This is a genomic window from Panacagrimonas sp., from assembly GCF_965216805.1.
Taxonomy (GTDB): Bacteria; Pseudomonadota; Gammaproteobacteria; order Nevskiales; family Nevskiaceae; genus Panacagrimonas.
The window spans coordinates 1-57,671 of sequence record NZ_CBDCGN010000003.1 but is presented as its reverse complement, the minus strand read 5'-3'; the positions used below and the strand labels follow the sequence as shown (position 1 = coordinate 57,671).

Here is a 57,671-nt window from a genome sequence, read left to right as displayed (position 1 = left end):
AACGGCGACACGTGGAAGCACTTGTCTTTCTCTACGTGCTGCTGATACGTGAAGGGCTGGCCGCCGGATGCCAGCACGTAGCTGTGCTTTTCGCCAAAGGTGTTACGCACTTCGGCGATCACCGCGCGCAGGCTGCCGTCCGGGTGCTCGCAGTACCACAGGCTGATCGGATTGAAGGCGTAGCCCAGCACGCGCGGCATGCACAGCAGGCGGATGCGTCCGCCGGGTGGCTCCAGGCCTTGCGCACGCAGCATGGTGTGCGCCCAGCCGCGCAAGCCGCCCGGGCTGCCATCGCCAAAATCACGATCATGGAAGGCCAGCAGGTTGAAGCGATTGCGCGAGAACAATCGCAATGCGGAGGCCGCCTCGTCGATGCGGTCCACGTCCAGCAGCAGGTAGAACACGCGATAGACAAAGCGGTACAGCGGTGCGATCAGGCGGCGGTGGCTGACGCGTGCCGCGTACATCGCGGCGGGAATCGGGAATCGGGAATCGGGAATCGTAGAAGCAATGCTGTCTGCGCGCGGCGACGCTGCGTTGACGACTCCCGATTCTCCATTCCCGATCCCCGAAGGCATCACAACACCGCCCAGCCCGGCAGACAGTGCGGGTCGAGGTCGCGCACCACGCGCAGCCCGGACTTGAGGCCGTCCTCGTGGAAGCCGAACTGGGTCCAGGCGCCGGCAAACCAGACGCCGCGGCGATTCTGGATCTCGGGTAGGCGCTCATGGGTCATGACGCTGGCCGGGCCGTAATGGGGATGGTGATAGACGATGTCACACAGCACGCGCGCAGGGGGAATCTCGCGCACCGGATTGAGCGTGACGATGTAGTTCACCGACCCTGGAATGCCTTGCAGCTTGTTCATCCAGTAGCTGCCCGAGATCGGACGGTCATGCACCTCATCGGCGTCGTTGAGGTAGTTCCACGATGCCCAAGCCGCGCGACGCCTGGGCAGAAAGGATTCATCGGTGTGCAGCACGCAGCGGCTCTGGTTGTACGGAATGCCGGCCAGCACGCTGCGCTCGACCGCGTCGGCGTCGGCCAGCAGGCGCAGCGCCTGGTCGGAGTGGGTGGCACACACCACCTGGTCGAACGCCTCGTCGGCGTCGTCGAGCTTCAGGGTCACGCCCTCGTCGCCACGCACGAGTGCGCGCACCGGCGTGTTCAGGCGCAGCCGTCCCTTGAAGCCGGCCATCAGTGGCTTCAGATACTGGTGCGAACCGCCGATCACGGTGTGCCAGGTCGGCTGCTGGGTGGCGGTGAACAGAGAATGCGACTCGAAGAAGCGCATGAAATCCGCGGCCGGATATTCCATCGCCTTCTTCGGCGAGCAGCTCCAGATCAGCCCGGCCATAGGTAGCAGATAGCGGCTGGCCAGCTCCCGCGACAGACCCGAGCTGGCCAGAAATTCGCCGAGGCTGCCATCCGGCAACTTGCCGGATTTGAGCAGGCCGTTGCACTTGGCATTGAGGCGCAGGATGTCGATCAGCATGCGCAGGTGCGACCAGCGGAACAGGTTGGAGGGCTGCGCAAACACCGTCCACATCTGGTCGCTGCCCATGTACTCGTAAGCACCGTTTCCCAGCGACACGCCGAAGGACATGCTGGTGGGTCGTGTTTTCACCCCCAGTTCGCCGAACAGCGCGGTGAGATTGGGATAGTTGACCCCGTTGTAGACGATCCACCCGGTATCCACCGGCTGCACGCCGCCGCCGGGCAAAGGCACTTCGACGGTGTGGGTGTGGCCGCCGACCCTGCCGTCCTGCTCGAACAGGGTGACGCAGTGGCGCTGCGACAGCAGGTAGGCACTGATGAGCCCCGAAATTCCGGAGCCGACGACGGCGATATTCATGGGGACAGAGTCGGGGCGACGCGAAATGATTACGGCGCGCACTGGCGTGCAGATGCCGCGAACAACGATAACTTCAGCGGTTCAGCAGCGGCTCCAGCGCCGGCCACACCGTGTCCAGGATCTGCGCTTGCGCGGCCGCTGACGGATGGATGCCGTCGGACTGGAACGCCGCCGGGTCGGTAGCGAATGCGGCGAGCAGAAACGGCACCAGCGGCACGCCACGCGCCTCGGAAACCTGCGTAAATGTCCGGGTAAAGGCCTCGGTGTAAGTGGGGCCGTAGTTCTCCGGGATACGCATCTCGAACAGCACCGCGGTAGCGCCACCGTCGGCGCTGAGGTCGACGATGCGTTCAAGATTCTGCCGGATCTGCGGCACCGGCAGCGCGCGCAGCCCGTCGTTGCCGCCCAGCTCGACCAGAACCAATTGCGGCTGGTGGCGGTCCAGCAGAGACGGTAATCGCGCCAGGCCGCCGGCGGTGGTTTCGCCGCTGATCGAGGCGTTGATCACCGTGTGGGGAAAATCGCCCGTCCGCAGCTTCTGCTTCAATAGGTGGACCCAGCCTTGGTCCGCATCCAGGCCGTAGCCGGCGGACAGGCTGTCTCCCAGCACCAGGATGGTCGGGTTCTGCAACGTCATTGCAGACTCGGCGGCCCGGCCGGGTGCGCTCATCAGCAACAGACTGCTCAGCAGGATCGACAGGAATATTCGGAGAGACATGGCACGCGACGTAGGACAAGACGTGGAACAGGTGACGTGGGCGGTACGCGCCCAGGCAGTAACCCATCAGATTATCAGCGGCGACAAACGCCTGACGATACTCGACGGCGTTGGCTTGGACATCGCCCAGGGCGAGTCGGTTGCCATCGTCGGCCGGAGCGGCTCGGGCAAGACCACCCTGCTGTCCATGCTCGCCGGACTGGACCGCCCGACCAATGGCCGCATCGAACTGGCCGGCAGCGACCTGGGTGAACTCGACGAGGACGCCCGCGCCCGCCTGCGCGCCGGCCGGGTCGGCTTCGTGTTCCAGTCGTTCCAGTTGCTGGCCGGCTTTACCGCGCTGGAAAACGCCAAGCTTGGCGCCGATCTAGCCGGTCACGCCGATGCGTCGCGGCGCGCGGAACAAGCGCTGGAGCAGGTGGGACTGACCTCGCGTGCCGGCCATCACCCCTATCAGCTCTCCGGCGGCGAGCAGCAGCGTGTCGCCATCGCCCGTGCGTTTGCTGCCAGCCCTTCGATCCTGTTTGCCGACGAGCCCACCGGCAATCTGGACAGTGCCACCGGCGCCGACATCATCGACCTATTGTTTGAGCTCAACCGCAACCGCGGTGCGACCCTGGTGCTGGTTACCCACGACCCCGATCTGGCCAAGCGCTGCGGTCGCACGCTGACCCTGGTGCAGGGGCGGCTGGGTTGACGCAGACGTTGCGGAAGGCCAGCGCAGTCAGCAGACCCAGCACGGCGAAGCCCGCCACTACCGCGAATACCTGCTGGTGTCCCGGCGCCCCCGGCGCGCGGTCCAGCAGGTAACCGAACAGCGGCCCGGCGAAGACATCCGGCGTGTAGCCGATTACCGACACCAGGCCCACTGCAGCGCCGGTGACCGCCAGTGGGATGCGCGCCTCCTGCATGATCGCGTAGTAAACCGCCCGCACCGCATAGACCCCCAGGCTGGTGGTCACCACCGTCAGCACCAGCAGACTCGGCAGGCCCGCCGGCAGCATGCCAGCCGCCAAGGTCCCGGACCCGATAATGGCCAGCGCAAACCCGGCAATCAGGGCGCGCGAACTGTCGATGCGATCAGCAACCAGGCCGGTGACGATGGCCGCGATCGGACGCATCCAGAAGCTCAGGGTGCCCAGCCATGCCGCCTGGACTTCGTCGTAGCCCAGCACATCGACGGCGTACAGACCGAAGTTGTCGGTGGCCTTGTAGCCCACGTAGGCGCACACCACGATCATGGCCTGCAACCAGATCGCAGGCAGGCGGGCCACGTGCGACAGGCCGCTCCAGTTCAGCGACTCGGAGGCTGGTTCCACGGGTCGAGTTGCAGGCAATAGCGTCCAGGCCATGGCCCCGGCCACCAGGGTCAGGCCGGTGCAGACCAGGATCACCTGCTGCAAGGCGGCCATGCGATCCGCCGGGCTTGCGCTGGCGGCGTGCGCCGGCAGCAACTGGGCGAACAGACCAACCAGCAACGAGGCCAGCAGCGCCGCCAGCAGACCGCGGCCGCCGTCGAGCCAGCCGAACGCGCGGCCCTGCGCGTTCGCGCCGCCCCACTCGCGGGTCGCGCGTATCAGGGCGGCCCAAAACAGGAATATCGAGGTCAGGCCCCAGAAGGCATAGAGCGCCGTCAGCGTCGGCGCCGAGGGAATGGTTGCGAACAGGGCGCCGCCGGCTGCGGTGGCCAGCAGCGCGACGCTGATCAACCCTCGCGCGGCGTAACGATCCGCCAGCGGGCCGCCGAACAGATAGGACCCCATCGCCACCATCCCGAACGCCGAGAACGCCGTACCCAGTTGCAGGTTGCTGAGTTCAAACACCTGCAGCAGCGTCGGCCGGAACACCCGCGCAACCACAAATGGCAGCACGAACACCGTCTCGCCCGCCACGATCAGGGTGAACAACACCCACCAGCGACGTTCGCCGCGGGTGTCGGTCAGAACGGTTTCAGACATCAGGCATAAACCGGGGTGCCGGTACTCGCGCGCTGGCGCAGCGCTGCCAGCATCTTGCTTTCGGTCATGCCGATGGCCCAGGACGGGCGCAATTGGTAGTGCGGGAGATCTTTGAAACTGCGCCAGTTGCCGCCCCATTCCAGCCCCAGTTCCACGCCCAGTACGCCCACCGCGCGGTACTTGGGCGAGTCCCCCAGATAGCGCGAGCCTTCGAACACGCCGACGTCGAAGGCGATGCCGAAATTGTGGTTGGAATGCCCGGCGCGCGCGTTGGTCACCTTGTTGCCGGGTGCGGTCCGGCCCTGGGCGTAGAGCGCGGCCTGTTCTTCGTAGGAGCGCAGTCCGCTGATGAGCTTGATGGTGATGCCCACCGCGGCCGCCCGCTGAACCAGCGCGCGTGCGTAGGGCGCTACCTCCGGCAGCAGCTTGGCGATGACGCGTTCGCTTCGCGCATCCACCGCCTCGGCGAACGCGCTGTCAATATCGTTGCGCGGCTTCGGCTTGACGATGCGGTTGTGGATGGCGGTCCAGGTCTGCGGGCCGGCGCGACCATCCACTTCGATGCCCAGCGCGGCCTGCACTTCGCGGATCAGCGTTTGTGAGCTCATCGTCATCACCTCCAAGGCTGCGCGATGCTGGCAGGGCCGCCGCGTTGCGGCAAACTGGCGTGCGAAAGCATGTGGACCGCCGCGTAGAGGTCGCGCGCGGCGCTTGATCTCATCGTCCCGGTCGGTGTCCTGGCGCACCGACGCGCGTCGGATTGCCGACGCGGCGCCAGCCGCAGACATCGGAGTGCTGGCGCTGTTTGCTTCCCAGGCGCTGACTACGCCGTTCGCCGCTGCTGACGCGCTGCACGCTCGTGAACAGCAGGCGGACGCCGGTTTTCGGAGCGTCCGCGCCGACTCCCGCGGGCCCGCTCCTGCAGCGGATGTTCAATCCTCTAATCGCGCGGCTGCAGGCTAATCGAGAGGCTGGTCGCCGCGACGAGCGGGCTTCCGCTGTTCCGCCACCATTCACCGACGGACTGGAAACTGCCGCCTGGTCACGGTCGAGGTGCGCCGTCTCCGAGCGTTGATGCGAGCGCGCAGCCGGTCTTCTCGACGGCCGGACATCGCGACGTTACTGTCGCTCGGCCTGATCGGCACCCCATGCGGCGCTGGCGCTGCAAAGGTTGGGAGTCGGCGGTGGGAGAAAGCATGCATGTCGTACCTGCAATCCTGGTTGTATGAGGCGAGCATCACAAACCTGAGGCCAGCGCGCGGGCGCGCTCAGTGGCTGCGGGTTGCCCGGCTCTTCTTGCTTGCGGCGATGCTGCCGGGCTGCGCGATGCTTCCGGAAGTGGAAGAAGAGCAGGCGCTTGTTCACCCCCAGGATGTGGCGTTCGAGGGCCGTGACGGCCCGGTGTCCGAGGCCCGCGCCGACAGGGTGATCGCCAAGCTCGAAGGCCCGGCAGGCGCAACCGATATCCTCGACAAACACCTGGCCTACGCGCAGTCGCTCGATGCCGACAGCCCGCTGGTGCTGGGCAACCAGGTGCAGTTGCTGCAGAACGGACCGGATACCTACGAGGCCATGTTCGCGGCGATCCGTCAGGCCAGGGATCACATCAATCTGGAGACCTTCATCTTCGACGACGACGCTGTTGGACATCGGTTTGCCGACCTGCTGCTCGAACGCCAGGCCGAGGGGGTGCAGGTCAACGTCATTTACGACAGCGTCGGCGCCATCGCGACGCCGCCGGCGTTCTTTCATCGCATGCGCGAGGGCGGTATCCGCGCGGTCGAGTTCAACCCGGTCAGCCCGCTGAATGCGGAGACGCGGTTCTGGCGGCTCAATAACCGTGACCATCGCAAGCAGCTGGTGATTGACGGCCGAATCGTGTTCATCGGCGGCATCAACATCAGCGACAGCTACTCCAGTGCGCCGTCACGACTGGATCCGGAGCCCGATCTGGAAGGCGGCTGGCGTGATACCCACGTCCGTATCGAGGGCCCGGTAGTGGCCGAGTTCCAGAAGCTGTTCCTGGACACCTGGGAACGACAAACCGGCAAGCTGCTGAGCGATCGCGAGTATTTCCCGCCGCTCAAGGCAGAAGGTGGCGACATCGTGCGGGCGCTGGGCGACTCGCCGACCGACGATTCCAGTCCGATGTACCTGACCCTGATGTCGGTGATCGGCCATGCCGAGCGCAGCATCGATCTGACCATTGCCTACTTCGGCCCCGACGAACAGTTGCTGACCGCGCTGACCGACGCAGCGCAGCGCGGCGTGGCGGTCAGGCTGATCCTGCCGAGCCGCACCGACGCCTGGTCGGTGTTTCATCTCGGCCGCTCCCATTACGCACGACTGCTCAAGGGAGGCGTGGAGATCTACGAACGACGTGGTGCGGTCCAGCACGCCAAGACCGGTGTGGTCGACGGCGTGTGGTCGACCGTCGGTTCCACCAACATGGACTGGCGCAGCTTTCTGCACAACGATGAGATCAACGCGATGATCCTGGGGCGCAGATTTGCCGCCGAGATGGCGCAGGTGTTCGAGCAGGACCTGAAAGACTCCGACCGCATCGAGCTTGAAAAATGGCGGCAGCGCTCCTGGCTGCTGCGAATCAAGGAGCAGGCAGCGCGGCTGGGCGCTTACTGGCTTTGAGACCAGCGAAGAAGGCGTGATGCGGGGAAGGTGCGCTGACGCACAGGCGGTGCGGCAGTGGGCTTTCAAGCTGTGTGGGATTGCGTTTTCCGCAAGCTGCCGGCGCCGCGTTCGCGGAGATCAGAACATTTTTGACCGCGAGCACGCTCTCGGCGGTCGGTGGCGTGCAACACGTCGAGAGCGACCTGATTCACAAGCCCAACTGACGCGCCGCTCGCCGGCAAGCCGCAGCGTCGCAACCCCAACGTCCCAGGGAATCCGGGCTCGCGGGCCGGGGCCGGAACCTTCGTCGATGCGCCTGGGTCAGAGCGGATCTGGCGCCGTGGCGGTCCCGTCCGGCGGAAAACCTGCATCATCGTCTTTGCTCTCCTTGCGTTCGGCCCCGATGCCTCCGTTCCGCAGCCTGTTTCGCCGCGCCCTGCGCTCCACCGAAATCCTGATCCTGGCCGCCGCGGTCGCCATCGCGGTGGCCGCGAGCAGCGCGGTGGGCCTGTTCAGCGACCGCGTTTCGCGCGCATTGGAAGCGCAGTCTGGCGACGCATTCGGTGCGGACGCTGCAGTGCGTTCTCGCGATCCGCTGCCAGAGGAACTGGCGGCGCGAATCGGCCAGCTCGAGTTGCGTAGCGCCAGGCTAGTGCAATTCCCCAGCGTTGCGTTCAAGGGGGAGGTGTCCTCGCTGGCATCGGTCAAGGCCACCGACGCGGCCTATCCGCTGCGCGGCAAGCTGCGCACGACCCATGAGCCTTTCGGCGACGAGCGCACCGAATCCAACGGACCGCCTTCGGGCGAGGCCTGGGTGGACTTGCGGCTTTGGCAGGACCTGCAGTTGTCGCTCGGCGATCAGTTGGAACTCGGTCGCAGCCGCTTTCGGGTGACGCGCATCGTCACCTATGAACCCGATCGCGGCGGCGGATTTTCGGACCTGGCCCCGCGCATGCTGGTGGCGCTGGAAGACCTGCGGGGTTCGGGCCTGATCGGCCCCGGTTCGCGGGTGCAGTACAAGCTGTTGCTGGCCGGTGCGCCGGAGCAGATCGAGAAATTGGGCGAGCTGGAACTGCCCAGCGGCGTGCGCATGGAAACCGCGCAGGAAGGTCGGCGCGAGATTGGTGGCGCGCTCGGTCGCGCGCGACAGTTCCTGGACATTGCGGTGTTGTCGGCGATGTTGCTGGCCGGCGCGGCAATCGCCGCCTCGGCCCATCAACACGGACAACGGCTGCGCGACGAGGCGGCCATCTACAAAGTTCTCGGCGCCACCTCCGCGCGAATCGCGCAGCGCAGCTTGCTGCGGCTGCTGGCGCTGGCGCTGGGTGCGGGTGCGATCGGCATGCTGGTCGGTTGGATCGCGCAGGGCGCGGTGGCGCAGGCCGCACAGGGGCTGACCCAGACACCGCTGCCGCCGGCGCAACCCGTGGCAGCGCTGTGGAGCCTGGGCCTGGCCCTGCTGCTGGTGTTCGGCTTCGCGGCACCGGCGTTCTTGACTGCGCGGCATACGCCGCCGATCCGCGTATTCCAGCGCGCCGCACCGGCAGGCGGCAGTCGCCTGGCCGCGATCTGCGCAGCGCTGGCGGCGGCGCTGCTGGTGGGCTGGCATACCGGCGACGCCCAACTGGCGGTGATCGTGCTGGCCGGCGCGCTCGGCGCGGCGCTGGTGCTGGGCCTGCTGTCATGGATGCTGGTGCGCGCGCTGGCGGCGCTGCGCGCGCGCGGCGGTACCGCAGTGCGATTCGGCCTGGCCAACATCGCACGCCGACGCTGGGCCAGCGTGGGTCAGGCGGTGGCGCTGGGCCTGGCGCTGCTGGCGCTGCTGCTGGTGGGCGTGGTGCGCTCGGATCTGCTCAGCGCCTGGGAGAATCGCCTGCCGGACGATGCGCCCAACCAGTTCCTGATCAACATCCAGCCGGACCAGGTGGCGCCGTTGGAATCGTTCTTCGATGCCCGGGGTGTCGGCGGTGCGCGGCTGTGGCCGATGACCCGCGCGCGGCTGGTAGCATTGCGCGGCGATCCGGTCTCCGCCGACAGCTTCGATGACCCCGAAGCGCGGCGCTGGGTCAATCGCGAATTCAACATTTCCTGGACCGACCGGTTCGGCGACGACAACCGCTTGCTCGAAGGCCAGTGGTGGCCGGCCGACACCCAGGGCAAGGCGTGGTTGTCGGTGGATGACACCGCGGTGGAACGGCTCGACCTCAAGCTGGGCGACACCCTGAGCCTGCAGATCGCGGATCGCACCGTGGACCTGAGCGTCTACAACATCCGCAAGGTGAGCTGGGACAGCTTCCGGCCCAATTTCTTCCTGGTGGTGCCTCCGGGCGTGATTGACGACAACGCCGCGCAGTGGCTGACCAGTTTTCATCTGAGACCGGAGCAAAGGCCGCTGTTGCGCGAGCTGATTCGCGAATTTCCCAACATCACTGCGCTGGACCTCGACGCTGCGATTGCACAGGTGCGCAGCATTCTGGAACGCGTGGTCGGCGCGGTGGAGTTCCTGTTCCTGTTCACCCTGGCCGCCGGCCTCACCGTGCTGCTCGCGGCGATCGAAGGAACGCGTTCGGAGCGGGTGCGTGAGACCGCTCTGCTACGCACACTGGGCGCCTCCAACCGTACGATCCACCTGGGGCTGCTGGCGGAGTACGCGGCGCTGGGACTGGTGGCGGGGCTGGTCGCTGCCGCCGCCGCGCAGGTGCTCGGCTGGAGTCTGGCGGATCGGGTGTTCGAACTGCCCTATCGCTTCAGCTTCACCTTGTGGGCGGTCGGCGCCCTTGGCGGCGCCACGCTGGTAGCGCTGATGGGCTGGCTGTCGCTGCAGCGGACCCTGCGCACGCCGCCGCGGATGGTGCTGGCGGCCAACGCGTGAAGCATCCACCTCAGCGCGGCACCCATCCCCCGCACAGCGGGAAAATCTGCCCGACGAAGCAGTCCGCCGCATCGCTGCACAGATAAGCCGCGAAATGGGCGTCTTCCTTCGCTGATACCAGCCGGCCCAGCGGCATCTCCCACTTGATGCGTTCCTTGAATTTCGGATTCGCTTGTACTTCCGGCGGGAAATAGGTGGGGTTGTCGACCAGATTCTGCGCGATGGCGTTGACTTGAATCTGCTGTGGCGCCATTTCCACGCCGACTGCCTGCGCCCAGGCCAGTTGCGCGCCGCGCGCCGCGCTGTAGCTGGAGGCGCGCTTCATGCCGCGCAGGGCCGAGGCGCTGCCCATCACCAGGATCTTGCCGCTGGCGCGCTCGATCATCTGCGGCAGGACGGCGCGCGCCAATCTGGGCAGCGGATCGACCAGTTCGGCAAACATGGTGCGCCAGTCCTCTTCGGTGCCTTCGGTGACCAGCAGTTGCTGGCGCGGCGAACCGAGGTGTGCGATCAGCACGTCGACATGGCCGGCGCTACGCACCAGTTCGGCAGGCAGTTCGGGGTCGAGCAGCGAGCGGGTGTCGGCGATCACGGTCGCGCCCTGCGTGCTCAGCACTTCGATCAGTGCCGGCCCCATGAACTGGTCGGCCTGGGTCAGCAGGACGCGTTTGCCGTCGAGTCGGGTCAGGCTCATCAGAGGGTCTCCAGGTTGCTGCCGGTCAGCAGGTTCAGAACTTCACCGACCGCGCGGTGGGCCGAACGCACCGCGCCGTCCATGTAACCGCACCAGTAGTCGGACGTCTCCGCGCCGGCCCAGTGGATGCGGTCGACTGCGGCGGTCAGCGCCGGCCCGTAGGCGGTCAGCAGGCCGGGTGGCGCGATGGCGGTGGGGCAGCCGCGGGTCCAGGGTTCCGCCCCCCAGTCGGCCACCCTCCACTCGCGAGGTTGGCGTGCGGCGTCGCCGAAGCAGGCGGCGAAGTTGTCCAGCACCGCTGCGCGCAGTTGGTCGGGCCGGCCCGAATAAGAACGCGCGCCGTCACCGCCGACAAAGCCCAGAAGAATGCCGCAGCTCGCGTCGGGCGGGGACAGATCGAAGACGCTGCGCGCGGGCCCGTCGGGAATCACTGCCGAGCCGTTGAGGCCGTCCGCGCGCCAGAACGGAGTGTCGTAAACCGCTTTGCACTTGATCAGCCAACCCATGCCGAGGCGTTGGGTGAGCTGATCGCGTGCGGGCGGCAGGGGCGGCTGGTATTCGATGCGGCCGGCCAGGGGCGGCGGAACGGCCACGATCACGCGCTGAGCGCGCACGTGCTGACGATCGCCGAACACGAGGACCCCGTCGGCATCCTGCACGATGCGGCGCACCGGATCGGTCAGCAGCACGCGCGCCTCGCCGATGGCGGCGGCCAGCCGCTGACAGATCGCCTGCGCGCCTTCGACAATGCGCCGCTCCTGCGCGCCGTCGCGGGTATTGAGCAGGCGCCCGAAGCTGCCTGGCGTTCCCTGGGTGCCGGCACAGGCCACGTAATGCAGGGCGAACAGTGCCGACATCTCGCGTGCTTCGGCACCGAACAGAGCCTCGAAGCCGGCGGCAAAGTTCTTCCCGGTTTCTCCCAGCAGGTTGAGGGTGCGGCGACGCAGCCAGGATTCCAGGGTCTCGCGGTCCAGCGCCTCGGCATCCTCGGCGAGCCATGGCTGGCCGGGCGGGATGTGCGCGGCGACATGGTCGATCCAGGCGCCGGCCACCGCAAAGTCCGGGACGATCCAGGGGTCGGGTGGCACCGAACCCAGCGGCGGTTTTTCTGCGAAGGTGGTGCGTTCGCCGCGGCTGAAATGCACGCTGTCGCCCTGCACAGGCTGGGCGAACAGGTTCAGCCCCAGGTCGTCGATCAGCTTGAGCACGTGCTCCTGGGTCGGCCCCACCCAGGTGCCGCCGAGTTCGGCATACACGCCTGGCGCGAGCTCCTGGCTCCAGGTGCGGCCACCCACGCGATCCCGGGCCTCGAACACCAGTACCGAGCGACCGGCCTGCGACAGCCGACGCGCAGCCACGAGACCGGCGATTCCGGCCCCGACAATTGCCACGTCGACCTCGCCGGGGGCCGCTGCCGCTTGCGGCGGCAAGGCCAGCGGTTGCGGTGCGTCGTCTTGAGCCAGGGCAGCGCCAGCGGCCAGCGCCGCAGGCAGGCTGGCGAGCAGGCGGCGGCGGGTGAGATTGGGAGCGTCCATGTCGTCGATGGTGGTGCACAAAGGTGATGCGGCACCCTGACAGTCGGCGGTGCGCGCATGCGCTCACGATCAGGCCAAGCGCCGGGCTTGGCAAGCCGTGTCCTGTCCCCGCGCAGACTCACTACAATTCTCCGCCCCGTCCCGCCGGCGACCCCGCCATGCCGCTCGATCTAGCCAACGCCCACGACATCGCCCACGTCCTGACCGAGGCCTTGCCGTACATCCGCCGGTTTTCGGGCAAGACCATCGTGATCAAGTACGGCGGCAACGCGATGCGGGACGACACCATGATCGCGTCGTTCGCGCGCGATGTCGTGCTGATGAAAGCGGTGGGGATGAATCCGGTGGTGGTCCATGGTGGCGGCCCTCAGATCGGCTCGCATCTGGAGCGGCTGGGCAAGAAAAGCGAGTTCGTGGAGGGGATGCGCGTCACCGACGACGAGACCATGGACGTGGTCGAGATGATGCTCGGCGGACTGGTCAACAAGGCGGTGGTGGCGGCGATCAATCGCCAGGGCGGCCGCGCGGTCGGGCTGACCGGCAAGGACGGCGGCCTGATCCGCGCGCGCAAGATGCTGCTGGGCAGCGGCCAGGACCTGGGACAGGTGGGCGAGATCGAGAAGATCGACCCGCGGGTGATCACGCACCTGGAAGCCGGCGGTTTCATTCCGGTGGTGGCGCCGATCGGTGCAGGCGAGCAGGGTGAAGCCTTCAACATCAACGCCGACGTCGCCGCCGGCAAGATGGCCGCGGTGCTGCAGGCCGAAAAGGTGATGTTCCTGACCAACGCGCTCGGCGTGCTCGACAAGGAAAACCGTCTCGTGACCGGCTTGAGCGTGCACGATGTGGAGCGCCTGATCGCCGACGGCACCATCTCCGGCGGCATGGTGCCCAAGGTGCGCTACGCGCTGGACGCAGTGAACAGCGGGGTGAAGAACGCGGTGATCATCGACGGCCGGGTGGAACACGCGGTGCTGCTGGAACTGTTTACGGACGCCGGCGTCGGTACCCTGATTCGCGGCTGAGCGGGCCGCAGTCGCCGCTTTTCAAGGTTCGGCGCGTAGCTGCAGCTCCACCACCTGCCAGCTGTCGGCCTCGGGTTCGATCACCAGTTCGAACGGTGTGCTCTTGCGGCTGAGATCGGAGATCCGCGTAGCGCTGATGCGGACGTTGCCGTCCTCGCGCGCTTCTACCGCGACGTCGGCGTAGGAGTAGGTGTCGGACTTGGCCTGCGCTTGCTGCAGCGACCGCAGCGTCTGCGCGCGGTGCTCTTCCAGGGTCAGTTCCAGCGTCTCCGGCTGGCCTTGCGAATCGGTCTGTACGCGCGTGACGATCGCGCCGGGCGCGAACAGGTCGAACCGCGCCGCCTCGAATCCCCGTTCCAACTCGACGTAGCGGTCGAAGAAGTGGCGTGCGGCGGTGAGGTCCGGTGGCCGGTCGCCTGCGGGCGCGAAACTGCCCGGCGGCGGGCAGGGGCTCTCGAATCCCACGCTACCGGCCTTCAATTGCTGGAAACGGCGGATATCGCGAGCAAAGGTTTCGCAAATCTCTTCGCGTTGCTTGCGCATGTCGGTTACCGCGCGCTGGTTGTTTTCCAGCGAGGTTTCGAACATGGCGACGCTGTCGAGCAATTTGCGACTGGCCTTGTCAGCGGAACCGGCCGCCGGCAGGCGGGCGCGCAGTTCGGCGACCGACACCGCGTCACGCGCGGCCGCCGCCTCGGTCAGTTGAATGCTTGTGTCCAAGGTGGACAGCCGGTCGTCACGCAGTGCGGCGAGTTCCTGTGGTTTGGCGTAAGTGGCCAGCAGCGCGCGGTCGTAGGCGGCCTGACGCTCGTTCTCCTGTCGCTCCGCCGCCACACGCTGCGCCTGCGCTTCCTTGGCTGCACGCTGCTCCGGCGTAAGGCTGCCTGGAATGATCTTCACCGTGCGGCCGGTCCGATCCAGGATGTGTTTCTCGCGATTGGCGTAACGCGGCGGAATGGAATCGCCGCAGGCGCGCGCGCCGCTGTCTTCGGTCCAGCACACCATGCGCTTCTTGGCCAGCGCGCCATTGTTCTGGGCATGCGCCAGGGCGCAGGCCAGCAGGCCCAGGGCGGTGGCTGCAAGCTGCAATCTGCGCTGGGTTGCGGCACCCGACATGATCGTCCGACGACACCTGTATGAACGTCAGTTTACGCCGTAGCGTGCCTGGTAGTCCCTCATCGCCGACAGGACCGGCGCGTAAGCGTCGTTGTCCTGAATGAACGCCATCACGTGCTCGACGGTGACCAGCGGCACCACGCGCACCCCGCTGTCCGCCTCCAGATCCTGCACTGCGGAGCGGCCAGCGGGCCCGACTTCCTGCCGGTCCAGTGCGACCAGCGCGGCGACCGGTTCTGCGCCGGCAGCCCGCAGCAGGGCAATGGCTTCGCGCAGAGCGGTGCCGGCGGTGAGCACATCGTCGATGACGACCACCCGCCCGCGCGGTTCGGCGCCCACCAGGGTGCCGCCCTCGCCGTGGTCCTTGGCTTCCTTGCGGTTGTAGGCAAAAGGCAGGTCCAGGCCCCGCTCGGCGAGCGCGCAGGCGGTCGCGGCGACCAACGGGATGCCCTTGTAGGCAGGGCCGAACAGCATGTCGGCTGCGAGGTCGGCGTGGATCAGGGACGCGGCATAAGCCTGTGCCAGGCGCCGCAGCGCGGCCCCCGAACTGATACGGCCCAGGTTGAAGAAATAGGGGCTGACCCGTCCGGACTTGAGGGTGAAGCTGCCGAAGCGCAGTACTTGGTGATCGAGTGCCAGCTGGATGAAATCGGTCTGGTGTGGCCGCATGGGTGCTGTGAAGGGCGATGGGACGCCCATAGAATGCCTCAGCTGCGCGTTGCAGCCGAAGCGCGTCGCGGGCGGGCTGCTATGGTTCGGCGCCCCGGCTTCCGGATCGGGTTGCGCGGGCGCGGGACACGCACCCGCCCCGGCCGTGCGCTCCGGTTGCGCAGCGCGATCCCTGCGATCCGACGCCGCGCAGCGCGGTGGCGCGGCCCGCCCGGCGCCGGCTCCCGGCTTTTCATTCGCGAGTATCGATCTCATGCGCATCGTCACCCTCAATGCCAACGGAATTCGTTCGGCTGCTTCCAAAGGCTTGTTCGACTGGCTGCCACAGCAGAACGCCGACGTGCTGTGCCTGCAGGAAACCAAGGCGCAGCTGGCCGACCTGGAGAAGTCCGCGGTGTTCTTTCCACAGGGCTGGACCACGAGGTTTCGAAGCGCGGTAAAGCGGGGTTACTCCGGCGTGGCGATCTATGCGCGGCAACAACCCGACGCGGTGCTGGATTCGCTGGGAGTCGCCGAGTTCGACGACGAGGGCCGCTACCTGGAGTATCGCTACGGCAATCTGTCGGTGGTTTCGCTGTACCTGCCGTCGGGTTCCAGCGGACCGGAGCGGCAGGCGTCCAAGGACCGGTTCCTCGCCTTCTTCGAACCGGTGCTGGCGAAGTGGTTGACCAGCGGCCGCGACTACATCGTCTGCGGCGATCTGAACATTGCGCACACGCAGAAGGACCTCAAGAACTGGAAATCCAACCAGAAAAACTCCGGCTTTCTACCGCACGAGCGGGCCTGGATGACGCGCGTGCTCGGCACCGGCTGGGTCGACGCGCATCGCAAGCTGGAACCCGAGGCTGAAGGCTCGCTCTACACCTGGTGGTCCAACCGCGGCGACGCCTGGAACAAGAACGTCGGGTGGCGGATCGACTACCAACTGGTCACGCCGGGTCTCGCCGGCAAGCTCCGTTGCGCTGGCGTCCACAAGGATTCGCGCTTTTCCGATCACGCGCCGCTGATCGTGGATTACGCCGGGTGAGTGCGGCGCATCCCGGATGGATCGAAGCCATCGCGGTGTACCGGCGCCCGCGGGTGGCGGCGATGCTGTTCCTGGGATTTTCTGCGGGGCTGCCTTTCCTGCTGGTGTTCTCGACGCTGTCCGCGTGGCTGGCCCAGGCCGAGATCGAGCGCGGCACCATCGGCCTGCTGTCGTGGGTGGGCATCACCTATTCGATCAAGTTTTTCTGGGCGCCGGTGGTGGATCGCGTGCGTTTGCCCCTGCTGCATGCGCTGCTGGGCCGGCGCCGCTCCTGGATGCTGCTCGCGCAGCTCGGCATGGCTGGGGGTCTGGCCGGCCTTGCCGTGCAGGAACCGGCGACCCAACTGGCCGCGATGGTGATGTTCGCACTGCTCGTGGCATTTTCCTCTGCGACCCAGGACATCGCCATCGACGCCTGGCGGATCGAGGCCGCCGCGCTGGAGTTCCAGGGCGCAATGTCCGCCGCCTACCAGCTGGGTTACCGCATCGCGTTGATCGTGGCAGGCGCAGGTTGCCTGTTCCTGGCCGCCGAATACGGGTGGCGCGTGGCCTATCTGACGATGGCCGGCCTCGCCCTGGTCGGCGTGCTCACCACCCTGGCGGTGGCCGAACCGGAAGTTCGCATCGCCAGACCGCCGCAGGCCGAAGCACGGGTGATCGGCTGGATCGAGCGCCACGGACACTGGCCGGACGCCCTGCGGCGCGCTGGCGCCTGGTTCGTCGGCGCGGTGGTGTGCCCGTTCATGGATTTCTTCCAGCGCAACGGGCTGCAACTGGGGATCGCGATCCTGTGCTTCGTGGGCTTGTTTCGCCTCACCGACATCACCATGGGCTCGATGGCCAACCCGTTCTATCTGGCCTTGGGCTACTCGCTCAAGCAGGTCGCCGCGGTGGCCAAGTTCTACGGTGTGATCCTGTCGATCGCAGGGGCGTTCATCGGCGGTGTCGCGGTGATGCGCTGGGGCGCGGTGCGGACGCTGATGGTCGGCGGCGTGATGGTGATTCTGTCCAATCTTGGATTCGCTGCGCTGGCCATGTTCAACGAGCCCAGCGTCACCGGCCTGGCGCTGGTCATCAGCGGTGACAATCTGGCTTCCGGTTTTGCCGGGTCGGCGTTCATCGCCTACCTGTCGGGACTGACCAACACCGCATACACCGCCACCCAGTACGCGCTGTTCTCGTCCTTGTTCACCCTGCCGGGCAAGCTGCTGGGCGGCGCGTCAGGGTTTGTATCCGAGGCTCTGGGGTGGCCGGGATTCTTCTTCTACACCTCGGCGCTAGGGGTGCCGGCGCTGCTGCTGATCGTGTGGCTGGGACGCCGCGTTCCGGCCGCGCAACCTGCACCTCAGTAGTCGTCCAGGCGCGCGTTGAGTTCATCCAGCGGATTGCCTCTGTAGCCGCCGGCACGGTCTTCGTAGTCTTCGCGGTCCAGGTCCAGCGCGCCGGAGATGTCTTCAGGCGGGGCGCAGGGACGCGCACTGAGGTCCTCCCAGGCGTCGAAGTCGAATTCTTCGAGCGAACCATCGAAGTGCTGCACCAGGACGACACCGGCGTCGGCATCGATGCCGACGATCTCGAAGGGCTCCTCGCCGGCTTCGAACCACTCGCCGACCGAGACGTCGCGCAACCACTGGGCCATGTCGATCCTCCTCCCACCGGGACCGCTGTGGGGTATTGGAATGCCATTGCAGATACCCTGGTTCTACGCCGCCGCTGCGGTCGGTTCAAGACCGCCCATCGGACCGCTCAGGGGCAGGGAATGGTGTAGCGCCGGTGGATCTGCTCGATGCCTTCCAGCACTTCCTTGCTCAGTTCAATACGATGCGACTCGATGTTCGAGCGCAGTTGAGCCATGGTGGTGGCGCCAATAATGTTGCTGTGCACGAACGGACGCGAGTTCACGAAGGCCAAGGCCATCTGCGCGGGATCCAGCCCATGCGCCTTGGCCAGCTCCACGTAGCACGCGGTGGCAGCGTCGGCCTGCTCGTTGCTGTAGCGCGAGAAGCGCGCGAAGAGGGTCACGCGGCCGTCGGCGGGGCGCGCGCCATTGAGATACTTGCCGCTGAGTACGCCAAACGCCATCGGCGAGTAGGCCAGCAAGCCCACGTTCTCGCGATGGGCGAATTCTGCCAGGCCGATCTCGAAGCTGCGGTTGAGCAGGCTGTAGGGATTCTGGATGGTGGCAATGCGCGCCAGGTTTTGCTCTCGGGATGCGCGCAGGTACTCCTGCACACCCCAGGGCGTTTCGTTGGAGACGCCGACGTGGCGCACCTTGCCCTGTTTGACCAGTTCGTCCAGCGCGCCGAGCGTCTCCTCGACCGGCGTGCTGGGGCTCGCGGTGTGTTGGTAGCCGAGCTTGCCGAAGTAATTGGTGGGGCGTTCCGGCCAGTGTACCTGGTAGAGGTCGATGTAGTCGGTCTGCAGGCGCTTGAGGTTGTCGTTGCAGGCCTCGATCACCGATTTGCGGTCCAGCCGCGTGCCGCCGCGAAGGTAGGCCATGCCGGGCCCGGTGACCTTGGTGGCGAGCACGATGTCGTGGCGCCGACCGGATTTCTTGAACCAGGTGCCGATGTATTTTTCGGTCAGTCCTTGCGTGTCGGCTTTCGGCGGTACCGGATACATCTCCGCGGTGTCGAAGAAATTGACGCCCTGGCTGACGGCGTAGTCCATCTGCTCGTGAGCATCGGCCTCGGTGTTCTGCTGGCCCCAGGTCATGGTGCCCAGGCAGATGAGGCTGACGTCGAGTCCGGTCGATCCGAGTTTGCGTGTCTGCATGTCTGAAGTTTGTGTGGTGCGGGCGGTTCGGTTATGCGCCTGCTAACAGGCGACGACGGGTTTCGGCCAGCGCTTCGATGGCCGGGGCGAGAATCAGTTCCATCGCCGCTTCCATCTGCGGGCCGGGGACGACCAGGCTGTGCGCATTGGGCGTGTAGGCGCCGTCGATGGCGTCGCCCAGCTCGTCGATGTCGGCACGCAAGCGGCTGTGCTCGTTGAAATGGATGACCACCAGGCTCTCTTCGGGCTTGGGGATGTCGCGTACCGTGAAAGGATTGGAAGTGTCCACCAGCGGCACGCGCTGGAAATTGACGTCGGTGCGCGAGAACTGCGGGGTGATATAGGTCACGTAGTCGGGGATGCGGCGCAGGATGGTGCGCATCACGTCTTCCGGGTGGTGGCCGCGCTCTTCGGTATCGCGCCGTATCTTCTGGATCCATTCCAGGTTGATCACCGGAACCACGCCGATCAGCAGATCCATGTGGCGGTGAATGTCGGCGTCTTCGCCGACGTAGCCGCCATGCAGGCCTTCATAGAACAGCACGTCGGTGCCCTGCGGCAACGGCTGCCAGGGGGTGAAGGTGCCGGCGGATTGACCGGCCGCGCGGGCCTCGGCCTCGGTGTGCAGGTAGTGGCGAAAAACACCGGTTCCGGTTTCGCCGTATTCGCGCAGCAGCGCTTCGAGCCGGTCCAGGTGATTGCCGGCGGGGCCGAACAGGGAAAAGTTCTCGCCGCGGATGTGCGCGCGTTCGATGGCCTTCCGGTTGCCGTCGCGGTCGTACGCATGAAACGCATCGCCTTCGACGATGGCGGGTGTCAGCCCCAGGCCGGCGAACAGCCCCTTGAGCACGGCCATCGCCGAGCTGGTGCCGGCGCCGGAAGAGCCGGTCACGCCGATGATGGGATGGGTTGCGGACATCGGGACGGTCGTGCCGACGACGGGCCGAAGAAGGGCTACTCGTGTATCACGCCGGGGCCGGGCGCGTCGACTGCGGCGGTTTGCGTGCGCCGGTAGGCCAGATCGAACACGGCGTGTCCCAGGCGCTCGCCGCGGGCCTCGAAGCGCGTTACCGGGCGCGCGTCCGGGCGCGGCACGAAACCACCGTCCGCCGCTACGTTCTGCAGCTGTGGCTCGGCATTGCAGACTTCGCGCATCTGCTCGGCGTAGTGGGCCCAGTCGGTAGCCAGGCGCAGGAAGCCGCCCGGCGCCAGTCGCGAACAAGCCAGCCGAACGAAGTCCGGCTGGATCAGGCGACGCTTGTGATGCCGCGTCTTGTGCCAGGGATCGGGAAATTCGATCACCAGTTCGGCCAGCGCAACCGGCGCAATCTGTTCGCGCAGCACCTCCACCGCATCGCGCGTCATCACCCGGACGTTACGCAGACCCAGCCGCTCGATCTCGATCAACACGCGGCCGACGCCCGGGCGGTGCACTTCGATGCCGAGGTGATTGCGCTCCGCTTGCGCTTGCGCGCGAGCCAACAGCGCGGTGCCGCTGCCAAAGCCGATCTCGAAGCACACCGGCGCCACGCGGCCGAACAGATCGGGGAGATCCAGCGAGCCGCTAAGCCGATCGAGCGAGAACTGCGGCGCCAGCCGCTGCAGCGCATCGCGCTGGCCTTCGGTGAGCCTGCCCTCGCGCCGCACGAAGCTGCGAATGCGCCGTGGCGGTGCGACGGATGCCTCGTCGCACGGCAGGTCTCCGGGCTCAGCCGACAAGGCCGTCCACCGGCGAGGAGGCCGACGCATAACGCCGCCGCGACATACGCCCGGCGCGGAATGCCTCGCGCCCGGCGACGATGGCGTGTCGCATGGCGCTGGCCATCAGTTCCGGGCGTTGTGCTTCCGCGATGGCGGTGTTCATCAGCACGCCGTCGCAGCCCAGTTCCATCGCGATCGCGGCATCGCTGGCGGTGCCCACCCCGGCATCGACGATGATCGGTACCCGGGCGTTTTCGACAATGGTGAGGATGTTGTATCGGTTCTGAATGCCCAGCCCCGAGCCGATCGGCGCAGCCAACGGCATGACGGCCACGCAGCCGATCTCCTCCAGGCGTTTGCACAGGATCGGATCGTCGGTGCAGTACACCATCACCTCGAAACCTTCCGCGACCAGGGTGCGCGCGGCATCCAGTGTCGCGGTGACGTCGGGGTACAGGGTCTTGGGATCGCCCAGCACTTCCAGCTTGACCAGCCGGTGGTCGTCCAGTAGCTCGCGCGCCAGACGGCAGGTGCGCACGGCCTCTTCCGCCGTGTAGCAGCCGGCGGTGTTGGGCAGCAGGGTGTAGCGGTCCGGCGGAATCACGTCCAGCAGATTCGGTTCGCCGGGGTTCTGGCCGATGTTGCTGCGCCGGATCGCCACGGTGACGATCTCGGCGCCGCTGGCCGCGATGGCTCGGCCAGTCTGCTGCAGCGATGCGTATTTGCCGGTTCCCACCAGCAGGCGCGAGCGAAACGACCTGCTGGCAATGGTCAGCATATCCTCGGATTCGGACACGATGGTTCTCGGTGTGTTGCGTTGACGAAAGGAATGGCGCGCGACGAAACAGCCCCCGCGAACGTCTCAGCCACCGCCGATTGCTTGTACGATTTCTACGCGATCGCCATCGCGCAAAACCGTATCGGCGTGCAGCGAGCGCGGCACGATGGCGCCGTTGATCTCCACCGCGGTGCGGCGCGCGCCCAGGCCCAGCCGCTCGATCACGTCCGCGATGCGGGACGAATCGGGAAGGTCGAGGGTTGAGCCGTTGACGATCAGCTGCATAGGAAAGGACGTCGGCGATGCCTGGCGCCGCATACGACGCTCTTCTGCGGCGAACTGCGGTAGCCTGAAGTGTAGTTTGCGCGCGGTCGCGGCCCCAAGCGGCGGTCCGAGGTGCCGCGACATCCGGGTACTCTAAACTCGCGTTTGCTCGGTGCGCCTGCGGGCTTGCCCAGCAGGGCGCGGGCCGGGTTAGCATGCAGCGACGCGGGTGTAGCTTAATGGTAAAGCGGTGGCTTCCCAAGCCACTGACGTGGGTTCGATTCCCATCACCCGCTCCAATTCCGGCGGTAACGCCGGCCCTTGCGAACCCCTACTCCGCCCGGTTCGATTCCGACCGCGGGCTCTACGGCGCATGGCTCGCCCGCCCAGACCTGGAACGAATGGTTTCCGAACCCACCGGGCCTCGCGCACCGGGCCGAAAGGCGGGACGCGCGACGTTGCGGGCGGCGCGAGGCCGGGAGCGGCCCGCAGCCTACCGCGGCGGCTGATCGCCCAAGTGCCATGGGTCGCTCGCTGGACGCGCGCTCCGGTCGAGCGCGTGGTGGTGCCGCAACCTCGCTTGCTGCTTGGGTCGCTGCCCCGCAAGCTGCTTGGCCGCCTGCGTCTGCCACCGCCGGCCGCGCCAGAGACGGCGACGCTGGAGAGCCTCGTGCGTCGCGTCCGCTCGCCATTGGCGCAGACCGCGCGCGTGGTGGAGGCCGCGTGCGAACTGCGGCGACCGCGAGCGCGCTGGGAGCGCTTGCGCGAGGCAGCAGCACTGGCAATGTCGGACCCCACTTCAGCGGTGCGCTGGGAGCGGCTGATGGGTCTGGGCCTGGGCTTGGCCCGCTCCCCGGCGGCGACCCGGCGCGTAACGCGCGATCCCGCTTCGCGCCGTGGCAGCGTGAAGCCACCGCGGTGCCGGCGGCGTTTCTGCCCGCGAGCGGATTGGGCCGGCGGCTATTGCGCTTGGGCGGCAGCGCGTCTCTACCCCCAGACGAAACCGGCCCCGGGAGGTCCCGGGGCCGGTTGCATCGAGTCTGGCGCCGCTGAGAACCGCAGCGCCGCGGGTACGCCGCTATCGCATCTGGCTACCGCACCTGGATGTTGCCGCCCACCACGCGAACTGGTGTGCCGACGGTGATGCCGGCAGGGTCGGGCACGTTGACGGTCTGGTAACCGCCGTTGTCCATGCGCACACCGATGCTGTAGTAACTGGTCGCGCGGATGCGCTTTTCGGCCTCGTGCCCGCCGAAGCCGCCGGCGATGGCCCCCGCCGCAGTGGCCAGGTCATTGCCGCGGCCGCTGCCGAACTGGTGACCGATAACGCCGCCGGCGATGGCGCCCATCACGGCACCGGCGCCGCTGCCGGCGCCCTTCTCCTTCACCGCCTCGATCGAAGCCACGGTGCCGCAGTCGTTGCACACCGGCGGCGGCGCAGGGGCGGCTGCCGGTGCCGGCGAGGCCGCCTGCTGCGGTCTGGGCTTGGGCGCCGGGGCAGGGGCCTGCTCTTCTTCAGCGGCGGCCTCTTCGAGCAATTCCTCGGCGGCAGCCTCCTCTTCCGTGGCCTGCGGATCGTCCTGCGGCGGCGCGCAGGCCGACAGCATCAACGCAAACACGAATCCAACGGCGATAACAGGTGAGCGAACCATGACGATCTCCCAATTGATGGACTTGAACGGTCCCGTTCCTGACGGTCAGGCGACCATTGTGGCTGCGCATGTTGAGTCCGTCGACTGAACCGGGCCTGACCCGTTCGCGTCGCGCTTACGCGGGCGGGGCGTGAGCGTCCACGAAGGTCAGAAAAGCCTCGGCGACGGCCTCGGGGGCCTCGACCTGCGGATAGTGGCCGATGCCCTCCAGGCTGATGACGTCCGGTCTGGGGACGAGCTCGCGATAGCGTTGCACCATGTGCGCGCCGGACACTGGATCTTGCGGGCCGTTGATCAGGCGCAGCGGCACAGGGGTTTCTTGTAGTGCGGATACCCAGCGGTCACGGTTGCGACGGCGGTCCAGGATGTAACGAATCAAGCGGTGACCGAGCCGATGGCCGCCGTTCTCCTTCATCAGTTTCCAGAACGCATCGAGTTGCGCCGCGCTGGGTTGGGTGTGCGGGCCGAACACGGCGGACAGGCTGCGCGCGAAGCGCTGCGGGTTGTTGAGACGCGAGATCAGCGGTCCTGCCGGGCCCAGCAACAGCTTCTGCACCAGTCTGGCCCGATGAGTCTCGGGAAACAGGCCGCCATTGAGCAAGGCGACCGATTGCAGTTCCAGGCGCGGCGGCTTGCGGGCCAGATGTCGCGCCAGCAGCTCCTGCGCCACGCTCACGCCGTAGTCGTGTACCAGCAGGTGCACTTCGTTGACCCGCAGGCGGGCCAGCAGGTGTTCGTGCAGGTCGGCCTGGTCGACCAGATCGTAGGGGTAGGCCGGCGGCTTGGCAGAGAAGCCGAAGCCGATCATGTCCGGCGCGATCACGCGGCCGAATCGCGGCGCGATCAGCGGCCATATGTCGCTGAAATCCCAGCTGGCGGTGGGAAAGCCGTGAATCAGCAGCAGTGCAGGTCCCGGGCCGCGCTGCTCATCGATGTAGAAGATCGGATGCCCGCGGTGTTCGAACCACTGGCCCTTGCGACGCCAGTTTTCGAGCGGGATCACGGGGCGCCAGCCGACTGCGCGCTTGAGTGCGCGCCGGGGCGCTTCGTAAGCTGCCCCCCGGTTTCGAGTTCGCGAGCAAGATCGACCATGGCCCTGACCCCTTCCAAGATGTTGCCCTTGGGCACGCCTGCGCCCGAGTTCACGCTGTCCGAACCGGCGAGTGGAGGGCAGCTGTCGCTAGCCGATGTTCGGGGGCCGGTGGCGACCCTGGTGATGTTCATCTGCAATCACTGTCCCTACGTCAAGCACGTCAATCCAGAACTGGTCCGGGTGGCTCGCGACTATGCCGGTCGCGGTGTCGGCATGGTCGCCATCTCGTCCAATGATGCGAACGCTTACCCCGACGATGCGCCGGATCGCATGGCCATCGCGGCGCAGCAATTAGGCTACACGTTTCCCTATCTGTACGACGCCGAGCAATCGGCCGCCGCCGCCTACGCCGCCGCCTGTACGCCCGACTTCTACCTGTTCGATGCCGACTTGCGGCTGGCGTATCGCGGTCGCCTGGACGCCTCCACGCCCGGCAACGGCCAGCCGCTCAACGGCGCCGATCTGCGCGCGGCGCTGGAGTCGGTGGTGACGGGCCGCGCGCCCGCCGCCGACCAGCTCCCCAGCGTGGGGTGCAACATCAAGTGGCGTAAGGCGTCCTGATCGGGCGCTGGTAAAAATGTTGCAGTGCGATAGCGACGTGACGGAATCCTCCTTACACTGCGGTCCGTTCGAATTTCCGACCGTCCCGTGACCGCAGCGCTGCACTACACCGTCAGGCCCGGCAATCCGGCGCATCATCGCTTCGCCGTGAAGGTCGACTGGGCCGGGGCGCCGTCGCAGCCGCTGGTGTTCCGCCTGCCGGCGTGGATACGCGGTAGCTATCTGGTGCGCGACATGGCCAAGCATGTCGAAGGCCTGCGGGCCTGGCGCGACGGCCAGGAGATCGGATTCGAGCGCCTGGACAAGTCTTCGTTCCGCTTGCCAGCCGGCACCGGCCCGGTGCGGCTGGAGTACGCGGTCTTCGCGTTCGACGCCTCGGTGCGCAAGGCGTTTCTCGACACCCGGCGCGGTTTCTTCAACGGCAGTTCGTTGTTTTACGCTGCTGACTGCGCCCGTGAGCTGGCGGCCGAGCTGCGTATCGAGCGGCCGCTGCATCGGCAGTGCGCCGACTGGAAAGTGGCGACGTCGATGACGGCCGTCGAGGTCGATGCCGACGGATTCGGGCGCTACCGCAGCGCAGATTACGAAGAGCTGATCGACCATCCCTTCGAACTCGGCAATCTCAGCCGCACGAAGTTCGAAGTCGACGGCATCGTTCACGAGTTGGTGCTGTCGGGCCGTTACACCACCGATCCGGAGCGGATTACGCAGGACCTGACCCGCATCTGCAAGGTCGAGCGCGAGCTTTTCGGCGGCGAACCGCAACTCGATCGTTATCTGTTTCTGACCCATGTGGTGGGGGCCGGCTACGGCGGACTGGAGCATCGTTCCAGCACCGCACTGGTGTGTTCGCGCGGTGATCTGCCCAAACCCGGCGACAGTGCGGTCGGCAAGGACTATCGGACTTTCCTCGGGCTGTGCAGCCACGAGTATTTCCATCTGTGGAACGTCAAGCGCATCACCGCGCTGCGCTTCGCCGAGTCCGATCTGAGCCGCGAGGCCTATACCCGCGACCTCTGGCACTACGAGGGCGTCACGTCGTACTACGACGATCTCTTTCTGCTGCGCGCCGGCCTGATCGATGCGCCGGTCTATCTCGACATCCTGGCCGAGCACGCCACCCGCCTGCAGCGCAATCCCTCGCGCCGTCGGCACAGCCTGGCCGATGCCAGCTTCGAGACCTGGATCAAGTTCTATCAACCCGATGAGAACGCGCCCAACGCCAGCACCAACTACTACGTCAAGGGCGCCCTGGCGGCGCTGTGCCTGGATCTGCGGTTGCGGCGCGACAGCGCCATCACGCTGGACGAGGTGATGCGCGAGCTTTGGCGACGCTACGGCGTGACCGGTCAGGGCGTGCCCGAAGGCGGACTGGAGGCCCTGGCCGGCGAATTGTCGGGCCTGGACCTGCGCGCCTTTTTCGATCGCTTGCTGCGCTCTACCGAAGAACTGCCGCTGGTCGAACTGCTGGACGACTTTGGCGTGCGCGCCGAGCCGCGCGCCTGCAGCTCGGCCATCGACGACGGCGGCCGCACCCTGGCGCGCGGGGCGCTGCCCTGGGTGGGCATGCGTTTCAAGCCCGGCGACACCCAGCTTGCCTACGTGCTGGACGACGGACCGGCACAGGAAGCCGGCCTGTCGCCGGGCGACCAGTTGATCGCCCTGGACGGACTCAAGCTGACGGCGCCGCAGTGGAATCGCCGGCTGGAAGCGATGAACCCCGGTGTGCCGGTGGCCGTGCATTTCTTTCGCGGCGACGAGCTGTTCGAAACCGCGCTCGTCCCGCAGAAACCGCCGCTCGACACCTGGGCGTACACCCTGGCCGAAGTGGAAGGACAAGCTGCCGAGCGTCGCCGCTCCTGGCTCGGCGCCTGATCCGATGAATCCCTTGAGCATCACCCCGCTGGTCAACCCGGCGTTGGACCACGCCGCCCTCCAGGGCGGTCTGGCTGCGCTGTTTGACGCGCGCCTGCACGTCGCGCCGCACGCACAAGCCTGTGTCTACTTCGATGCCCGGCGCCAGACCTGGTTTGCGCTGAGCTGGAGCGAACTGGCGCGGCGCTCGGCACGGTTCGGCGCCGCGCTTCAGGCGGCGGGCCTGCGGGCGGGCGATCGTGTGGCGGTGCAATTGCCCAACGGCCCGGACTGGGTCGCCGCGGATTGGGCGATTCAACGCCTGGGCCTGGTGACCGTGGCTTTGTTTGCAGACGAAACCCCGGCGGGTGCCGCCACCCTGCTTGCGGACTGCGATGCGCGCTGTCTGTTCACCCGCGATCTGGCCACTTGGACGGCCATCTCCGAGCGCGCGCGTCTGCCGGCCCTGCGCTGCGTGGTGCCCTTGCGCGGATCGCTGCTGACGCACGACCGGCGGGTGCGGGCGCTGCCGTCCGACGCGCCGGTCGACGCAACGCGTGCGCCGGCAGCGGAAGTGGCCCCGCACGATCTCGCCACGCTGGTTTACACCTCCGGTGCGACCGGGGTGCCCAAGGCGGTGATGCTGTCGCACCGCAATCTCTTGTCCAACGCCGCCGCCACGGTGGCGGCACTGGACCTGCACAGCGAGGATCGGCTCTGTACCCATCTGCCGCTGGCGCACCTGTTCGGCCGCACCGTCTGCGTCTATGGGTCGGCGTTGGCTGGCGCCAGCCTGGTGTTCGGGCGCGGCGCTTCCAGTCTGGTCGACGACCTGTGCTCGCAACAGCCTACGGTGCTGGTCGGCGTGCCGCGGGTGTTCGAGCGTCTGTACGGTGGCTGGATGCAGGAAATCGACGCTGCCTCGCCGACGCGGCGCGCGCTGTTGCGCCTGACGGTTGACGCCGGCTGGGCCGCTCGGCACGGGGGGCAGGGCGGTTCGCTCGGCAGTCGCCTGCTTCCCGCCGCCTGGGTGCGGCGCTTCTCGCGAGGGCTGCAGCAGCGCCTGGGCGGACGCCTGCGCCTCGCGGTCTCGGGCGGGGCTGCGCTGTCGCCGCAAATCGGGCGCGTATTCACCGCCCTTGGGGTGCCTCTGTTGCAGGGCTACGGCCTGACCGAGGCCGGGCCGGTGGTGAGCGTGGACCGTGTCGGCGACAGCGATCCGGCCAGTTGCGGCACCCCGCTGGCCGGGGTGGAGACCCGGATCGAGGCCAGTGGCGAGCTGTTGTTGCGCGGGCCGTCGGTGATGCTGGGCTACTGGCGCGATCCCGAGGCGACCCGTACCTGCCTGGACGAGGCGGGGTGGCTGCGCACCGGCGACAAGGTCAGCCGCCTGGACACCGACCGCATCTACCTGACCGGGCGAATCAAGGAACTGCTGATCACCGCCACCGGCGAAAAAGTGTCGCCTTCGCAGATCGAAAGTCGGTTGCGCGAACTGTCACAGATCGATCAGGTGATGGTGGTGGGCGAAGCCAGGCCATTTCTGACCGCGCTGATCGTGCCGCAGTCGGGCCCGCTCGCCATGCTGCGCGCAGAGCTGGGGCTCAACGACGGCGACGATAGCGCCGCCGCGCGGCAGCTCATCGAAGAAGCTCTGCTGCTTCGTTGTCAGACGGCGCTGCTGGATGCGCCGCGCAACCATTGGATCGTGCGCGTCGCGCTGATCGAACACCCCTGGACTCAGGCCAACGGCCTGCTGACGGCGACGCACAAGCTGCGGCGCGGGCAGATCACGAGGGCGCTGGCGACGGAGATCGATCGACTGTATCGCGGGCATTGGTCGGTGCCGGCCACCGACGCGTCTTGCAACGCCATCGTCGCACCCTGAAGTGCTTGCCGAGCCGGTCTCGTGCCCGCTCTCGGGGCGCCACGCACCAAACTTTCACGTTATTTGTTGCGATGCGGTATTTAATGCAATAAATGAGCCATTTTACTTGTTTTGGCGTCAAAGATGATCAAGAATACAGAGGCAGTTCCTTCCTCCTCTTTCAAGGTCTTGTTCAATGAAGAATGTTCGCCTTGCTGCACTGCTTGCAGCGCCTGTATTGCTCGCCAGCGCGTCTGTGGCCTCGGCCGGCCCTTCCGGCGGGGTCAATCTGGCGATTCTTGGCCCCGTGCTCGGCAATGCTGCCCTGCCTGGAACCGGAATCGCCAAGATTCCGCTCGGCACGCTCGGCGGCCTGGCCCTGGCGCTGAAGAACAACGATGGAGCGGGTCATTCGCTGGTCGGCTTGACGCTGGCGCTCGGCAGCCTGCCGGTGTCGGTGGATGCGCTGCCCGGGCTGCCGGCGGGGGATGTACAGCTTGGCGTGCAACTTCCGGCTCTGGGCCCGGCGCTGCCACTGACCGGAACCAATACCTTTACCGCGCCCGGCATCGGCGCTCTGGTGCTGGCGCTGACCAATAACGATGGCGAAGGGCACACCAACGTCGGCGTGGCGGTCAAGCCGCTGCTGGCATTGCCCCTGAATTGAGGCTTCGTTGACGTAACGGGCCTCGCCTGGGGCTCGATCAACCAAACAGCCCGCCGGACCCAGCAGGCCGGCGGACTTTTGGCGGCGCGGGCGGCCTCAGGCCTGGCCGGAGCGGCCCTTGAAGTCGCTCATGGACTTGTAGATGCCCATGACGTGCAGCGCCAGCCAGTCGTAGATCACCAGCGGCAGCACGCCCTTGAGCGCATTGGACAGATACACCGTCCAGGGCAGCACCAGGCGTTTGCGGCCGCTCTTCATGGCCGCCCACACCCGCTCGGTGACGTATTCGGGCGTCAGGATCGGTGTGAGCAGCATGGATTTGGCGCCTTCGAACATGCCGGTGCTGATGTAGCTCGGATTGACCGTGGTGACCTTCACGTGGTCGTGGCCGCAATGTTCCAGTTCCAGGCGCACCGAGTCGCTCCAGCCGGTGCAGCTCCACTTGGAGGCGCAGTACACGCTCATGCGCGGGTTGGACACCAGGCCTGCGGCCGAGGCGATATTGACGATGCGGCTTTCGCTGCCGCGGTTGTCGATCATCGCCGGCAGGAATTCGCGGGCGATGTACATGGGCGCCAGTGCATTGATCGACATCGTGAAGGCAATGTCCTTGCGCGCATCGTGTTCCCAGAACAGCTTGCCGCGCACCACACCGGCGTTGTTGATCACGATGTCCGGATTGCCGACCTCGGCTTTCACCTTGGCTGCGGCCTCGGTGATGGCGTCCAGATCGGCAACGTCGACCACATAGGGATGCACCTGGCCGCCGAAACCGCGCAGTTCTTCCGCGGTTTTCTGCAGCTCGGTTTCATTGATGTCCCACAGGATCACCGCGGCGGCGCCTTCGCGGACCGCGAACTGGGCGTAGAGCCTGCCCATGCCCATGGCGGCGCCGGTGATGAGGATTTTTCTGCCCGATACGGTGTGGATCATGGCCGGTCTCCGGATTGGCTCGACGCAGGTCGGGCATTATCGGGAATCGAACCCGCGGCGCCATGACCGCCCCACGGGCGGGCCTCAGGCGCCAGGGTCAGTCGTCGCGAATGGCTGCCAGTCCAGGTCCGGCAGCCGCGGGCGCAGACGCCGCACGAATTCCCGTTGCGCGTCCGGCGGGTAGGCCAGCGGTGGATGCCGCCCCCACACGGGCGCCGGCCAGGCCGCATCGGCTTCAAAGCGCACGATGTGATGGACGTGCAACTGCGGCACCACGTTGCCAAGCGCCGCCACGTTGAGCTTGTGCCCGTCAAAGGCGCTCATCAGAGCGCGGCCAAGCTGCACCGACTCCTCCAGCAGCGCCTGCCGGTCGGCCGGTGACAGCTCGTGGATTTCGCTTACCGCCGGCCGCCGCGGCACCAGGATGCACCAGGGATAGCGCGCATCGTTCATCAACAGCAGCCGGCACAGGGGCATTTCGGCCAGGGCCAGCGTGTCGGCGGCCAGTTGCGGATGCAGCGCGAATGCGGCGGATGTCATGGGGTGCGCCCTTGCTGGAACACCACCGAACCTAGCCACCAAACGGCGCAATGGGCAAATGTGTCCGCTACATCGCGCGCTAGGCGCCTGCCGGGATGCGCGCCGGCCCGTTCCCCGCCAGTATTCGCGCCATGATTTCACGATTATGGGCTGCGCCCTCACTGCTGCTCAGTCTGGCTACCCTGTTCTGGTCAGGGAATTTCGTTCTGGGCCGTGCCTTGCACGAGCATCTGGCGCCGGTGGCCCTGTCGTTCTGGCGATGGGTGCTGGCTTTCCTGATCGTGCTCGGGTTTGCCTGGCCGTATCTGCGTCGCGACTGGCCGGCGTTATGGCAGAACCGCTGGCTGGTGATGCTGCTGGCGGCACTGGGGGTGGCCTCGTTCAACGCGCTGGTCTATCACGGCCTCAACACCACCACCGTGGTCAACGCGGTGCTCATGCAGTCCACCATGCCGGTGCTGATCCTGATCGGATCGTGGCTGCTGTTCCGGGAGCGGGTGCGGGCGCTGCAGGTCGTGGGTATCGTGGCCTCGCTGGCCGGGGTGGCGGTGATCGTCGCGCGCGGCTCGCTGGACCTGTTGCTGCATCTGGCCCTGGTGCCGGGGGACGCCTGGGTGGCGCTGGCGGTGCTGTCCTATGCAATCTATTCGGTGCTGCTGCGGCGACGGCCGCAGGTACATCCATTGAGTTTTCTGGCCGCCACCTTCGCGCTTGGCGCCCTGATGCTGCTGCCGGTCTATCTGTGGGAAGACGCGCAGGTGCGCACGATGCCGATCGACGCCGCGACCCTCGGTGCAATCGTCTACGTCGGGATTTTTCCGTCGCTGCTGTCGTATCTGTTCTTCAACCGCGCGGTGGAGCTGATCGGCGCCAACCGCGCCGGACAGTATCTGCACCTGATGCCGGTGTTCGGCACGGCCCTGGCGGCGCTGTTCATCGGCGAACGCTTGCTGGCCAGCCATCTGGTGGGTGCTGCGTTGATCGCTGTCGGCATTCTGATGACGCAGCTGGGACGTCGTTGAGCGCGATTGACGGCGATCAAGCCGGTGTTTCGCCGGCCAGAACCCAGCGATTGGCGCCGTCGGTCTGCGCGATGCGCAAGGCCTTGCTGGCGGTTTCGACCGCGCGGGCCAGGTTGCCTCGCGACAGCGCCTCGGTCGCCACCAGGTGCACAGCGGCGCTGAGGGTCAGGGTGCCGCCCGCCTGCAGCGGTACGCGCAAGGCTTCCAGCGCTTGCCGAACGCGTTCGGCCGTCGATGTCGCGCCTTTGCGGTCGGTGCCGGGCAGCATCAGCACGAAACGTTGCGAATCGTAGCGGCACACCACGTCGCCCGGACGATGGACCGAATACTCCATGGCCAGCACCGCCGCGCGCAGGCCGCGGTCGACCGCGGCCTGCCCTTCGGCGATCAGCGCATCGAAGCGGTCCAGGACCGCCACCACCACGCCGATGGCATGCAGGCCGCGCATGGCGCGACGCCACTCGCGGTCCGCGAGTTCGACAAACGGCCGCCGCGCCATGGCACCGCTGATGGGGTCGTGCAGCGCATCGGCGCGCAGGCACAACTGGGTTTCCAGCACTTCGCGGGCATCGTGCAGCGCATCGTGCAGGCGCCGGTCCTGCGCTGCGCTCGCTCGCCCATCGCGCGCCATGGCGCACAGCAGGCCGACCGGCTGCCGACGGGGGCCGTAGACGGTCAGCGCAGCAAAATGAGTGAGCTGCAGCGCCATCATCAGGGGATCGAGCTGGCCGGACTGAGTGGGGGCGGCGGCGTCCACCTCCAGCACGCGACCGCGTTGCAAGGTCAGCTCCGCCAGGCGGCTGTCGGCGGGAATGTCGCAGTCCTGCAGACCATGTACGGCGACGAATTCGTTGCGCAGCCCGTCGACCACCCACAGCGCGCACAACGGGCGTCCGCTGGCCGTCGCCAGCAGCCGCATCAGCGGGTCGAATTCATGTCCCTGGACGCGGTCGCGTTGCAGGCCCAGTACCTGCGCCCATCCGGGCAGGCCGTCGCCGACTTCGTCCACGTCATCGCGATCTGGGGCTGCATTCATCGGCATCCCTCGTATGGGTACCACCACGCTGCATCTTATCCCGCTGCCGCCGGTCGTCGACGCTTATCGCGCGCGCCGGCACCGCGCCGAATTGCGCGCTCAACCCGTGGGCTTCGATAATCCAACGGCGTCTCTACCGGAACCGCCCGCCGCCGATGTCCACCCGCACCCGTACGTATCGCATCAGCTTCCACAATCAAGGCAAGGTCTACGAGATGTACGCCCGCAACGTCAGTCATGGCGGTATGCCGGGTTTCGTGGAGGTGGAAAAGCTGCTGTTCGGCGAAAAAAGCGTGCTGGTGGTGGACCCCACCGAGGAAAAGCTCAAGGCCGAGTTCGAGAACGTGGAGCGCTTCTACGTGCCCTTGCACGCCGTGATCCGCATCGACGAGGTCAGCAAGCAGGGCTCTGCACGGATTACGGCGGGCGGCGACAAGGTGCTGCCGTTTCCGATGATTTACGGCGGTAACGAGACCAAGAGCTGAGGTGCCCGTGCTCCAGTTCGCGCTGCTCGGCAGCGGCAGTCGCGGCAACGCCACAGTGGTGCGCTCCGGCGGCGCCCGGGTGCTGGTGGATTGCGGATTTGCGCTGCGCGAGCTGCAGGCGCGGGCCGCGGGTCTGGATTTCGATCTCGCCAGCCTCGACGGCGTGCTGGTCACGCACGAGCACGGCGATCACATCGGCGGTGTGGCGCGTCTGGCACGCGCCTACGGGCTGACCGTATACCTGACGCCGGGTACCGCCAGCGCGCGCAGCGATTGGGACGGTTGCCGCCTGGAGAAAATCTCCCCGCACGAGCCGTTCCGGATCGGCGACCTCGAGGTGCAGCCCTTCCCGGTGCCGCACGACGCGCGCGAACCCTGCCAGTTCGTACTGGCGCAGGCCGGCCGGCGCCTTGGCATCCTGTCCGATCTCGGGCGCGTCACCCCGCATATCGTTCGCACCCTGGCTGCCTGCGACGCCCTGCTGCTGGAGTGCAACCACGACACCGGCATGCTCGCCCGCGGTCCTTACCCCGAGAGCCTCAAGCGCCGTGTCGGTGGCGATTGGGGGCACCTGTCCAACGCCCAGGCCGCAGATCTGCTGCAGCAGTTGCCGCGGGCGCGTTTGCAGTTCCTGGCGCTGACCCACCTGTCGGAAAAGAACAACACCCCGGCGCTGGCGCGCGAGGCGGCCTGCGAAGCCTTGCAGGACGATCCGGCCTGGTGTGTCTGCGCCGACCAGGATCAGGCATCGGCCTGGCGCGAGATCGGCTGACCGGTACGACGCCGACTGCGGCTGACCGGTAAAATTGCGTCCGCCCTCCCGCGCGCCTATTCCCCGCGTTCCATGACCGTCCACGTCGTTCCTTCGGCCGCGCGCCTGTCCGCGTTCCGCATCGCCCGTCTCGTCGATCGCCTGCAAGCGCACGCGCCCGGCCTGGACGATCTGCTCGTGCAGGAATTTTTTCTGGTACAGACCCTCGACGACGCCGAAGTGGACCGTGCGGCGCTGCGGCGCCTGTTGGGCGAGGGCCCGGAAGCGTTGCCGGACGCTCCGGCGCGGGTCTTCGTGGTGCCGCGGCTGGGCACGGTTTCGCCCTGGAGCAGCAAAGCCACCGACATTGCCCGCGTCTGCGGAATAACCGGGGTGCGGCGTGTGGAACTGGCGCGAGTGGTCATCCCGCAAGGGGTACAGGCACTCGGTGCCGCGGCGTTGGCAGAGCTGCACGACCCGATGATGGAATCGGTGCTCACCGATCCGGCGCAACTGCCGCACCTGTTCGATACCCAGCGCCGGCGACCGCTGCGCCGTGTGCCGGTGCAGGCCGGCGGGCGCGAAGCCCTGCTGGCCGCCAACCGCGATTGGGGCCTTGCCCTGTCCGACGAGGAGATCGATTACCTGGTCGAGCACGCGCGACGCTCGCAGCAGGACCCCAGCGATGCCGAGTTGATGATGTTCGCGCAGGTCAACTCGGAGCATTGCCGGCACAAGATTTTCAATGCCGAGTTCAGCGTGGACGGCGTGGCGCAGCCGCTGTCGCTGTTCCAGATGATCCAGGAGTCCTACAAGGCCAGCGCGGACGGCGTGTTGTCGGCCTACAAGGACAACGCTGCGGTGATCGAAGGCGCCGAAGCCATGCGCTGGTTCCCGGAACCCGGATCCGGCTCGGCGTCGGGGACCGGCATCTGGCGCGAGCATCGCGAGCATGTCGCCATCCTGATGAAGGTAGAGACGCACAATCATCCCACCGGCATTTCTCCGCACCCTGGCGCCGCCACCGGCGCTGGCGGTGAAATCCGCGACGAGGCGGCCACCGGTCGTGGCGGCAAGCCCAAGGCCGGCCTGTGCGGGTTCTCGGTGGCCAATCTGCGCATCCCCGGCTTCGAGCAGCCTTGGGAAACGCCGACCACGCGCCCCGAGCGCATGGCCAGCGCGCTGCAGATCATGCTGGAAGCGCCCATCGGCGCTGCCGCCTACAACAACGAATTCGGGCGCCCCAACCTGGCCGGATATTTCCGTACCTACGAGGCGGTGGTGCGGGAATCGAACGGCCAGGAGCGCAATCGCGGGTATCACAAGCCCATCATGATTGCCGGTGGTTACGGCAACATCCGCGCCTCGCTGGTGGAGAAATGCGCGGTGGTCGACGGCGCGCAGCTGATTGTCCTGGGCGGCCCCGCCATGCTGATCGGCCTGGGCGGGGGCGCCGCCAGCTCCATGGCCACCGGCGCGTCCAGCGTGGAACTGGACTTCGCCTCGGTGCAGCGTGCCAACCCGGAACTGGAGCGGCGCTGCCAGGAAGTCGTGGATGCGTGCTGGGCGCTGGGCCAGCACAACCCCATTCTGTCGATACACGACGTCGGCGCTGGCGGCATCTCCAACGCCTTGCCGGAACTGGTGCACACGGACGGGCGCGGCGGTCACTTCAGGTTACGCGATGTGCTCAGCGCCGATCCCGCGCTGTCGCCGATGGAGATCTGGTGCAACGAGTCGCAGGAGCGTTACGTGCTCGCAGTGTCGCCCTCAGGCGTGGACGTGCTGCGCGAGCTGTGTGCTCGGGAACGCTGCCCGATGGCAGTGGTAGGGACCGCCACCGCCGAACCCCGGTTGATCGTGGAGGATGCCGATGGCAGTCGCCCGGTGGACATGCCCATGCCGGTGCTGCTGGGCAAGCCGCCGCGCATGCATCGCCACACCCAACGCGACGCGACGCGCTTCGATGCGTTCGAGCTGCCCCGGGATTTCACCGATGCCGCGCTGCGCGTGTTGCGACATCCCGCGGTGGCCAGCAAGCAGTTTCTGATCACCATCGGCGACCGCACGGTCGGCGGTCTCACCGTGCGCGACCAGATGGTCGGCCCCTGGCAGGTCCCGGTGGCGGACTGCGCGGTGACTGCCACCGGTTTCGAAGCCGTCTCCGGTGAAGCCATGAGCATGGGCGAGCGCCCGGTGCTGGCACTGCTCGATGCGCCGGCATCCGGACGCATGGCGGTCGGCGAGGCGATCACCAACATCGCCTCGGCTCGCATCGGCAAGTTGTCCGACGTGCGCCTGTCCGCCAACTGGATGGCGGCCTGCGGCCAGAACGATGAAGACGCGCGCCTGTTCGATGCGGTCAAGGCGGTGGGCGCCGAGCTGTGTCCGCAGCTCGGCATCTGCATTCCGGTGGGCAAAGATTCGCTGTCGATGAAGTCGGTGTGGCAGCACCAGGGTCGGGAGGTGATCCAGACCGCGCCGCTGTCGCTGATCGTCACCGCGTTTGCGCCGGTGCTGGACGTGCGCGCGACTCTGACGCCGCAACTGCGCACCGATGCCGGCGACAGCCGCGTGTTGCTGATCGATCTCGGTCGTGGCCGCAACCGCCTGGGTGGCTCGATCCTGGCGCAGGTCCACGGCGAAGTCGGCGATACGCCACCGGATCTGGACGACCCTGCGTTGCTCAAATCGGTGTTCGAACTGCTGCAGGACTGGAGCGCGCAGGGTCGTGTGCTCGCCTGCCACGACCGTTCCGACGGCGGCGCGTTCGCCTCGCTGTGCGAGATGGCTTTCGCCGGGCATTGCGGCATCGAAGTGTCCACGCTCGATATGCGTGCGCTGTTTGCCGAAGAGCTGGGCTTGCTGGTGCAGGTGCGCACGGCCGACAGCGTCGCGCTGCTGGAGCAGGCGCGCGCCGCCGGGCTGAGTGCGCAAGCGGTCGGCACGCTGCGCAGCGACGATCGCGTGGTGTTCGTGCACGACGGCCGTACGCTGTTTAACCAACCGCGCGAAGGTCTGTACCGGACCTGGGCCGAAACCAGTCATCGCATCGCGCGATTGCGCGACAACCCCGATTGCGCCGACCAGGAATTCGAAACCGCGGGTGCGCAGGACGATCCGGGCCTGAGCGTGTCGCTCAGCTTCACCCCCACCGTTGGCGCGTCGGCACATCTGGCTCAGCGGCCGCGCGTGGCGATCCTGCGAGAGCAGGGCGTCAACGGCCAGGCGGAGATGGCCTGGGCCTTCCATGCCGCCGGCTTCGAGTCGGTGGACGTGCACATGTCCGACGTACTCGAAGGTCGAGTCGCGCTCGCCGACTTCCAGGGGCTCGTGGCCTGCGGTGGTTTTTCGTACGGCGACGTACTGGGTGCCGGGCAGGGCTGGGCCAAGACCATCCTGTTCAATGCGCGCGGTCGCGACGTGTTCCAGGCGTTTTTCGCCGACACCGCCAAGTTCGCGCTGGGCGTCTGCAACGGTTGCCAGATGTTGGCGGCCTTGCAGGAACTGATACCGGGTGCGCAGCGCTGGCCGATGTTCCGCCGCAATGCTTCAGAACAATTCGAGGCGCGTTGGTCGATGGTGGAGGTGCTGGAATCCAGATCCGTCCTGCTCGCCGGCATGGCCGGTTCGCGCATGCCGATCGCGGTGGCGCACGGCGAAGGCCGGGTGGAATGCGCCAACGCGTCCGACCTGGACGCGCTGCAGGCCGGTGCGCAGATCGGCATGCGTTATCTGGATCATCACGGTGCGGTGGCTGCGCGCTATCCGGCCAATCCCAACGGTTCGCCGCGCGGCGTCACCGCAATCTGTAACGCCGACGGCCGCATCACCGCGATGATGCCGCACCCGGAGCGTACGATTCACGGCGTCACCGGCTCCTGGTGGCCGTCGCCGGACCTGCAGCTCACCCCGTGGTTCCGCCTGTTCGAAAACGCCAGGCGCTGGGTGAGCTGAGAGGGTCGGTACGATGTGGTTGGCAAAACAATAAGGAGACCGTTCGAACAACATGGCTTCGTCCAAGAGCCCCACGGCAGTGACTGAGGCCGCGGCGTTGCGCTGGTCGTTTGGTGACATCACCCTGGACGAGCGCAGCTTGCAATTGGTGGTCGACGGCGTGCCGATCGACCTTGAACCCAAGCCGCTGCAACTGCTGATGTACCTGCTGCGCCGCAGCGGCGAAGTGGTCACCCGCGAGGAAATCCTCGACGCGCTGTGGCCGGGGCGCATCGTGACCGACGGCGTCATCACCAACTGCGTGGCCAAGTTGCGGACCGCGCTGGGCGACGCCGGCCAGGAGCTGGTGCGCACGGTGCCGCGCTATGGCTATCGCCTGAGTGCCGAGGTGCGCGTGGAGCGCCTGGCGGTGCAGAAGCCGCGCGGCGATCAGTTGGGTCTGGTGCCGGACAACATGGTGCCGAACCGGCCGCAGGCACGTCTGCTGCGGCCCCTGGCGGATCGCGGACAGGCCGAGGTCTGGCTGGTGCAACTGGAGGACCGCGAGGAGCAACGGGTATTCAAGTTTGCTCGCGACGCCAGCGAACTGGCCCTGCTCAAGCGCGAGATCACGCTCAACCGCGTGCTGCTGGAGACGCTTGGCGAGTCGGCTCCCTTCACGCCCATCCTGGCCTGGAATCTGGAAGCGCCGCCGTTCTTCCTGGAATCGGCCTTCATTCCGGGCGGCAATCTGCAGGAATGGTGCGAAGCCCAGGGCGACGTCTCAAGCCTGTCCATGGACGTCCGTGTGGATCTGGCAGCGCAGTGCGCCCGCGCAGCGGCAGCCGCGCACTCGGCCGGCGTGCTGCACAAGGACATCAAGCCCGGCAATGTGCTGATCGCCGTCGACGCCAGCGGCGCACCGCGCGTGCAGCTCTGCGATTTCGGCGCTGGCGACATGATGGAAGCGGATCGACTCGACCAGCTCAGCATCACGCGCCTGGGATTCACCAGCGCCGAGTCGCCATCCGCCGACTCCGGCGGCACGCCGCTGTACCAGGCACCCGAACTGTTCCAGGGCCGCGCGCCCACGGTGCGGTCGGATGTCTATGCGCTGGGCATTGTCCTGTTCCAGCTCGTGGTCGGTGATTTCCGGCGCGTGCTGGCCACCGGCTGGGAGTCGCAGATTGAAGACCCCCTGCTGCGCGAAGACATTGCCGCCGCCACCCACGGCGATCCCGCGCTTCGACTCGGCGATGCCAATCAGCTCGCGGAGCGACTGACGACCCTGGATGCGCGACGCGCGGAACGTGCCCGACAGGCCGCTCTGCAAGTGCAGGCCGAGGCAGATCGCCGCACGCTGGAGCGGGCGCAGGCACGGCGCGGCCTGTTGCTGGCGCTGATCATCACGCTGACCCTGGGCTCCGTCATCACCGCCATGCTGTATCTGGATGCGCGGCGGGCGCGCGACCACGCCCAGGAAGAAGCCCGGACCACCCAGGCCGTGGTCAGCTTTCTGACCGACGACCTGCTCGCCTTCGCCAATCCACGCGCCCAGGGCAGCGGCGATCTGCGCGTGCGCGATCTGCTCGACGCTGCCGAGCGTCCCTTGCAGCAGCGTTTTTCTGATCGCCCGCTGGTGCGCGCCCACCTGCAACGCACCATCGGCAGCGCCTACGGGGCGCTGGCCGTGATCGACAAGGCCGAGGCCAATCTGGTGCCGGCCATCGAGGTCATGGCGCGCGAACTGGGGGATGCGCATCCAGAAACCCAGTCGGCGCGGATCGCCCTGCGCGACTCGTATCGCATCGTCCATCGTTTTGCCGATGTGCTGCCGGTCGGGCAGGCCATCAAGGCCGCCGAAGAACAGGCCGGGCGCCGTGAATCGCCGTTGTGGTTCGAAGGTGCCTGGTCGGAAATCTACGGTCAGTGCGAGGTCGGCGCCGGCAGCGTGTGGTTCGTCGACTGCGGCCAGCGGCTGCACCCGCTGATGGAACAGGCGCGGCGGGTGCTGGGCAAGGATCATCCGGTCACGGCACGCCTGATCTGGATTCGCGCCACCATGTCCCTGGTGTTCGAGCGCAGCCAGGGCATGGAACCCTTGCTGGCCGAAGCCCATCGCCTGATGAGCCGGCAGCTCGGCGCCGATCACCCGCGCGCGGTCGAAGCCAAGATGTTCTGGGCCTGGGCCGTGCTGGACGGAGGCGATCCGGCCCGCGCCGAGAAAATGCTGCGGGAAGTGGCGGCCAGCTTCACCCAGACCGTCGGTCAGGATCATGACTTCTACGTCATCTCGCAGATCCACCTGGCGCGGGCGCTGATCGCACGCGGCGCGCTGGACGAGGCCGAAACCATCTCTCGCGCGAGCTGGGAATGGCGGCGGCACAGGATTGGACTGAACAACGTCACCACCGGCAATGCCCTGGCCGGCCTGAGTCGCGTTCTGATCGCCCAGGGTCGCGCGGCCGAGGCCGTTGCGCTGACACAAGACGTTCGCCGACAGGTCAGCACCGAGGGACTCGACGATCAAGTCATCGCCCTGCGCTACGACCTGACCCTGGCCCAGGCGCTGAACGCCCAGGACCAACAGGCACGCCGTGGCGCAGTGCTGGAAACTGCCGAGCGCCAGGCCCGACGCCTGCTCACCGATGGCCAGTGGTATCTCGGCCACATCCTGGCGCTGCGCGGCGAATGGCAGCTCCAGCACGGCCAGTCCGAGGCCGGGCAGCAGATGCTGCGCGAGGGCATCGCCATTCTGCGCGCCGCCCGCGGCGACGATGACCGCTACACCCGGATGGCCGTGCAGGCGCTGGCAAGGGCGGAGAAGTAGCCCGGTTCGCCGCGGTCCCAGCGTGAGAGTGCCACCAGGGCGCCCCCACGTAAGGCCAACCGTTGCGGCGAGCCGGGGGTTTTTCCCCTCCCTTGATTCCCGGCTCGCCCGCGGCGAACCGGGCTACGCGCAAGCAGCGGAGTTCGCCTCCCGGGGCGCCGTGAGAAATCCGCGAGAAATCCGTGAGAAATCCAAGATGCTTCCGTGAGGACTTCGGTCCTCGCCCCGCCCACGATCCCGTGCTCACCAATGCGTCGCCTGTGAAGGCGCGCCGGCCCGGGGAAAGTGATGGCGCTCAAAGTCTTGATTCGAAACGCAGAAGGTGTACGCGAAGTGACCCTCCTGCCCGGCCAGTTGCTCCGGCTGAAGCCGGGTGAAGAACTGATTCTGCCGGCGGGGGTAGAGGTTGCGACCACCGGCGACCTCGTGATCCTGACCGACCCTGCGGGTACCACCTTCCCGGTCGATGTTCCTCCCGGCGCGACCATCGCGTACGACGCTGGCGACCGTACGCCGGCCGCGATGCCGGCCCTGACGCCGTCCGCGGGCGGCGGCATGCCAGCGTCCGAGACCTTCGAGCGGTTCGTCCTCGGGGCCGGTGCGGTCGGCGTGACGCTCCTGCTCCTGGATGACAGCGACTCTTCGGCGGCGCCCGCCAGCGCTCCGGTCTTCGCCAGCCCGGCGACCTTTACGGTGGACGAGAACACGACCGCCGTCGGCACGGTCCAGGCAATGGACGCCGGCAGTCCTGTGATGACCTACTCCATCAGCGGTGGCGCCGACGCGACACGCTTCGCCATCGACCCGAATACCGGCTCGCTCAGCTTTCTTGCCGCGCCGGACTTCGAGAGTCCGACCGCGGCCGGGGCCGACAATGTCTACCGCCTGGAAGTGACCGCCAGCAATGGGCAGAACACCGCCGTGCAGACCCTCACGGTCACGGTCAGCGATCTCGACGACACCCCGCCGGTGGCAAACGACACCCGCCTCGAGCTTGACGAAAACAGCGCCAACGGCACGATCGTCGGCACGGTAACCGCCGAGGACGCCGACGATGTCCTGAGTTACGCCATCACCGGCGGCGATCCCGGCGGCGTGTTTGCGATCGATCCCGACTCCGGTGCCATCACCGTCGCCAACAGCGCCGCGCTGGATTTCGAGACCACATCGAGCTTCGACCTGAGCGTGCAGATCCGCAACGCCGCCGGGCTCTCCGACAGTGCCACCGTCCGCATCGATCTCGGCAACGTCAACGAAGCGCCGGTCCTGCAAGCGCCGTCTGCAGTCCTGATCGTCGAAGGGCCGGAGCAAGACAGCTTCCCGGAGTACGAGCAGCTCCTGCAAGCCAGCGATCCGGAGAACGATGCGCTGACCTATGCGCTGGAGGACGCCGAGACCGGCAGCTTCTCATTCCAAGGACAGGCCTTTGACCAGCGCCTGATCGGTCAGTACGGCAGCGTGTTTTTCGACGGCGATACGGGCCAAGTCGTTTACGCGGTCGACAATCAAGCCGTCAACGCGCTCGGCGCCGACGCGCAGGAGACGTTCCGGTTCAGCGTGACCGATGCCGACGGCCTCAGCGACAGCCAGGACCTCGCGGTGCTTATCAGCGCTGCGAACGACCGGCCGTTGACCGCGGCCGATCGCCTGAGCGCGGTCGAGAACATTCCCATCACCTACGCCGCGTCGCTGCTGCTGGCCAACGATGGCGATGCGGAAGCTCAGGCCTTGTTCATCGACAGCGTAAGCGACGGTGCCGGCGGCACGGTGACGCTCAACCCCGACGGCAGCGTGAGCTTTGCACCGACGCCAGACTTCGCCGGCGAAGCCAGTTTTACCTATATCGCCAGCGACGGTCAGAGCACCAACAGCCTGAGCGCACCCACCACTGTCATCATCGACGTGGCCGGGGTGGACGCTGCGGCCGTCATCGGCATGCCCAGCAACGCCAGCGTCACAGAAGACGTGAATGTCGACAGCAGCGGCAACCTCGTCGCCAGCGGCAGTATCCCCATCAGTGACGATGACGGCGCCACACAGGCCCGCTTCCAGACCAGCGTCACGCCAGTCGGCACGCCGCTGGGTGGCCTGAGTCTGAGCGCCGACGGCAGCTACACCTACCTCGTCTCCAATGCCGCCGCGCAGTTTCTGGGCGCCGACGCCACGGCCACCGATACCTTCACCGTTACTGCCGTGGACGGCACCACGGCCCGCGTGATGTTCACCGTCCGGGGCGCCGACGATGCCCCGGTCGCCGTCGACGACAGCCGTACCGTCAGGGAAGACAGCGGCGCCAACGCCATCAATGTTCTGGCCAACGACACGGATTTCGACGGCGGGCCCAGGCTGATCCAGAGCGTGGTCCAGCCCGCCAATGGCAGCGTCGCCATCACCGGCGGCGGCACCGGCCTGAGCTACACCCCGGACGCCAACTTCAACGGCCAGGACAGCTTCACCTATACCCTCAACGGTGGCTCGCAAGCCACGGTCAGCATCACCGTGAATGCCGTCAACGAACCCCCGGGTCCCGTTGACGACGCCCCGGTCGCCGTTGATGACGCCGCCACCGTCGATGAAGACAGCGGTGCCACCGCGCTCAATGTTCTGGCCAACGATACGGACACTGACGGCGGCCCCAGGCTGATCCAGAGCGTGATCCAGCCCGATAACGGCAGTGTCTCCATCAGCGGTAACGGCACCGGCCTGAGCTACACGCCTGACGTCAATTTCAACGGCGCCGACAGCTTCACCTACACCCTCAACGGCGGTTCGCAAGCCACGGTCAGCGTCACCGTGAACGCTGTCACCGATGCCGCCATCATCGGCACGCCCAGCAATGCCAGCGTCACTGAAGACCTGGATGTTGATGGCAGCGAAAATCTGGTCGCCAGCGGCAGCATTCCCATCAGCGATGCAGACGGCGCCGCGCAAGCGATGTTCCAGACCAGCGTCAGCGCGGTCGGCACGCCACTGGGCAGCCTGAGCCTCAACGCCAATGGCAGCTACACCTACACCGTATCCAACGCCGCTACCCAGCATCTGGGCGTGGGTGCCAATGCAACGGCTACCGACACCTTCACCGTCACCTCAGTGGACGGCACCACTGCCAACGTGACGTTCACCATCACCGGCGTCAACGACGCGCCCGAAGTCGATACCACACGCGATGATCTCGCCTATACCGAGAACGATCCCGCCACTGCCATAGACCCCGATCTCATCATCACTGACGTAGACAGTCCCACGCTGGCCTCTGCCACGGTCCGGCTCGGCTCCGACTACATCAGCGGGGAAGATCTCCTAGCCTTCAACGACACCGACAACATCACCGGCAGCTTCAATACCACCGACGGCACGCTGACGCTCATCGGCGTCGCCAGTATTGCGGATTACGAAGCGGCCCTGCGCAGCGTGACCTACCAGAACACCAGCGACGATCCTACCGACCGACGTCGGGCGAACCTCACTGTCAACGACGGACTCACCGATTCAGACCGCGCCAGCCGCTTCATCGAAATCACCCGCGTCAACGACGCCCCCACAGCTATCGCTCTGAACAATCTCGAGATTGACGAGAACTCGGCAGCCGGCACCGTCGTTGGCACGCTCAGCACTACGGATGTGGATGCGGGCGATACCTTCACCTACACGCTGCTCGACGATGCGAGTGGACGCTTCCAGATCGTCGGCAATCAGGTGCAGGCCACCGGCACCGGTCTGGACTTTGAAACCAACGAACAACACGAAATAGAAGTTCAGGTTACCGATAGTGGCAACGCCACATTCACGCGAACGTTCCAGATCACGGTCAACGACGTCAACGAGAACCTCGCGCCCGTGGTCAGTGACGTGGTGCTGGGACCTTCCATCACCTACACCGCCGACGACGCCGATCCGTTGAGCCTGCGTATACGCAACAACGATACAAACGCGATCACACCGCAAACCGCCACCGGCACGCCGCCTGATTTCACCTACACGCCGGACTCACTGCCCACCACCGAGCTGGCCGGTGTGCTGGAAGTGGTAGATGCCGGCGGCCTGACCGCAGCCATCGCCAACGTCTACGTCGGCACCGGCGCCGACAACACCTTCTCTGCGCTCAACAACCCTGCATTCAATGCCGCATTGCCCGCCGCCCTCTACGGTTTTCTTGAAAATGACAGGCTGACCGGGGGCGACCAGGATGATTACATCGATGCAGGCAGCGATGGTGGCGCCGCCGCCGACATCCTCGTCGGTGGGCTAGGTGACGACACATTTTCTGGTGTCGGATCCAATGACAACATCGACGGTGGTGAAGGCAACGACACGGTGGTGGTAACCACGAGTCAGCAAACGTATTTTCCCAGCACGTTGTCGGGCGTTGAAAACGTAGTCGCAGCGCCGGGCAGTGCCAATATCTCAATCGACCTTGGGCTCCAAAATGAGGACTTCACGGTACTGGGCAATGCCGGCAACAACACACTCACCAGCAGCAACGGTAACGACGTCATTCGCGGAAATGAAGGCAACGACGTATTAAGAATTATCGGCGGTCGCGACACGCTATTTGGCGGCAGTGGCAGTGACACCCTGGTTTTCCTCGGCACAGCTGATTACGACAACAGCCTGATCGACGGTGGCGAGGACACAGACACCCTGCGCATCGAGCGCAGCAATTTCAGCTATCGCCCTCCCAACGAGAATCTGACCGGCGTTGAGTTAGTCACTGTGCTCGACGGGCGCACCAACATCAACCTGGACTTCAGCCTGCAAACCGAAGCCTTGGACATCACCGGTGGCCAGAACACCGATGTACTGATCGGCGGCTCCAACAACGACACCATCCGCGGCGGCAGCGGCGACGATATGCTCGCCGGCGGTCTGGGTGGGGACACGCTCACCGGCGGCACCGGCACCAACCGCTTCAACATTCTCAACACGAGCGAAAGCGCGTTCACCAGCAACACTGCACCGGGCAACGCGGCCGACACCGTTATCGCTTTTCTCGCCACCGACACCATCGACTTCGGCGATGTCATCGGCACCGCAGGCAGCTACAGCGAAACAACCGATGCGGTGGCCGACTTCGCCGCCGCTGTTGCCGCCGCCAACGCTGCGTTCGTCGATGCCGGCGTGCTGTACCACTTCGCCTTCGATGCCACCAACGGCTACCTGTTCTACAACCGCAACGGTGGCGCCAGCCTGACCTCGGGCGATGACGTCGTGGTGCTGCCCGGCATCACCGCTGCCAACTTCAGTCAGGTCAATATCTTTGGCACGGCACCGCCCAACACCGTCGCACCGGTATTCCAGAGTCCGACCACTTTCGATCTGAACGAGGGACTCACCAGCGTCGGCACGGTGAACGCCACCGACGCCGACGGCCCGATGGTGAGTTACGCGATCACCAGCGGCACCGATGCGGCACTGTTCGACATCAACAGCAGCACCGGCGCTCTGGAGTTCATCGACGCACCAGATTTCGAAATGCCGGTCGGCGGCGACAACACCTACAACCTCACCGTCACCGCCAGCGACGGCACCAACAGCACGCCGCAGCCCATCACCGTCACCGTCAACAACATCGACGACAACAACCCGGTCGCCAACGACGACAGCGGCAGCACCGGCGAGAACACGACGCTCAACGTCGCCGCCAACGGCGTTCTGGCCAACGATACCGATGCCGACGGCACACTCACGCCGCTGACCATCACCGCCGTCAACGGCAATGCCGCCAATGTGGGCCAGCAGATCACGCTCGCCAGCGGCGCCACGCTGATGCTCAGCGACACCGGCGCCTATACCTACAACCCTGGAATGGTCTTCGACTATCTGGCCCAAGGCACCAGTACCACCGACACATTCACCTACACCCTCAGCGACGGCAGCGGGCCTACTGACGATGCCACCGTCACCGTCACCATCACCGGCAGCAATGACAACCCCGTGGTTAGTCTGCTGACACCTCAGGCCACCGTCACGCAAACGGACGATTTAGCGATACTGGCCACTGGCATCGTCGAACTCGAATCCACTCTGGAAGTATCCGGCCTGCCGTTCACCGCCATCACCGACCTGAATCTGGACCTCGATCTGCTGCACACCGATATCAGGGATCTGGTCATCACCCTGATCGCGCCGGATGGCACCAGTGCTCTGTTGTTCGACAGACTTGACTCCCTAACGCCCCAACCTAATGACAACCTGGACGTTCTGCTGGACGACGAAGCTGGGATACCCATCCACAGCATCCCAGGTTCACCCATCACAACGCCGGGCAATTACACACCTTTAAATCCGCTGTCGGTGTTTGACGGGCGCGATCCCAATGGCACCTGGACGCTCCGTATTGAAGATACTGAACCGCCCCGGTTTTCCCGGAGGCTCGTTGTTGTGAGTCACGCCGCGAGGGCGAGACTCGGGATTTGTGAATAGTAGGCAGCTTCTGCTTCGGCGGGTGGGATGTTGCCAAGCGGTTCCATCAGTCGGCGATTGTTGTACCAGTCCACCCACTGCAGCGTGGCCCACTCGACGTCTTCGCGGCGTTGCCAGGAAGGCCGCCGGTGAATCACCTCGGCCTTGTACAAGCCGTTGATGGTCTCGGCCAGCGCGTTGTCGTAGGAATCGCCCACACTGCCCACGGAAGGTTCGAGACCCGCGTCGGCAAGACGCTCGGTGTAGCGGATCGACACGTACTGGACACCTCTGTCGCTGTGATGCACCAGCCGATCCGGGCCGACCGGTTTGCGCTCATGCAGCGCCTGCTCCAGCGCGTCGAGCACCAGGTCGGTCCGCGCCGAGGACGAAGCCCGCCAGCCGACGATGCGCCGGGCGAAGACGTCGATGACGAAGGCGACGTAGACGAAGCCCTGCCAGGTCGACACGTAGGTGAAGTCCGAGACCCACAGCTTGTTCGGCCGATCCGCCTTGAAGTGACGACGGACATGATCCAGCGGGCAAGGTGCGTTGGCATCACTCACCGTCGTGCGCACCGACTTGCCGCGGATGACGCCACGCAAGCCCAGGCGCTTCATCAGGCGCGCCACCGTGCAGCGGGCCAGATCAAAGCCTTCGCGCCGCAGTTGCCGCCACACCTTGCGCACGCCGTAGACCTGGAAGTTTTCGTTCCAGACCCGTTCGATCTCCGGCACCAGCGCTCGATCTCGCTGGTCCCTCGTAGAACGGCGCTGTGGGTCTGCCTCGCGAGCCGCGTGGGCGTAGTACGTCGACGGGGCAATCGGCAGCACCTTGCAGATCGGCTCGACCCCGTGGACCGAGCGATGCTCGTCGATGAACGCCTTCATCGTTTGAACGGGCGGTCGAGCTCCGCCTGCGCAAAATACGCCGATGCCTTGCGCAAAATCTCATTGGCCTGGCGCAGTTCACGGACCTCGCGCTCCAGCGCCTTGATCCGCTCGCCCTCGGCCGTGGTCAGGCCGGGCCGCACGCCGGCGTCACGCTCGCCCTGGCGCACCCAGCGCCGCAGCGTCTCGGCCGTACAACCAATCTTGGCGGCAATCGATTCGATCGCCGCCCACTGCGAGGTGTGCTGCGCCGCGTGCTCCGCCACCATCCGGACCGCGCGCTCCTGCACTTCCGGGGAATACTTCGATGCTCTGGTCATGGCTCCATTCTCTCAAGTGAGGGAGCCTCCGAGATTCCCGGGGCGGTTCATACTTTATCATTCGACGGTGGCGCCCTGACCAACTGGTCCCTGATCTTCAACAGTTTCGCATTTGGTGCCACTGAGGACGCCGCCGCGACGCTGACAACCGAACCCTTCACCGTCTACTTCGATGACCCTGATCTGGCCGATACCCATACCGCCAGCTTTGCCCCCGACGCCGACAACCCCTTGGGCGGCACCCTGGAGGTCCTCGACCTGATACCGCCAAGCGATGCGGCGCTCGGCTCGGTCACGTACACCTACACGCTCGACAACAGCAACCTCGCCGTGCAGGCCCTGGGTCAGGGTCAGATCGCTACGGAATACTTCGACCTCACCGTCACCGACAACCACAGCGGCGTCAGCAATACCGAGCGGGTGACGGTGAACGTGAGGGGAGTCAACGATGCGCCGATCGTCACCACGGCCACCGTCGGCGCTCTCGGCTACACCGAGAACGACCCCGCCACCGTCATCGACCCGGGCCTCTCGCTCAGCGATGTCGACAGCCCCAACCTGATCCAGGCCGTCGTCCGTATCAGCAGCGGTTACGTCAATGGTCAGGATCTGCTGGCCTTTACCAACACCGCCAATATCAGCGGCAGCTTTAGCGCCGTCCAAGGAAGGCTCCTGCTGACGGGCAGCGCCAGCGTGGCCGAATACGAAGCCGCACTGCGCAGCGTCACCTACCGGAACGCCAGCGACAGCCCCAACACCACGGATCGCACGGTGAGCTTCAACGTCTTTGACGGGGTGGATTTTTCAAACATCGTCGATCGCACGATCGACCTCACCGAGCTCAATGCTGCGCCCGTGGTCAGCAACGTGGTGCTGGGGCCTTCCATCACCTACACCGCGGAGGACGTCGATACGCTGAGCCTGCGCATACGCAACAACGAGACAGACGCGGTCACCACGCAAACCGCAACCGGCACTGCGCCCAATTTCACCTACACGCCCACGGAACAGCCCACCACCGAGCTGGCCGGTGTGCTGGAGGTGGTGGATACCGGCGACCTGACTGCGCCCATTGCCAACGTCTATGTCGGCACAGGCGCCGCCAACACGTTCTCTGCGCTCAACAACCCTGCGTTCAATGCCGCATTACCCGCCGCCCTCTACGGTTTTGGCGGCAATGACAACCTGACCGGTGGCGACCTGGACGACTACTTCGAAGGCGGTAGCGACGCCGACACGCTCATCGGCGGGCTGGGCAATGACCGCTTTGTCGGTGTGGAAACCAATGACAGCATCGACGGTGGCAATGGCAACGACACGGTGGTGGTCAGCGCCATTGCCGTTAATTACATCCCCTCTGACAACAGATTATTGGGCGTGGAAACCGTGGCGGCCGCGCCAGGGACTGCCAACGCCGATATCAGTCTTGCCCAACAAAGCGAAGGGTTCACGGTGCTGGGCAATGCCGGGAACAATGTACTCGCCGGCGGCTTTGGAGACGATGTCATTCGCGGAAATGAAGGCGACGACGAACTCATCATTTTCAATGGTCGCGACAACTTGTTTGGCGGTATCGGCAATGACAGCTTGGTGTTCAGCAACCCAAGTGGCGCCGCTGATTACGACAGCAACCAAGTTGACGGCGGTGAAGGCACAGACACCCTTCGAATGAACTCCGGCTTCATCAGCTACCGACCGTCCAACGACAATCTCACCGGCGTTGAGTTGGTCACCGTGGGCAACGGGCCCACCGACATCAACCTGGACTTCAGCCTGCAAACCGAAGCCCTGGACATCACCGGTGGCCAGAACGCCGACGTGCTGATCGGCGGCTCCAACAACGACACCATCCGCGGTGGCAGCGGCAACGACACCATCGACGGCAGCACCGGCAACGACACCATCGACGGCAGCACCGGCAACGACGTTCTGTTCGGCGGCAGCGGCGACGACACTGTCAGCACCTATAACCTCGCCACTGACGGCAGCGATCAAATTGATCTGGGCACCGAGACTTCCAGCAGCATCCTCCCAGAAATCATCACCAACAACAGGATCAGAAGCGGCAATGACGTGGTCAACGTCAGCAGCACGGACGCCACGCAGATTCGCGTCACCCTCACCAGCGCCAATGCGGGCGACGGCACCGGCACCGGCACCACTGCAGACGGCGCCTTGACCGGCGCAAATGCCAACACGCGCAACACCGTCAGCCTGCAAGCCGAAACCGGCAGCACCGATAACCCCGCAGGCAACGTGGGGTATGCCGACGATGAAGGCATCAGCTTCATCGCGCCCACAGGCACCACCTTCGACGTGCGCGACGCCATCAGCGGCATCGCGCGCGGCGATCATTTCACCCAGGTGTTCCTCGGCACCAGTGGCGTGGACAGTTTCGACTTCAGCTCCGGTGGCGGCTCCATCGTGGGCAGTGACTACTACGTCAACACCGGCGACGGCAACGACAACGTGGTTGGCACCTCGGGCAATGACTTCATCGTCGGTGGTAGCGGTGATGACGTCCTTGCCGGCGGCCTCATCGCTTCCAACGACGGCATCGATAGCTTCCTCGGCGGCGCGGGCAACGACACCATCCGGGGCGACAGCGCCGACGCGCTGATTGATGGCGGCGATGGCAGCGATACGCTGGAAGCCCGCACCAACTACAGCCAGGCCAACGACGCCGCACTGGTCGGTGTGGAAACCGTCGAAGCCACAGGCTCCGCTGGAGGCGACATCCCAACTCCAGGCGGCATCCCAAATCCCACCTTTAATGATACGGCCGTCATCAACCTCACCGGCCAGACCGAGGCCTTCACCATCAACGGCAACTCCGCTGCCAACCAGCTCACTGGCGGCAGCGGCAGCGACACCATCAACGGCGACACCGGCGACGACACCCTCAGCGGCGGCGCAGGCGGTGACAGCCTCGATGGCGGCACCGGAACCAACCGCTTCAACATCCTCAACGCGAACGAAAGCGCGTTTACCAGCAACAGCGCGCCGGGCGCTGGCGCCGACACCATCACCGGCTTCCTGGTGGCCACGGACACCATCGACTTCGGCGGTGTCATCGGCAGCGCGATCAACTACACCGAGACCACCATCGCTGTCGCCAACTTTGCGGCCGCCGCTGTGGCCGCCGACGCCGCGTTCGACAACAGCAGCGTGCTCTATCACTTCGCCTTCGATAACACCAACGGCTACCTGTTCAACAACCGCAACGGTGGCACCGACCTGACCGCGGGCGACGACGTGGTGGTGCTGTCCGGGATCACCGCCGGGAACTTCAGCGAAGCCAACATCTTTGGCACGGCGCCGGTCAACGTCGATGCGCCGGTATTCCAGAGTCCGGAGAGCTTTAGCATCAACGAGAACCTCACCAGCGTCGGCACGGTGAACGCAACCGATGCCGACGGCCCCAGCGTCACCTACACCATCACCAGCGGCACCGACGCGGCGCGGTTCACGCTCAACCCTACCTCCGGCGCACTGGCGTTCAATACCGCGCCAGACTTTGAAATGCCGGTGGGCGGGGACAACACCTACAACCTCACCGTTACCGCCACCGACGGCCTGAACGACACCGAGCAAGACATCACCGTCACCGTCAACAACCTCAATGACAACTCGCCGGTCGCGAATCCCGACAGCTACAGTGTGCTCGAAGGCCTTTCGCTCATAGTCCCGCCGCTGACAGGTGTCCTGAGCAATGACACCGATGCCGACGGCGACGACTTGCAGGCGGAACTGGTCTCGGGCACCGCCAACGGTTCGCTGACGTTGAATGCCGATGGTTCTTTCGCCTACTTACCGAATCCCGACTTCAACGGCACCGACAGCTTCCAATATCGCACCACGGACGGAACCTTCGATTCCGCGACGGTCACCGTGACGCTCACCGTCACGCCGGTCAACGACGCGCCCAGCGGCACGAATACCACGCTCACGCTCGACGAAGACACCACCCGCGCCTTCACCGCCGCGGACTTCGGTTTCTTTGAGCTCCGCGACTTTCCCGCAGCCAACAGCTTGCAGGCCGTGATCCTCACCACGCTGCCCGCTGCCGGAACCTTGTTGCTGTCAGGCGGGGCGGTCACCATAGGTCAATCGATTGCGGCCGCCGACATCCCCAACCTCACCTACACCCCGGCGCTCAACGCCAATGGCGTGGGCTATGCGAGCTTCACCTTTCAGGTCGTGGACGACGGCGGCACTGCCAACGGCGGCCAGAACACCGACCAGACTCCGGATACGCTCACGTTCAACGTCACGCCGGTCAACGACGCGCCGGACGCGGTCATCGCGGAGGATGGCTACACCGCCATCGAGCAGACCGCGCTCGATCTCAAGGGCACCGGCCTGAGTGTCAGCGATGTGGATGCCGGCAACGGCCTGCTCAGCGTCACGCTGAACCTCTCGGAGAATGTGGGCGGGCCGGTGGGCACGCTCACCGCCACCGCCGGCAACAGCGGCATCACCAATCTGACCGGCAGCGGCACCAGCACCCTGAGCTTCAGCGGCACCCTGGCCCAGATCAACAGCTTCCTGGGCAGCGGCGGCACCAGCACGCTCAGCTACATCAACAGCAGTGACATCCCGCCGTCGCTGATCACGCTCTCGCTCAGCGTCAATGACAACGGCAACACCGGCGGCGGCGCCTTGATGGACTCGGCCTCCACCGACATCTTCATCGGCTTCGTCGACGACGCGCCGGTTATCATCAGCAATAACGGCGATCCGCTGAGCCTGCTGGTGGCGGAGAACACGTCCACGGCCACGGTCGTCACCACGGTCACCTCGACGGACGTGGACACGCCCCTCAACGGGCTGACCTATAGCCTGATGGGCACGGACGCGGACGACTTCACGATCAACAGCAGCGGCGAGATCCGCTTTGCCGCTACTCCGGACTTCGAGGCGCCGGCGGACGCGGACACCAACAACGTCTACAGCTTCTCCGTGCGCGTCTACGACGGCACCGAAGAGGACACGCAGGCCGTCACGGTGACGGTGACGGATGTCGAAGAAGCCATCAGCGTCATTCCCTTGTCCAGCCTCAACGGCAGCAACGGCTTTCGGCTGGAGGGCGTGGCCAATGGCGACCTGAGCGGCTTCGCGGTATCTGACGCGGGCGATGTCAATGGCGATGGCTTTGACGATGTGATCGTTGGCGCGAGTTTTGGCGACGGGTCGGTGGCCAATTCTGGCGCGGGTTATGTGGTGTTTGGCTCGGCCTCCGCAATCGGAACGAATGGCAACCTGTTGCTGAGCACACTCGCCGGTAGCAATGGCGTCAAGCTCGGCGGAGTTTCCGCAAATGGTAGTGCCGGTCGATCCGTATCTTCGGCCGGCGACTTCAATGGCGACGGCTACGCCGATGTAATCATTGGCGCGCCCTTGGTGGGTGCAGGTGCGGGCGAGAGCTTCCTGGTATTCGGTAACGCGCAGGTTGGCAGCGGCGGAACCCTTGCGCTCAGCGCGCTGGACGGCATTAACGGTGTTCGTTTCAGCGCGGGGTCTGCATATTCTACTTTCGGCCTATCGGTTTCGAGTGCGGGCGATATCAACGGCGATGGCCTGGCCGATCTGATCGTCGGGGCTCCTGGAACAAACGCAGCCACCGGCGCCGCATATGTGGTCTACGGCACCACCGCGGCCATTGAAGGCGGCAGCTTCAATGTCGGGTCACTTGATGGCAGTAACGGCATCCGCTTGGACGGCCCCACTACGAACAGCGCAGTGGGTAATTCCGTCGCATCCGCTGGGGATTTCAACCGAGATGGCTATGATGATTTGATCGTTCACGCACCAACTACTGCGGGCGGCGCGTTTGTGGTCTTTGGTGGTGCCGCGTCCGTCGCGGGTGGTAGCCTGAATCTGGCTAGCCTCGTCGGTGGCGACGGCACGCGTGGCTTCCGGATCAGCGACACCGCAGGGAATTTTTCCGGGGCGTCGGTGCATGGCGCCGGTGACGTCAACGGCGATGGTTTCGATGACGTGATCGTATTTGGTGACAGCGACACGGCCTACGTTGTCTTCGGCGGCGCCGCACCCTTGGCGGGCGGCAATCTCAGTTCCTCCAGCCTTAATGGCAGCAACGGCTTTCAACTGACCGGGGTCGATAATTCGAGCTTTTCCTTCGGCGCAACGGCCACGGCCGGTGATGTCAATGGCGATGGCTTTGACGATCTGATCCTCGGCGCCACCACTGCTGGACCCGGCTACGAGGGCGCTGCCTTTGTGCTGTTTGGTGGCAGCAACGTCGGTGCGGGCGGAAGTATCAGTGTCAACGCCATCAACGGCAGCAACGGCTTTCGCATCAGCGGCAGCACCGCGGGTGAGCGTATCGGTGGCGCGGTGTCCGGCGCCGGTGATCTCAATGGTGATGGCTTTGATGATCTGATTGTGGGCGCGTCCGCTGCCGATCCCGGCGGCAGAACCGATGCCGGCAGCAGCTACGTGATCTACGGCTTCGCCACACCCGCGGGTGGGTTTGATGTGGTGGGGACCGATGGACCGGACGACATTACCCTCATTGCCGGTCAAAACAGTGCGGATGGTCGCGGTGGCAATGACATCATCGGCGCGGCCACCCAACCCGCCTCCACGATTGTCGGCGGCGCTGGCAACGATGGGCTTTTCAGCGGCGGGCTCGACGACGTGCTGATTGGCGGTCGGGGCGTCGACCAACTGGTTGGCCTCGGTGGAAACGATGTCTTGATTGGCGGTTCGGGCAGCGATACGTTCCAACACGATGCTAACGATACCCGGCGTGTAGACGGCGGCTCCGGCCTTGACACCTTACAGATTGAGGGCGACAGCAGCCTCAATCTCACCGAACGCAATGGCTTCGACGCGCCGGGGCTGACCACCGGCAGCCCCTTCTCCAATCTTGAGGTTGTGGACCTTGGCAGCATCGGCGGCAGTGCGACCTTGACCTTGAACGCGGCCGATCTGTTTCGCTTCACCGGCGCGTTCACCGACAACGCGGGGAACCGTCAGGCGAACCTGCTGCGAGTGGACGGTGGAGCCGGCGACGCGGTGGTGACGTCGGCCGGAATCTGGACCAACGAGGGTGCTGCGACTATCGGCGCCAATCTCCAGAGCGGGGGCAACTACACGCTGTACTCGGACGGCGAAGCCCGCCTGCTGGTGCGCAACGGCATCGACGTCAGCGGCATCAACGTGGCCCCGCCGCCGCCGGCGTTTGTAGAGAACATCAACCTGGCCGATCTCGACGGCAGCAATGGGTATCGGCTGCTGGGCGAGGCCACTTTTACAGAAACGGGTCATTCTGTTTCCGGTGCGGGGGACGTCAACGGCGATGGCTTTGACGACGTGATCATCGGTGCTCGCTACGGTGATTCGAATGGCGTCAACTCGGGGACCAGCTATGTGATTTATGGCGCTGCCGGTGGCATGTCCGCGAGTCAGGGATTGGGCGGTAGCGGCGTCCGGATCGCGGGCCCCGCCGCCGATGCCGGGGCCGGCTGGTCCGTATCCGGTGCGGGCGATGTCAACAACGATGGATTCGCGGATGTGGTCATCGGGGCGCCGTTCACGAATCTGACGAACCCTGCCAACGCATTCGGAGGGAGTTTTGTCGTCTTTGGCGGCTCGGCGCTGCCCGCCGATATCAGTCTCAACGGATTGACCGGCAGCAACGGTTTCCGGGTCACGGCGCCAAGCGGGAGCTTCCCGGGGCGTTCGGTTTCGGATGCGGGCGATGTCAATGGTGACGGCTATGCAGATGTGGTGATCGGCGCAGAACGGTTTGCCGCCAATGGCCTGAGCGGCTCAGGAAGCGCGTTCGTCGTGTACGGACGGCCGGGCGCCTTCGCTGCCGACATCAATCTGACGACGATGAACGCTGCTTCGGGATTCCAGATTGCCGGGGAGTTGGAAAACGATCAGATCGGTCGGGCGGTATCGTCGATTGGTGACTTCAACGGCGATGGATTCGATGATCTGATCATTGCGAATTATCAGCTCTCGCGCGGGGTAACGGCTCAGATCGGTGGCAACTATGTGGTGTTTGGAGGCAGCGGCCTGGGTTCAGGTGTCAATCTTTCAAATTTGAATGGCAGTAACGGGTTCCGGATTTTCGGGACGACCCAATCTGAAAACCTGGGCTGGTCCGTATCCTCTGCTGGTGATCTCAATGGCGATGGCTTGGCGGATCTCATCGTCGGGCAGGGATTCAACGGGACGGATCTAAGCTACGTCGTGTTCGGCCGTTCTGGTGCAGGCCCAGCAACTCTGGACCTCAGCACCTTGAATGGCGGCAATGGATTCGTGCTGTCGTCCTCTGCAACTACAGGCCCATTCGATGTCTCCGGAGCAGGCGATTTCAATGGCGACGGCTATGACGATCTGATCCTGATCCCGGCGGGCACCTTCGGGCCCTCCCCCCCGCGTCAGAATAGTTGCCGCCTTGATAGGACCATCCCTGGGGGCGTCAATGAAGGTAGAACGTGGCTCGATACGGACAAGGATTCAAGGACCGCGCGGTAGCGCGGCTGTTGCCGCCTGAAAGCGCGGCGGTGGAAGACGTGGCGTTAGCAGTGGGAGTGGGTGCCCAGACCTTGCAGCGTTGGCGAGAGCAGACGCAGTCCGGGCCGGTGAAGGCTCGGACGTGGACCGCGGGATCGCGTCTGGAGGCGGTGATTGCAACAGCACCGATGGCCGAAGCGGATCGGAGTGTGTGGTGCCGGGAACAGGGTGTATTTCCGACGGAGTTGGAGAAGTGGCGGGCCAGCGCAACGGCCGCACTGGCGGAACCCGAAGAAGCCCGTGCCAGTCCGCAGGCGACGCGACAGGACCGCAAGCGCATCAAGGAGCTGGAGCGCGACCTGCTGCGCAAGGACCGGGCGCTGGCGGAGACGGCGGCTCTGCTGGTCCTTTCAAAAAAACTCGCGGCGATCTTCAACAAGGCAGAGGACGAATGATCGACCTCGAAGATCGCCAACGCCTGGCCCACAACATTCAAATCGCCCAGGGTGCCGGTGCCCGGCTGCACGCCGCGTGCGACACCGCGGGCATCGACACCCGCACCCTGCAGCGCTGGAGAGCGTGCGGGGGGCTCGTGGACGGCGATGGAAGGCCCCAGGCCGTCCGACCCACACCGGCGCATGCCCTGAGCCTGGCCGAGCGTGCCGAGCTCTTGCGCGTGGCTAATGAGCCGCGCTTTGAGGCCGTGCCGCCAGCGCGCATC

Annotated in this window: 38 protein-coding genes, 1 tRNA gene, 1 pseudogene and 1 other annotated feature (1 of these 41 running past the window's edge); of the genes and pseudogenes, 19 read left to right on the top strand and 21 right to left on the bottom strand. The window is 65.9% G+C overall.

Going from position 1 to position 57,671, the window contains the following annotated elements; translation table 11 throughout:
• The 3 genes from ACOOHP_RS13580 to ACOOHP_RS13570 form a co-directional block, all read right to left on the bottom strand.
• Positions 1–467: the 5' portion of a DUF1365 domain-containing protein gene (locus ACOOHP_RS13580; protein WP_420467029.1), read on the bottom strand. The gene continues 280 nt to the left of window position 1, outside the view; the window shows 467 of its 747 coding nt (coding positions 1–467); its start codon is at positions 465–467; its stop codon lies beyond the left edge, outside the window.
• Positions 468–577: 110 nt separating this feature from the next.
• The gene (locus tag ACOOHP_RS13575) at positions 578–1,855 is read right to left on the bottom strand and encodes an NAD(P)/FAD-dependent oxidoreductase (RefSeq protein WP_420467028.1); all 1,278 of its coding nucleotides are present in this window, start codon (positions 1,853–1,855) and stop codon (positions 578–580) included.
• Positions 1,856–1,928: 73 nt separating this feature from the next.
• The gene (locus ACOOHP_RS13570; protein ID WP_420467027.1) at positions 1,929–2,573 is read right to left on the bottom strand and encodes an arylesterase; all 645 of its coding nucleotides are present in this window, start codon (positions 2,571–2,573) and stop codon (positions 1,929–1,931) included.
• On the opposite strand from ACOOHP_RS13570, the gene ACOOHP_RS13565 reads away from it, so the two are divergent.
• Positions 2,572–3,270: an ABC transporter ATP-binding protein gene (locus tag ACOOHP_RS13565; protein WP_420467026.1), complete on the top strand. Its 699-nt coding sequence runs from the start codon at positions 2,572–2,574 to the stop codon at positions 3,268–3,270. The two genes, ACOOHP_RS13570 and ACOOHP_RS13565, sit on opposite strands and share 2 nt — an antisense overlap.
• Here ACOOHP_RS13565 and ACOOHP_RS13560 read toward each other — a convergent pair.
• The gene (locus ACOOHP_RS13560) at positions 3,200–4,531 is read right to left on the bottom strand and encodes an MFS transporter (protein WP_420467025.1); all 1,332 of its coding nucleotides are present in this window, start codon (positions 4,529–4,531) and stop codon (positions 3,200–3,202) included. The genes ACOOHP_RS13565 and ACOOHP_RS13560 overlap by 71 nt on opposite strands.
• On the bottom strand, positions 4,531–5,139 hold the full coding sequence (locus tag ACOOHP_RS13555) for a D-alanyl-D-alanine carboxypeptidase family protein (protein WP_420467024.1): 609 nt from the start codon (positions 5,137–5,139) through the stop codon (positions 4,531–4,533). Before ACOOHP_RS13555 ends, ACOOHP_RS13560 begins: the two co-directional genes overlap by 1 nt.
• 592 nt (positions 5,140–5,731) lie before the next feature.
• Between ACOOHP_RS13555 and ACOOHP_RS13550 the strand changes: the two genes are divergently transcribed.
• Both ACOOHP_RS13550 and ACOOHP_RS13545 read left to right on the top strand, forming a co-directional pair.
• A complete protein-coding gene (locus tag ACOOHP_RS13550) occupies positions 5,732–7,177 on the top strand; it encodes a phospholipase D-like domain-containing protein (RefSeq protein ID WP_420467023.1) in 1,446 nt (481 codons plus the stop codon).
• 385 nt (positions 7,178–7,562) lie between these two features.
• Positions 7,563–10,031 carry an ABC transporter permease gene (locus tag ACOOHP_RS13545; protein ID WP_420467022.1) on the top strand — a complete coding sequence of 823 codons (2,469 nt, stop codon included), beginning with the start codon at positions 7,563–7,565 and terminating at the stop codon, positions 10,029–10,031.
• 10 nt (positions 10,032–10,041) lie between these two features.
• Here the strand turns inward: ACOOHP_RS13545 and ACOOHP_RS13540 are convergent, their stop codons facing one another.
• The gene (locus ACOOHP_RS13540) at positions 10,042–10,725 is read right to left on the bottom strand and encodes an SDR family oxidoreductase (RefSeq protein WP_420467021.1); all 684 of its coding nucleotides are present in this window, start codon (positions 10,723–10,725) and stop codon (positions 10,042–10,044) included.
• Positions 10,725–12,260 carry a flavin monoamine oxidase family protein gene (locus ACOOHP_RS13535; protein WP_420467020.1) on the bottom strand — a complete coding sequence of 512 codons (1,536 nt, stop codon included), beginning with the start codon at positions 12,258–12,260 and terminating at the stop codon, positions 10,725–10,727. The genes ACOOHP_RS13540 and ACOOHP_RS13535 overlap by 1 nt, the downstream gene beginning before the upstream one ends.
• Before the next feature lie 158 nt (positions 12,261–12,418).
• Between ACOOHP_RS13535 and argB the strand changes: the two genes are divergently transcribed.
• Positions 12,419–13,285 carry an acetylglutamate kinase gene (gene argB, locus ACOOHP_RS13530; protein WP_420467019.1) on the top strand — a complete coding sequence of 289 codons (867 nt, stop codon included), beginning with the start codon at positions 12,419–12,421 and terminating at the stop codon, positions 13,283–13,285.
• A gap of 21 nt (positions 13,286–13,306) precedes the next feature.
• On the opposite strand, the gene ACOOHP_RS13525 is transcribed toward argB, so the two are convergent.
• Positions 13,307–14,401: a hypothetical protein gene (locus tag ACOOHP_RS13525; RefSeq protein WP_420467018.1), complete on the bottom strand. Its 1,095-nt coding sequence runs from the start codon at positions 14,399–14,401 to the stop codon at positions 13,307–13,309.
• Positions 14,402–14,428: 27 nt separating this feature from the next.
• Positions 14,429–15,070 (bottom strand): orotate phosphoribosyltransferase, encoded by a 642-nt coding sequence (gene pyrE, locus ACOOHP_RS13520; protein WP_420467017.1) that lies wholly within the window; start codon positions 15,068–15,070, stop codon positions 14,429–14,431.
• A gap of 253 nt (positions 15,071–15,323) precedes the next feature.
• Between pyrE and ACOOHP_RS13515 the strand changes: the two genes are divergently transcribed.
• Together ACOOHP_RS13515 and ACOOHP_RS13510 are read left to right on the top strand one after the other, a co-directional pair.
• The gene (locus ACOOHP_RS13515; protein ID WP_420467016.1) at positions 15,324–16,097 is read left to right on the top strand and encodes an exodeoxyribonuclease III; all 774 of its coding nucleotides are present in this window, start codon (positions 15,324–15,326) and stop codon (positions 16,095–16,097) included.
• Entirely contained in the window at positions 16,094–17,449 is a 1,356-nt protein-coding gene (locus ACOOHP_RS13510; RefSeq protein ID WP_420467015.1) for an AmpG family muropeptide MFS transporter, read from the top strand. The genes ACOOHP_RS13515 and ACOOHP_RS13510 overlap by 4 nt, the downstream gene beginning before the upstream one ends.
• Here ACOOHP_RS13510 and ACOOHP_RS13505 read toward each other — a convergent pair.
• The 6 genes from ACOOHP_RS13505 to thiS form a co-directional block, all read right to left on the bottom strand.
• The gene (locus ACOOHP_RS13505; RefSeq protein ID WP_420467014.1) at positions 17,443–17,736 is read right to left on the bottom strand and encodes a DUF6763 family protein; all 294 of its coding nucleotides are present in this window, start codon (positions 17,734–17,736) and stop codon (positions 17,443–17,445) included. The two genes, ACOOHP_RS13510 and ACOOHP_RS13505, sit on opposite strands and share 7 nt — an antisense overlap.
• Before the next feature lie 107 nt (positions 17,737–17,843).
• Positions 17,844–18,872, bottom strand: coding sequence for an NADP(H)-dependent aldo-keto reductase (locus ACOOHP_RS13500; protein ID WP_420467013.1), 1,029 nt, complete (start codon positions 18,870–18,872; stop codon positions 17,844–17,846).
• Positions 18,873–18,903: 31 nt separating this feature from the next.
• The gene (locus ACOOHP_RS13495; protein ID WP_420467012.1) at positions 18,904–19,791 is read right to left on the bottom strand and encodes a phosphoribulokinase; all 888 of its coding nucleotides are present in this window, start codon (positions 19,789–19,791) and stop codon (positions 18,904–18,906) included.
• 35 nt (positions 19,792–19,826) lie between these two features.
• The gene (trmB, locus tag ACOOHP_RS13490) at positions 19,827–20,591 is read right to left on the bottom strand and encodes a tRNA (guanosine(46)-N7)-methyltransferase TrmB (protein ID WP_420467011.1); all 765 of its coding nucleotides are present in this window, start codon (positions 20,589–20,591) and stop codon (positions 19,827–19,829) included.
• Positions 20,581–21,351 carry a thiazole synthase gene (locus ACOOHP_RS13485; protein ID WP_420468712.1) on the bottom strand — a complete coding sequence of 257 codons (771 nt, stop codon included), beginning with the start codon at positions 21,349–21,351 and terminating at the stop codon, positions 20,581–20,583. Before ACOOHP_RS13485 ends, trmB begins: the two co-directional genes overlap by 11 nt.
• Before the next feature lie 84 nt (positions 21,352–21,435).
• A complete protein-coding gene (gene thiS / locus ACOOHP_RS13480) occupies positions 21,436–21,636 on the bottom strand; it encodes a sulfur carrier protein ThiS (RefSeq protein ID WP_420467010.1) in 201 nt (66 codons plus the stop codon).
• Between the two features lie 204 nt (positions 21,637–21,840).
• Between thiS and ACOOHP_RS13475 the strand changes: the two genes are divergently transcribed.
• Positions 21,841–21,914 (top strand) — tRNA-Gly (locus ACOOHP_RS13475).
• Between the two features lie 792 nt (positions 21,915–22,706).
• Here the strand turns inward: ACOOHP_RS13475 and ACOOHP_RS13470 are convergent.
• Together ACOOHP_RS13470 and ACOOHP_RS13465 are read right to left on the bottom strand one after the other, a co-directional pair.
• Entirely contained in the window at positions 22,707–23,267 is a 561-nt protein-coding gene (locus ACOOHP_RS13470) for a glycine zipper 2TM domain-containing protein (protein WP_420467009.1), read from the bottom strand.
• Positions 23,268–23,382: 115 nt separating this feature from the next.
• On the bottom strand, positions 23,383–24,270 hold the full coding sequence (locus tag ACOOHP_RS13465) for an alpha/beta fold hydrolase (RefSeq protein WP_420467008.1): 888 nt from the start codon (positions 24,268–24,270) through the stop codon (positions 23,383–23,385).
• An 87-nt stretch (positions 24,271–24,357) separates the two neighbouring features.
• Here ACOOHP_RS13465 and ACOOHP_RS13460 point away from each other — a divergent pair, with 87 nt between their 5' ends.
• The 4 genes from ACOOHP_RS13460 to ACOOHP_RS13445 all read left to right on the top strand — a co-directional run bounded on the left by ACOOHP_RS13460 (position 24,358) and on the right by ACOOHP_RS13445 (position 29,309).
• Positions 24,358–24,921 carry a thioredoxin family protein gene (locus ACOOHP_RS13460; protein WP_420467007.1) on the top strand — a complete coding sequence of 188 codons (564 nt, stop codon included), beginning with the start codon at positions 24,358–24,360 and terminating at the stop codon, positions 24,919–24,921.
• 87 nt (positions 24,922–25,008) lie between these two features.
• Positions 25,009–26,796, top strand: coding sequence for a M61 family metallopeptidase (locus tag ACOOHP_RS13455; protein WP_420467006.1), 1,788 nt, complete (start codon positions 25,009–25,011; stop codon positions 26,794–26,796).
• Positions 26,797–26,800: 4 nt separating this feature from the next.
• Positions 26,801–28,663: an AMP-dependent synthetase/ligase gene (locus ACOOHP_RS13450; RefSeq protein WP_420467005.1), complete on the top strand. Its 1,863-nt coding sequence runs from the start codon at positions 26,801–26,803 to the stop codon at positions 28,661–28,663.
• A gap of 175 nt (positions 28,664–28,838) precedes the next feature.
• On the top strand, positions 28,839–29,309 hold the full coding sequence (locus ACOOHP_RS13445) for a hypothetical protein (RefSeq protein ID WP_420467004.1): 471 nt from the start codon (positions 28,839–28,841) through the stop codon (positions 29,307–29,309).
• Positions 29,310–29,405: 96 nt separating this feature from the next.
• On the opposite strand, the gene ACOOHP_RS13440 is transcribed toward ACOOHP_RS13445, so the two are convergent.
• Positions 29,406–30,239, bottom strand: a complete 834-nt coding sequence (locus ACOOHP_RS13440; protein WP_420468711.1) for an SDR family oxidoreductase — start codon at positions 30,237–30,239, stop codon at positions 29,406–29,408.
• Between the two features lie 87 nt (positions 30,240–30,326).
• Entirely contained in the window at positions 30,327–30,782 is a 456-nt protein-coding gene (locus ACOOHP_RS13435) for an HIT domain-containing protein (protein WP_420467003.1), read from the bottom strand.
• Between the two features lie 131 nt (positions 30,783–30,913).
• On the opposite strand from ACOOHP_RS13435, the gene ACOOHP_RS13430 reads away from it, so the two are divergent.
• The gene (locus ACOOHP_RS13430; protein WP_420467002.1) at positions 30,914–31,804 is read left to right on the top strand and encodes a DMT family transporter; all 891 of its coding nucleotides are present in this window, start codon (positions 30,914–30,916) and stop codon (positions 31,802–31,804) included.
• A gap of 16 nt (positions 31,805–31,820) precedes the next feature.
• On the opposite strand, the gene ACOOHP_RS13425 is transcribed toward ACOOHP_RS13430, so the two are convergent.
• Positions 31,821–32,840, bottom strand: a complete 1,020-nt coding sequence (locus ACOOHP_RS13425; RefSeq protein WP_420467001.1) for a diguanylate cyclase domain-containing protein — start codon at positions 32,838–32,840, stop codon at positions 31,821–31,823.
• A 155-nt stretch (positions 32,841–32,995) separates the two neighbouring features.
• On the opposite strand from ACOOHP_RS13425, the gene ACOOHP_RS13420 reads away from it, so the two are divergent.
• The 5 genes from ACOOHP_RS13420 to ACOOHP_RS13400 all read left to right on the top strand — a co-directional run bounded on the left by ACOOHP_RS13420 (position 32,996) and on the right by ACOOHP_RS13400 (position 47,265).
• A complete protein-coding gene (locus tag ACOOHP_RS13420) occupies positions 32,996–33,325 on the top strand; it encodes a DUF1820 family protein (RefSeq protein WP_420467000.1) in 330 nt (109 codons plus the stop codon).
• 7 nt (positions 33,326–33,332) lie between these two features.
• The gene (locus ACOOHP_RS13415) at positions 33,333–34,097 is read left to right on the top strand and encodes an MBL fold metallo-hydrolase (RefSeq protein ID WP_420466999.1); all 765 of its coding nucleotides are present in this window, start codon (positions 33,333–33,335) and stop codon (positions 34,095–34,097) included.
• A 72-nt stretch (positions 34,098–34,169) separates the two neighbouring features.
• Positions 34,170–38,033, top strand: a complete 3,864-nt coding sequence (purL, locus tag ACOOHP_RS13410) for a phosphoribosylformylglycinamidine synthase (RefSeq protein ID WP_420466998.1) — start codon at positions 34,170–34,172, stop codon at positions 38,031–38,033.
• Positions 38,034–38,085: 52 nt separating this feature from the next.
• Positions 38,086–40,842, top strand: coding sequence for a protein kinase domain-containing protein (locus ACOOHP_RS13405; RefSeq protein WP_420466997.1), 2,757 nt, complete (start codon positions 38,086–38,088; stop codon positions 40,840–40,842).
• Between the two features lie 333 nt (positions 40,843–41,175).
• Positions 41,176–47,265 carry an Ig-like domain-containing protein gene (locus ACOOHP_RS13400; protein WP_420466996.1) on the top strand — a complete coding sequence of 2,030 codons (6,090 nt, stop codon included), beginning with the start codon at positions 41,176–41,178 and terminating at the stop codon, positions 47,263–47,265.
• Here ACOOHP_RS13400 and ACOOHP_RS13395 read toward each other — a convergent pair.
• A protein-coding gene (locus tag ACOOHP_RS13395) for an IS3 family transposase (protein WP_420466000.1) occupies positions 47,229–48,454 on the bottom strand; the annotation gives its coding sequence in 2 pieces (ribosomal slippage) (positions 47,229–48,169 and positions 48,169–48,454; 1,227 coding nt in all). The two genes, ACOOHP_RS13400 and ACOOHP_RS13395, sit on opposite strands and share 37 nt — an antisense overlap.
• Positions 48,060–48,176, bottom strand: a sequence feature (AL1L pseudoknot). (Overlaps the previous gene by 117 nt.)
• A gap of 231 nt (positions 48,455–48,685) precedes the next feature.
• On the opposite strand from ACOOHP_RS13395, the gene ACOOHP_RS13390 reads away from it, so the two are divergent.
• Together ACOOHP_RS13390 and ACOOHP_RS13385 are read left to right on the top strand one after the other, a co-directional pair.
• Positions 48,686–56,971: a tandem-95 repeat protein gene (locus ACOOHP_RS13390; RefSeq protein ID WP_420468710.1), complete on the top strand. Its 8,286-nt coding sequence runs from the start codon at positions 48,686–48,688 to the stop codon at positions 56,969–56,971.
• Positions 56,932–57,671 (top strand): annotated as a pseudogene (locus ACOOHP_RS13385) (IS3 family transposase); the annotation flags it as partial. The gene ACOOHP_RS13390 and the pseudogene ACOOHP_RS13385, both read left to right, overlap by 40 nt.

What these genes read in the sequence shown, in the direction of transcription:
- ACOOHP_RS13575 (WP_420467028.1), bottom strand. Translation starts at nt 1,855, where the DNA reads ATGAATATCGCCGTCGTCGGCTCCGGAATTTCGGGGCTCATCAGTGCC.
- ACOOHP_RS13565 (WP_420467026.1), top strand. Translation starts at nt 2,572, where the DNA reads ATGGCACGCGACGTAGGACAAGACGTGGAACAGGTGACGTGGGCGGTA.
- ACOOHP_RS13570 (WP_420467027.1), bottom strand. Translation starts at nt 2,573, where the DNA reads ATGTCTCTCCGAATATTCCTGTCGATCCTGCTGAGCAGTCTGTTGCTG.
- ACOOHP_RS13560 (WP_420467025.1), bottom strand. Translation starts at nt 4,531, where the DNA reads ATGTCTGAAACCGTTCTGACCGACACCCGCGGCGAACGTCGCTGGTGG.
- ACOOHP_RS13555 (WP_420467024.1), bottom strand. Translation starts at nt 5,139, where the DNA reads ATGAGCTCACAAACGCTGATCCGCGAAGTGCAGGCCGCGCTGGGCATC.
- ACOOHP_RS13550 (WP_420467023.1), top strand. Translation starts at nt 5,732, where the DNA reads ATGTCGTACCTGCAATCCTGGTTGTATGAGGCGAGCATCACAAACCTG.
- ACOOHP_RS13545 (WP_420467022.1), top strand. Translation starts at nt 7,563, where the DNA reads ATGCCTCCGTTCCGCAGCCTGTTTCGCCGCGCCCTGCGCTCCACCGAA.
- ACOOHP_RS13540 (WP_420467021.1), bottom strand. Translation starts at nt 10,725, where the DNA reads ATGAGCCTGACCCGACTCGACGGCAAACGCGTCCTGCTGACCCAGGCC.
- ACOOHP_RS13535 (WP_420467020.1), bottom strand. Translation starts at nt 12,260, where the DNA reads ATGGACGCTCCCAATCTCACCCGCCGCCGCCTGCTCGCCAGCCTGCCT.
- argB (WP_420467019.1), top strand. Translation starts at nt 12,419, where the DNA reads ATGCCGCTCGATCTAGCCAACGCCCACGACATCGCCCACGTCCTGACC.
- ACOOHP_RS13525 (WP_420467018.1), bottom strand. Translation starts at nt 14,401, where the DNA reads ATGTCGGGTGCCGCAACCCAGCGCAGATTGCAGCTTGCAGCCACCGCC.
- pyrE (WP_420467017.1), bottom strand. Translation starts at nt 15,070, where the DNA reads ATGCGGCCACACCAGACCGATTTCATCCAGCTGGCACTCGATCACCAA.
- ACOOHP_RS13515 (WP_420467016.1), top strand. Translation starts at nt 15,324, where the DNA reads ATGCGCATCGTCACCCTCAATGCCAACGGAATTCGTTCGGCTGCTTCC.
- ACOOHP_RS13505 (WP_420467014.1), bottom strand. Translation starts at nt 17,736, where the DNA reads ATGGCCCAGTGGTTGCGCGACGTCTCGGTCGGCGAGTGGTTCGAAGCC.
- ACOOHP_RS13500 (WP_420467013.1), bottom strand. Translation starts at nt 18,872, where the DNA reads ATGCAGACACGCAAACTCGGATCGACCGGACTCGACGTCAGCCTCATC.
- ACOOHP_RS13495 (WP_420467012.1), bottom strand. Translation starts at nt 19,791, where the DNA reads ATGTCCGCAACCCATCCCATCATCGGCGTGACCGGCTCTTCCGGCGCC.
- ACOOHP_RS13485 (WP_420468712.1), bottom strand. Translation starts at nt 21,351, where the DNA reads ATGCTGACCATTGCCAGCAGGTCGTTTCGCTCGCGCCTGCTGGTGGGA.
- thiS (WP_420467010.1), bottom strand. Translation starts at nt 21,636, where the DNA reads ATGCAGCTGATCGTCAACGGCTCAACCCTCGACCTTCCCGATTCGTCC.
- ACOOHP_RS13470 (WP_420467009.1), bottom strand. Translation starts at nt 23,267, where the DNA reads ATGGTTCGCTCACCTGTTATCGCCGTTGGATTCGTGTTTGCGTTGATG.
- ACOOHP_RS13460 (WP_420467007.1), top strand. Translation starts at nt 24,358, where the DNA reads ATGGCCCTGACCCCTTCCAAGATGTTGCCCTTGGGCACGCCTGCGCCC.
- ACOOHP_RS13450 (WP_420467005.1), top strand. Translation starts at nt 26,801, where the DNA reads ATGAATCCCTTGAGCATCACCCCGCTGGTCAACCCGGCGTTGGACCAC.
- ACOOHP_RS13445 (WP_420467004.1), top strand. Translation starts at nt 28,839, where the DNA reads ATGAAGAATGTTCGCCTTGCTGCACTGCTTGCAGCGCCTGTATTGCTC.
- ACOOHP_RS13435 (WP_420467003.1), bottom strand. Translation starts at nt 30,782, where the DNA reads ATGACATCCGCCGCATTCGCGCTGCATCCGCAACTGGCCGCCGACACG.
- ACOOHP_RS13430 (WP_420467002.1), top strand. Translation starts at nt 30,914, where the DNA reads ATGATTTCACGATTATGGGCTGCGCCCTCACTGCTGCTCAGTCTGGCT.
- ACOOHP_RS13425 (WP_420467001.1), bottom strand. Translation starts at nt 32,840, where the DNA reads ATGAATGCAGCCCCAGATCGCGATGACGTGGACGAAGTCGGCGACGGC.
- ACOOHP_RS13420 (WP_420467000.1), top strand. Translation starts at nt 32,996, where the DNA reads ATGTCCACCCGCACCCGTACGTATCGCATCAGCTTCCACAATCAAGGC.
- purL (WP_420466998.1), top strand. Translation starts at nt 34,170, where the DNA reads ATGACCGTCCACGTCGTTCCTTCGGCCGCGCGCCTGTCCGCGTTCCGC.
- ACOOHP_RS13405 (WP_420466997.1), top strand. Translation starts at nt 38,086, where the DNA reads ATGGCTTCGTCCAAGAGCCCCACGGCAGTGACTGAGGCCGCGGCGTTG.